The organism is Pseudomonas sp. NBRC 111139 (assembly GCF_001753955.1).
GTDB classification, from domain to species: domain Bacteria; phylum Pseudomonadota; class Gammaproteobacteria; order Pseudomonadales; family Pseudomonadaceae; genus Aquipseudomonas; species Aquipseudomonas alloputida.
Window position 1 is genome coordinate 1 of the sequence record NZ_BCBP01000059.1, and the last position, 46,481, is coordinate 46,481.

The following is a 46,481-nucleotide window of genomic DNA, read 5'->3' on the forward strand; positions in this document are numbered from 1 at the left end:
TTAGATCCGTTTCACCACCACCGTATACAACCGGAACTTCAAATTCCCTGCCCTGAATCGATACGGATAAATCTCCACTCCAGTGCTCGACAAGCCAGTCACTCAGTTGCTCTTGACGAATCTCTAGGGGATTGAAAACCACCAGAAGATTGTTCATGCCGGGAACGGTTTGCTCGACACCATCTAAACGGCTCAGCAGATCCACCAGGGCAAAGAGACGCCGCTGTATGGAGGAGATGAAGACGGTAGCCGATGGGTCGAATAAGACCGCTCGCGCCCCCGCGCTGTGAAGACGCGGAGGCGCTGAAAGCTCTACAGTCACTCTTGCACCGGAACGGTGTAGTTCAAGATCAGACGACCACCATCTGGATAGATCGTTTGACCAACGATGTAGGAAGCGTCGTCACTTGCCAAGAACGAAGCCACGCTAGCGACTTCAGATGCCTCACCACAACGGCCAATAGGGGTACGGGACAGCACGGTTTTACGTTGCGCCTCATTCGCCATTACGGAGTTCAACACCAGTTCCGTTGCGATAGTGCCTGGGCCGATAGCGTTAACTCGGATGCCGTGCTTGATCAGGCCAACAGCCATTACGGCAGTTAGTTGCTTGATGCCACCCTTGGAAACGGCATAAGCGACCGAGTTCGGGATGGCCAGTTCGGCGTTGATCGACGACATGTTGATAATCGAACCTTGAATACCACGCTCAACCATCACGCGTGCTGCTGCCTGGCCGATCAAGAATGGGGACTTCAAGTTAACGCGTTGAACGCGGTCGAATGCATCTTCTGGGAAATCAACGAAATCAGCTGTGTGGATGATGCCGGCATTGTTCACAACGATATCGATCGAGCCGAATTCATCTACGGCTTTTTGTACAATTGCTGCAGCCAGCTCGGAGCAGATTTCGCTCAGGTCTGCAGCAAACCAAGACGCATTCGCACCCAGCCGTTCGGCCTGTGCGCGGACTTTGTCAGCTTGCACGTCGACCAGAATGACTTTTGCGCCATCCTCAAGGAAGCGCTCCGCGCATGCGAGACCAAGGCCCTGTGCGGCGCCAGTTACCAGTGCGACTTTGCCGGAATGTTTCATAATTGCTCCTAACGATTGGGCTCTTAGGCGTGCCATCTATCCGTCAGAACAGATGGCGAAAGAGCTGATTGCGATTAGGGAACATCTTGCTGCACAGAGCAGCTTTTGACTTGTATCAAGACAGGCAGTCGATTGCGGTTTTTTGCACATGATGCTTGTCCGCAAGCGTAGAGACCTTCCATCGCCCCCTTTGGGGCGTCAGCCTGCATGATGGCGGCAAAAGCACCAAAATTGAGCATTTGGAAGCAGGTGAAACCTGCCCCAGAGAAGATTGACGCGATCAACAACCAGACAAAGAGCAACAATGAAACTTTGTAAGGCGTTTATGACGCAACACCAATCACAGGAGCTCAGACATGGGCAGTGCGTTTATCGCAAGGTGTTGCTTTGCAACAACACCTCACGAAACAAGTAGCTACGCACTCACTTTGTGCCCGCCCTCCAGGTAAGCCGCCTTCACCTCTTGGCTACTGGCGAGCTTACTCCCCGTGCCTTCCATGACAATCTCGCCGTGCTGAAGCACATATCCACGGTGAGCAACAGCAAGGGCCTGGGCCGCGTTCTGCTCAACCAGCAAAATGGTCATACCCAGATCCTGGTTCAGTCGCTGAATGATCTGGAACACTTTCTGGATATAAATCGGGGCCAAACCTAGAGAGGGTTCATCGAGGAGTAGTAATTTAGGATGACTCATAAGCGCCCGTGCGATGGCCAGCATCTGCTGCTCACCACCGGAGAGCGTACCCGCAGGCTGGTGAAGGCGCGTCTCCAGGATTGGGAACAGTTCGTACATCCTTTGCAGGTCAGCCGCACGTGTATCCACATTCTCGAACACAGCCCCCATCAGCAGGTTCTCTTCGACTGTCATTCGCAAGAAAATCCGACGCCCTTCGGGAGAAAGTGCGATCCCCATCCGAGAAATTCGGTGAGGTTGCAATCCAACCAACGAGCGTCCTTCGAAGACCACGGATCCCGAGCTTGGCACGGGGCTGCCCAAGAGGCTGGTCATCAGCGTGGACTTTCCTGCTCCATTGGCACCGATCAAGGTGACGATCTCACCCTGATCAATCTGGAGATTGACGCCACGCAGGGCGTGAACGTGGCCGTAATGCACATTCAGTTCATTTACCTCAAGCATCATGCAGCCTCCCCACCCGGCGTCCCAAGGTAGGCAGCAATCACCCTCGGATCCTCCTGGATGGCCTTAGGTGTGCCCTCAGCAATCTTCTTACCATATGATAGAACATAGATATGATTCGAGATATTCATAACAACGCTCATATCATGTTCAATCAAAAGTACGCTGATACCCTGCTCTGCAACAAGTGCTTGCAAACAGTAATTCAGCTCCATTGACTCTTTAGGATTCAACCCCGCAGCAGGCTCATCGAGACATAGAAGAACCGGGTCTGTACATAGCGCACGGACAAGCTCTACTTTTCGCTGTACACCGTAGGACAAAGCACCTGCAGGTTCGTCAGAAAATTTTTCCAACCCCAACGATGCCAGATGTTTATAAGCCTTTTCGACAGCCTCCTCCTCCGCACTGCGATAATTTTTTAGTCCGAGAATGGCGGCCAATGAAAAGACAGAAGCGCTCTGCAGGCTATTGTGTTGTGCGATCAACAAATTCTCCAAGACAGTCATCTTGGGAAAAAGTCTGATATTTTGAAATGTTCGGACAACGCCTCCACGCCTCGTAACATCGATTGTTGAAAGTTTTTCCAGATTCATCTGCCCATGCTGCGGATGGGACATTTGAATACTGCCGGCTGTGGGCTTGTAAAAACCAGTTAGGCAATTGAAGAGTGTCGTCTTACCCGCGCCATTCGGGCCAATTACTGATGTAATCTCTCGGCTTCGAACCTGAAGGCTAAGCCCTTCGATAGCCTTGATACCACCAAACGTCATCCCAAGGGATTGAACATCAAGGAGAACAGAATTCATCGCACCACCTCAGCCGCTTGATGACCGCCTGGTAATGATTTTTTTTCCGGAGTCTGGCCCAAATAATACTCGGTTCACGAGCTGAGAAAATTCCTCCTGGGCGCCACACCATGATGAGCACCATAGCAGCGCCAAAGAGCAACATCCTGTACTCGGTGAAGCTTCGCCCGAATTCTGGCAGCAACACCAAGACCAGAGCAGCAAATACGACACCAAGCTGACTACCCATGCCACCTAACACCACTATTGCCAGAATGATCGCACTTTCGTTGAACGTGAAACTTTCAGGAGAAATGAAGCCTTGACGAGCAGCAAAAAACACACCGGCCAAACCGCCGAGCATTGCACCAAGCGCGAAAGCTGACAGCTTGATATTAGTGACATTTATACCCAAAGCGCGACATGCAATCTCATCTTCTCGCACTGCTTCCCAAGCCCGCCCTGTAGGAACCTTACGCATGCGAAGCACAAGGATATTGGTGATTACAGCCAGAGCAAAGATCAAATAATAGAGAAATATCACTCGATGAGAGCTTGAGTATGCCAGGTCAAAATAACTAGCAAATGAATCACCTGTATTCCCACTAAAACTCAACCCGAACAGAGTGGGCCGATCAATTCCCGAGATGCCGTTTGGGCCTCCCGTTAACTCACCCCAATTAATAAGGACAAGCCGAATAATCTCGCCAAACCCCAATGTTACAATCGCAAGGTAATCTCCACGCAAACGCAATGTTGGATACCCTAACAATATCCCGAATGCGGCAGCAACAACTGCAGCAATAGGCAAGCACAGCCAAAATGACAAACCGAAATAGTGGGACAACAATGCATATGCATATGCACCGACAGCGTAAAACGCTACGTAACCAAGATCTAATAGACCCGCCAGTCCCACTACGATATTCAAACCCCAGCCCAACATTACGTAGATCAAAACGGTGGTCGCTACGTCTACAAAGTAGCGATTCCCAGAAAACAGGATAGGCAAAAATAGCGCTACAAAAAAAATGGCCCACCCTAAAGGGTTCGTAATCTTTTTGGGCTGCCGAAGAGGTCGCCCTGTGGTTGGCTTCTTCCGCCTAATGTGCAAAGACACCATCACTGCCGACTGAGCCAGACGGATGAAAAATATAGCGATGACAACCGCCGCCAGAAGAGACCACCTGGTGTGCACCTCAAGCACACCACCATTATCAGTGGTATACATCCCAATCAGCGGAACGCCTAAAACCGCCCCGATCGCGGACATCTTAAAGGCATCGACTAAATGCCGCCGCAGATTATTTTGTCCGACCATATTCATACCTTTTCTACCTCAGGCCGACCAAGCAGACCATAAGGGCGAACCAAGAGTACGAGAATAAGAATCGCGAACGTTGCGACATCCTTATACTCTGCAGAGAAGTAGGTACCCCAGAAAGACTCGATAAGCCCTATCAGCAAACCTCCAAGGACAGCACCAGGCAAAGATCCGATGCCACCCAGAACCGCAGCCGTGAATGCTTTAATACCAACCAGGAAGCCAATGCTGAAGTCCACTACCCCGTAGTAGATCGTAACCATGACGCCGGCAACAGCTGCCAACCCTGCTCCGATCATGAAAGTGAACGAGATGATTCGATCAACGTTACATCCAAGAAAACTGGTCATTTTGAGATCCTGCTCACAGGCCCGCTGTTGTCGACCGAAGGATGTCTTAGTAATTAACCATGTAAACGCCGCTAGTAATACCGCCGTTACGATCACTATCAGCATCTGGCTATAAGAGATGAACACGCTGTCCGCACCAAGAGGAATTCTCACCCCTCCTGGAATGACGGGCGAAATTGCTTTAACTCGTGCGCCTTGCGTCAACTGGACAAAATTTTGCAAGAAGATAGACATACCAATGGCTGAAATCAACGGAGCCAGCCTTGGTGCTCCTCTCAATGGTCTGTAGGCAGTACGCTCTACCGCCCAACCATATGCGGACGTCAGCAAAATCGACACGATCAGCACACAAAGAATAGCAAGCGGAACAGAGCTAATTCCAAACACAGACAGCAGTGTAAACGCAGCAATCGATATAAATGCTGCGATCATAAAAATATCACCATGAGCGAAATTGATCATGCCGATGATCCCATAAACCATCGTATAGCCAATTGCGATCAAACCATAAACAGCGCCTAGCGTTAGCCCGTTGACTAACTGCTGCAATGCAAGATACATGTTAATCTACTCCAGCTGGACGAATAGCATGCCTGCCTCTTCCTCCCGAAGAGACAGGCTGGGAGGTCAGTTTGCGTAACCGTACTGGCTCCCTGTCCAGCGATAAACCACATAACCAGGCTTGGTAATGTCGCCCTTTTCGTTAAAGCTTAACGGGCCCACTACCGTATCGAAGGTTTTTTTACCCCAAACCTTACGCATGTCATCCAACTGAATAGATCCAGCTTCAGTCGCAGCTTGCGCGAACAACTGGATTGTGGCGTAGGAGTAGAGCGTATAACCTTCTGGCTCGATCTTCGACTTCCGGAACTGCTCAACCACTTCTGAAGCGGCTGGAGAGTTTCGAGGGTCAGGGCCAAAGGTAAACAGTGTGCCATCAGCCGCACTGCCTGCAGCAGTTAGAAGTTCAGAGTTGGTGAGTGTATCTCCACCAATCGTGGTGAGCTTTAAACCGCTTTGCTCTGCTTGCCTAAGGATCATGCCGAGCTCTGCATAGTAGCCCCCAAACGCAAGCACTTCTGCGCCGGCAGCTCGCAGGCGACTGATCAAGGCATTGTAGTCCTTCTCACCTGAAGTAATGGAAGTCTCCAGGACTGTAGATATACCTTTTGCCTTCAACCCCTTAGCGATCTCGTCTGCAAGGCCTTTTCCGTATGCACTTTTGTCGTCTACAACTGCAACCTTTTTCCCCTGAAGGTTTTTAGCTATGTAATCCGCCGCAACTACGCCTTGTTGGTCATCTCGCCCGACAACACGCAGAATATTAATCAACCCCCGCTCCGTAATTTGAGGGTTGGTCGAGATGGTTGCCATGGGAATGCTTTCATCGCCGTATACTTCAGATGCCGGCATTGTCGAACTTGAGCAGTAGTGACCATCAACAAACACTACCCCCTTATTGACGAAGGTGTTTGCCACAGAAACAGCCTGCTTTGGATCACAGACATCGTCACCCACTACAAGCTTCAATTTTTGGCCCAGAACACCTCCACGCGCGTTGATATCGGCAATGGCCATTTCGGCGCCATTGCGCATCTGCTGCCCGCCCGAAGCATATGGCCCGGTCATGGGCCCGGCGACGCCGATAAGGAGATCGGCGCATGCAACTTGCGCACTCAGATAGCTCATAGCGGCGAAGCAGCCGCCCAACACTACGCGATATTGCTTTTTCATAACGCCTTCTCCAGTTGTTTTTTATTCTGGCTGTTTCGTAAGCACAGTGATGTGCTTCGTGGAAACGCGGATCGGCAGTAAATGACTAGCAGCCGGGAGTTGCTCTCACCGACTTATGGGCATTTTTTTATTTGAGGCCCAGCGGTCTCATTCTGCGACCGGCCAACAGGGATGGCTTGATCTTATCGAAGGGTATTTCTGCGGCTTTCTGCACAATTTTTCGACTCTATACCCCCAAATGCCGCTCTTCCCGATATTGAGATGCTCATCCAAGGCAACAGAACGGCTGGCACTTCCGCCTGCCAGGGAACTCGTCTAACGCAAAGTACCGCAAACAAGGACATTCATAACGAGGCACCGGATGGGAGCAACACGCCGCCTGCGGCAAGGCATGGCCGAGACAGGGAAAGCCCCGCGCCTTATAGGTACTCGCATCAAAATAGGTCGACTACCATACTCGACACATGCACCTGGGGAGCGGAGCCGGCACCCAGCAGAAATTGTGCTAAAAACCGCAGGAAATGGCACGCTTCGCTCCAAGACATAGCGCATGGGTAGATGCTTGAATGATCGGGAATCCTGTATCAGCAAGGTCTGACCAAATGAATGTACTCATCGTGTTCGCCCACCCCGAGAAGCAATCCTTCAGTGCAGCACTGAAAAACACTGCCGTTTCAACCTTAACGAAGGCCGGTCACACCGTTTCCGTCTCCGACCTGTACGCCATGGGCTGGCAGGCAGCATTGAGCGCCGACGACTTCATTGGTGAGCACGCAGAACCTAACTACCTGGATCTCTCGCGTGAGCAGGAGCATGCATTTGCCAACAAAACGTTCGCGCAAGTCGTCGCTGATGAACAGGCAAAAGTGGCTGCAGCTGACCTAATCCTTTTCCACTTCCCCGTCTGGTGGTTCTCGATGCCAGCGATCATGAAGGGCTGGGTAGATCGCGTGTTTGCTCGCGGATTTGCCTACAGCACCGGGCACAAGTACGGCAGCGGTCACTTCAAAGGCAAGAAAGCGATGCTATGCCTTACCACTGGCACCGCTTCGACACTCTATGAGCCTAATGGCATCGACGGGGACCTCTATCACGTCCTGTGGCCAATCCATAACGGCCTGCTCGCTTACACTGGTTTTACCGTTCTGCCACCGTTTGCGGCCTGGATGCCAGCTCGCGTGTCCGATGAAGAGCGTCAAGCCTACCTTTCTGGCTACGAGCAGCACCTGCAACAGATCGAGACCCTTGAACCACTGTTCTTCCACGACTGGGAAGATTACGACGAGACTCAGCGCCTCAAGCCTGGAATCGTGGCCAAGTCGGGCGTCCAGTGGAATCCTCGTGCTGATCAGACCCGCATCGAAGCTGCCGATCGCTACACCCGGAGACAGTAATGACTGCTACACCGTTTAAAGAGCTCCACCATGTATGCATCGTCGTAAATGACATGGAGCAAGCCACAGCGTTCTATGAGTCTGTCGGCATTGGCCCTTGGCAAGAGTTTCCATCTCTCACGGTATTCGCTGGAAACCTCCAAGTACCTAATCCCGAGGACTTTGTGAAGCTGCACTACCGGTTCACCAACCTGGCGAATGTGCAATTGCAGCTCTGTGCCCCACCACCTGGTGACACTCCACAACGGCGTTTCTTGGAAACCCATGGCGAAGGTGTTTTCCACCTCGGATTCGTCGTTGATCAGGTCGATCAAGGCGAAGCGGACGGTAAGGCGCTAGGCTTGCTCGCTTTGCTGCGAGGGCGGCTACCCAACGGACACGGTTTCACTTACTTCGATACGATTGATCGAGGCGCGGGAGTTACTCTGCAGGTTCGATCAGCAGCCAAGTAAATAGATTAGCCCTTTCCATAATCTTTAAAGGAAAGGGCAATCTGTCCTTTCCCTTTCCATTATCCTCCCAGCTTTTACCTGCAGTATTTTCTGACTTCCATAATTCACTCCAGGTGATGCTTTACCAACATATCAACAAGGTCTCGTACAAATGCCGGCTGAGAGCTCAGCTCTTTGACCAGTATGCTTCTCTCCCTCACCGCCCAAGCTTCTTGCAGTTGAACTGTAACCATGACGCCCTCAGCAACACTCCGACGAGTGGCTGACTCGGGCATTACACTGACACCAACATTCGCACTAACCATGCGACATACGGACTCAAAATTAGTTAATTGGATCCGCCAGTCAAGCTTCCGACCCAACTTCTGCGCTTGATCCGCCAGAAAACTATGCAGGGTCGACCCTTCTTGCAATCCGATGTGTCTGTACGAACAAGTCTCACCCAGTGTAATAGTTGTTCGATTTGCGAGTTCGTGCCCAGCAGGCACTGCGAGCACCAGTTTATCGGTGCTGAAATGCACAATATCGATATCAGGAACCTGGACGGGCCCAGCAATAATTCCCATATCCGCAGCCCCCTCCACTACTCCGCGCACGATTTCCACTGAGGGACGCTCTTGTAAGTCGACCGTCAACGCGGGGCGACCTGACAGAAAACCTGCCAATACTTCAGGCAGAAAATCAGTGACCGCTGTGGTATTGGCGAATATCCGGACATGACCGGAGTCCTGGCCATCATTCGTAGAGAAGTCCGACTTCAAACGCTCAACATCTCGAAGCACGATCCTCGCATGCTTCATCAACTTTTTCCCCGAATCGGTTATCACTACACCTTTTCGATCACGGTAAAAAAGCTGTGTACCCAGTTGCTCTTCCAGGGCTTTGATTCTCATGCTAGCAGCTGCTGGCGAAATAAATGCTCGCCTTGCGCCCTTCGTCAAACTAGACGCTTCAGCAACACTGATGAAAAGTCGAAGATCTGTGAGGTCGAGATGGATCATCATGGGAGCCCTACAACGATTTACGTTCAGCCCAGCTTAATAGGGGCTTCAGTAAAATATTATTCCCAACCACCCTCAATGTCACGCAGTATTGAGCCATAAAACCAAATACAAAGGGCTCACCAAAATGTGCTCCATGCCAGTTACCGCCGATGTTGAATTGCCCCCAGATGAAGTGCTTACTGATTACATCGGCGGCTCACTTCTAACTCGTATCGCAGCCACTTTCGGCCTCCCTGTTCCTGCGGACGGCACACCACTCCCCCATCTTTGGCACTGGTGTTTTTTCCAGCGGCCTGTCTGGGAGGAAGACCTCGGATCTGACGGTCATCCTGTCCGAAACACTCATGTTAGACCGGTTCCAGGCCGCAGTCGGATGTGGGCCGGTGGTCGCCTTGAGTTCCTGAACCCCATCTTCGTAGGCTCCCGGGCCTCTCGGCAGTCACGCATCATTGGCATCAAAGAAACGTCAGGAACCACAGGCACTTTGACTTTTTACAAAGTTGAACACTTGATATCTCAAGGCGGAAAAATCTGTATCCGCGAGCAACAAGATATCGTTTACAAAGACCCAACTACGCCTCGTCTGTCGAGCCCACTACCAGCACTTACCCCACAATGGTCTGAGGGCATCACTGCCTCCACAATCCAACTTTTCAGATACTCTGCTGTCACTTTCAACAGCCATAGAATTCATTACGACCATCCTTATTCCAGCAATTCAGAAGGTTACCCTGAGCTCGTCGTTCACGGCCCTCTTATTGCAACCCTAAACCTGGCAGCCTTCGTTAAGACGCATCCTACTGCCAGGATAGAAAGCTTTCAATTCAGGGGGCTAAAGCCTCTGTTTTGCGGCTCCAGCTTCCAAGTACAGGGTTGTATTACTGGGATCGGCGAAGCGAAGCTATGGGCTACTTCAGCAGAAGGCGAAGCACAGTCCGCCGAAATAACTTTCACCTGACCTGACCGTCGCTCCAAAATAAGCACAAGAGGTAAACTAGATGGACAATTACCAAGCAGAGGAACTCACCGCAATTCGCGATGGTGTGCGAGCGCTCTGTTCTGAGTTTCCAGCTGAATACTGGCGAAAAATTGATGATGAGAAAGGCTTTCCAGAGGCTTTTGTTAAAGCCATGACTGAGGCTGGATGGCTTTCTGCGATGATTCCGGAAGAATATGGCGGTTCAGGTCTTGGCCTCTCTGAAGCCTCGGTAATCCTTGAAGAGGTTAATGCCTGCGGTGGTAACTCTGGCACTGTCCATGGCCAGATGTACAATATGTTCACCCTGTTGCGCCATGGCAGCGAGCAGCAGAAAAGCTACTATCTGCCAAAGCTTGCCAGCGGTGAACTTCGTCTCCAATCAATGGGGGTGACAGAACCAACTACAGGCACCGACACAACCAAGATCAAAACAACCGCTATCCGCGATGGTGACCATTACGTCATCAATGGGCAAAAGGTTTGGATCTCTCGCATTCAGCATTCTGACCTCATGATCCTCCTGGCCAGAACAACGCCCCTGGCTGAGGTAAAGAAAAAGTCTGAAGGCATGTCCATCTTCTTGGTCGATCTGCGCGAGGCTATTGGGAACGGTCTGACTGTTCAACCAATCTCCAACATGGTTAACCACGAAACAAACGAGCTTTTCTTCGACAACCTACGAATTCCTGCCTCAAGCTTGATTGGCGAAGAAGGGAAAGGTTTCCGTTACATCCTCGACGGTCTCAACGCTGAGCGTACCCTGATCGCTGCGGAATGTATCGGTGATGGCCGCTGGTTCATTGAGAAAGCCAGCAGCTACGCACGAGACCGCGTCGTATTTGGTCGCCCGATTGGTCAGAACCAGGGCGTTCAATTCCCGATTGCTGAAGCTCACATCGAGATCGAAGCAGCCAATCTGATGCGCTGGAAAGCATGCGAGGAATATGACGCAGGTCGTAACGCCGGCGCTGCAGCCAACATGGCCAAATATTTGGCTGCGAAGGCGAGCTGGGAAGCAGCCAATGCCTGCCTCCAAACGCACGGCGGGTTCGGTTTTGCTTGCGAATACGACGTCGAGCGTAAGTTCCGTGAGACTCGGCTGTATCAAGTTGCCCCTATCTCCACCAACTTGATCCTTTCGTATGTGGCAGAGCACCTGCTTGAACTTCCTCGCAGCTTCTAAAGGGACAGCGATAATGAGCCACACTGAACAATTGGCCGACTTCCTGGCCAACCTCAGCTACGAACAAATCCCGGCTAGCACCGTCAGTCGCACGGAAGACCTCTTCCTAGACTGGCTGGGTTCTGCCTTGGCAAGCGGCACTTCTCATCCAATTCCACTGTTTGCGAATTATGCCGACCTCATGGGCCCCTCGGCTGGTTCAGCCGGGATCCTCGTCAACGGCAAGAAAACCAGTCCCTATTTCGCAGCCTTGGTGAACGGCGCGTCCTCTCACTTGGTTGAGCAGGATGACCTTCATAACAGCTCCGTTCTCCACCCTGCCACTGTAGTGTTCCCTGCCGCCTTGGCAGCGGCAGAAGACCTGAAAAGCTCTGGCCAGGCGTTCATCGTTGCATCCGTCGCCGGCTATGAAGCAGGCATTCGTATTGGCGAGTTCCTGGGTCGCAGTCACTATCGAATCTTCCATACCACCGCCACGGTGGGAACGCTTGCAGCAGCAGTTGCAGTAGGGAAGCTGCTCGGCTTCGATCGAGAGCAGTTCATAAACCTGCTGGGTACTGCGGGCACTCAGGCAGCAGGCCTCTGGGAGTTCCTGCGCGATGCGGCAGACTCTAAGCAACTGCACACCGCCAAGGCTGCTGCAGATGGCCTTCTGGCTGCATACCTGACACGGGATGGCCTCACTGGTGCACGCAACATCCTCGAAGGTGACCAGGGCATGGCTGCCGGTATGTCTTCTGACGCCGCACCGCAATGGCTGAGCGATCGACTCGGCACTCGTTGGGCACTTGAGGAAACGTCGTTCAAGTTCCATGCCTCTTGCCGCCACACGCACCCTGCTGCAGATGCCCTGCTCGAACTGATGCAGCGGGAAAACCTGAAGCATGACGACGTGGAAAGCGTAGTCACTCATGTGCACCAGGCAGCGATCGACGTACTCGGTCGCGTCGTTGAACCACAAACAGTGCACCAGGCGAAGTTCTCGATGGGCACAGTGCTTGGGCTCATTGCTGTTCACGGAAATGCAGGGCTGATTGAGTTCCGTGACCTGGCCTTGGTCGACCCCAATGTAGCGCGATTCCGCCAAAGGGTGTCGATGCAATTGGACTCCAAGGTAGACAGCGCATACCCGGCGCGCTGGCTGGGTCGCGTGACTGTTCTGACTAAGGATGGACGCACCATTGAGGGATCAATCGATGAACCCAAAGGTGACCCAGGAAACACGCTGAGTCGACCAGAGCTGGAAGATAAATTCCGCAGACTCGTCGCTTTTGCCGATGCTCGATCCGCTGATCACACCGAAAAGCTCATTGCGGGTTCTTGGCAGCTCCATAAAGCACAGAACCTCAGCGCGTTTACGGAGTAATCCATGAACAGTCCTAATGCTCAACGTCCGTTGGATGGCGTAACCGTTATCAGCTTGGAACACGCAATAGCGGCTCCATTCTGCACTCGCCAGCTTGCTGATCTCGGTGCCAGGGTCATCAAGGTTGAGAGACCAGGCTCCGGAGACTTTGCACGTGGTTACGACACCCGTACCAAAGGACTTGCATCGCATTTTGTGTGGGCAAACCGCTCCAAGGAGAGTTTGGCCTTAGACCTCAAAGAGGAAGGGGCAAAGTCTGTCCTGTTCCAACTGCTAGAAAAGGCCGATGTGCTGGTGCAAAACCTCGCGCCCGGCGCCGCAAGTCGCATGGGGCTGTCCTATGAGGCATTGCGCCACCGCTTCCCCCGCCTAATAGTCTGCGACATCTCAGGCTATGGGGAGGGTGGGCCTTACGAGCAGAAGAAAGCCTATGACCTACTGATCCAGAGCGAAGCAGGTTTCCTGTCTGTAACCGGTGGCGAGGGTGAGGATGAGCTGGCCAAAGCTGGATGTTCGATTGCCGACATCGCAGCAGGTATGTATGGCTACACCTCAATTCTCTCCGCACTCTTGTTGCGAGAGCGTACTGGTGAAGGTTCGCGGATCGAGATCTCCATGCTGGAGTCGCTGGCCGAATGGATGGGATACCCCCTTTACTACGCCTACGATGGGGCTCCTGCACCCCAACGTGCCGGCGCCTCCCATGCGACTATTTACCCATACGGCCCCTTCCCAACCGGTGAAGGTTCAACTGTGATGCTCGGGCTGCAGAACGAGCGAGAGTGGGCGGTCTTCTGCGATTCGGTTCTACAGCAGCCGGAACTGAAGCAAGATCCACGTTACGGAGCGAACTATAAACGCTCCGAAAATCGCGAAAGCCTCCGGGCCAATATTTGCGAGGTGTTTGCGACCCTGGGTCGTGAAGAAGTTGTGCGTCGCCTGGACGATGCCGGAATCGCGAATGCTACGGTCAACGACATGAAAGCGGTGTGGAATCATCCGCAGCTCAAAGCTCGCGACCGCTGGGTGGAAATCCAAAGCCCTGCTGGCCCACTACCGGCGCTGTTACCTCCGGGCAGGACGAATGCCTACCAACCGCGTATGGACGCTGTACCGGCCCTGGGTGAGCACACGGCATCAATCCTGGCTGAGCTCGGGGTCGAACAGAAAGTGATTGGTTCTCCCCGCGAAGGAGAAACAGCATGACGTATGGTCTCCCATCGCAGATCCGCTCGGCACTTTTCGTTCCTGGAAGCCGTCCAGATCGTTTTGAGAAAGCTTTCGCCTCCGGCGCAGACTGCATCATCATTGACCTTGAAGATGCAGTCGAAGAAGAAGCAAAGGAAAGGGCCAGGCAAAACATTGATGTTTTCCTAACTCAATCGCCTAAGTCTCGTATCGTCCTGAGATGTAATGGCCTGCAACACTCGGCCTTTAAGGGTGACCTCGAGTTGCTGGCCCACCATACAGGTGTCGCAGCAATAATGCTGCCTAAGACCGAAACGCGAAATGACGTTGAAGCGGTAGCAGAGTTTGGAAAACCCGTTTGGGGTCTGATTGAGAGTGCGAAAGGTCTCGCAAACCTACGTGAGATAGCCAGCACTCGCGGTATTGAAAGGCTTACCTTTGGCGCCCTTGATCTCGCTGTAGATCTCGGTCTCGGTAACGATGAAGCTGGACGTAACAAAGTCTTCGACTTTGTTCGATATACCTTGGTCGTTGAAAGCCGCAACGCGGGATTAAAAAGACCGTTAGACACGGTTTGCGCCGACACTCAAGAAGGCGGACAGTTCAGGTATCACGCTCTGAATGCCAGGCATATGGGGTTGGAGGGAGTTCTTTGCATCCACCCCAAGCAGATTGGACAAGTAAGGAAAGTTTTTGAAAGGTCGACGTCAGAGATTGAGTGGGCCAAACGAGTGTTGGAAGCAGCAAAAACTCAGCCAGGCGCATTCTCCCTCGACGGCCAGATGGTCGATGCACCAGTCATTGCAGCAGCGAGGCAACTATTACAGCATCAGCTATAAACACCACCAACCCTTGATGTAACTGGCTACCACGGGTGAGCCGATGAAAAACAAAAAGAAAAAGAGCTGCATCAAAATGAAAAAATTCGTTAAGTTTTTGATTACTGGACTGTCTAAGCTGCCTGCTTTCGCGTAGGCAACCATTAAATAAAACGTGGAGTACACCATGAGCATCAATTGGCCAGAACAAATATTCTCGGAGTTTAAAGCGCTTGGCGTTAAGCAAGTTGCGTATGTACCAGATGCAGGCCACGCCAAACTGATTCGCATGTGCGATGAGGATCCTGAAATTCATTCGGTTTCCCTGACAACCGAAGAAGAAGGTATTGCACAACTGGGCGGTGCCTGGATCGGTGGCCAACGTGGCGTCCTGTTAATTCAATCAAGCGGTGTAGGCAACTGCATCAACATGCTTTCTCTTCAGCATGAGACTCGTATGCCTCTATTCATGATCGTCACCATGCGTGGTGAATGGGGTGAGTTCAATCCTTGGCAGGTGGCCATGGGAAAATCGACTCAAGCCGTACTCGAGGACTCTGGTGTCCATGTGTATCGCGCCGACTCTCCAGAAGAAGTTCATCCCAACATCACTGCTGGTGCCCGCTTTGCCTATCAAACTGGCCGCATGGTTGCAGTGTTGATCGCGCAGCGTGTGATCGGAACTAAAAACTTTAACAAGTGAGAGAAGTCATGACCTACTCGAACGATATCAAACCGACGCTCCGTCGCCGGCAAGTGGTTGCCAAGATCCTGAACAATCGCAAAGACTCCTTTGCCATTACCAGCTTGGGCAACCCAACCTTCGATGTGGCGGCGGCGGGTGATTGCCCACAGAACTTCTACCTCTGGGGTGCCATGGGTGGCGCTGCAATGTTCGGACTCGGCCTAGCTCTCTCGCAGCCGACTCGTCGCACCTTCGTCTTTGTAGGCGATGGCGAAATGATGATGGGACTGGGCTCACTCGCGACAGTGGCATGCCAGAATCCTAAGAACCTGACCATCGTCGTCATCGACAATGAGCACTACGCTGAGACGGGTATGCAACCGGCTCACGCGGGCAAGGGCGTGAACATCAGCGCAATCGCTAAAGCAGCCGGCATCGAGGCCAGCCTGATCGTTCGAACCGACGAAGAACTCGATGCCTCGCTGGACACCCTTTACCAGCACAATGGCCCCGTCCTGGTGGTGATTAAAGTGACCACTGATCCGGAGCCAACTGCCCTGCCTCCGCGTGACGGGCCTTACCTGCGCAGCCGTTTCAGAACAGCTGTGCTGGGCGATGACGCTCACCGCTGATTCCTAAAACAAGGCTCCTCTTAGCATCCGCTGAGGGGAGCGTTCGCCGTTTAAGGATTCTCCGATCAAGTTACCCACCAGCCGCAAATGGACGGCTTGGAGATGCCGAAAACCCCGATTTTCAGCCGCTGATTATTGGAAAACCAAGGCATAGCCTTGGTTTTCTGCCCTCACGGGCGCACCTCTCCCGCAGCAGGCAATAATTGCCGGCGCACCATCCACAGATTCGACAGCGCGAACAGTGTGGTCAATTGTGCCGTATTCTTGGCCAGGCCACGGAAGCGGGTCTTCACATAACCGAACTGACGCTTGATCACCCGAAACGGATGTTCGACCTTCGCACGTACCTGGGCTTTGGCCTTCTCGATCTTGCGCCTGGCCTTGTACAGCGCACTGCGTTTGCTCAAATGCTTGTAGGTGCTGCGTCGCGCAGCGATCTGCCAGATCACTTGCCGACCGTCGTGCTCAGGCCGTTTCTCTACGCCGGTGTAACCGGCGTCAGCACAGACAACGTTCTCGCCACCGTGCAACAGATGGGCAACTTCCGTCACGTCAGCCACGTTGGCGGCTGTGCCATGGACATGATGTACCAGGCCCGATTCTGCGTCGGCTCCGATATGCGCTTTCATGCCGAAGATGTACTGGTTGCCTTTCTTCGTCTGGTGCATTTCAGGATCGCGTTTGCCTTCCTTGTTCTTGGTCGAACTGGGTGCGTGGATGATAGTAACGTCGACAATGGTGCCCTGGCGCAACGACAGGCCCTTGTCTCCCAGATAATTGTTTATGGCTTCCAAAATGCCCGCCGCCAACTGATGCTTCTCCAGCAGGTGCCGGAAGTTCATGATCGTCGTGTCTTCGGGGATCGGAGCGCTGAGCGTCAGACGAGCAAACTGGCGCATCGAAGTAATCTCGTACAGCGCCTCTTCCATGGCTGGATCACTCAACGAGAACCAGTTCTGCAACAGGTGAATGCGCAGCATGGTTTCCAGTGGATACGGCTTGCGGCCACCGCCAGCCTTAGGGTAATGCGGCTCGATCAACGCCACCAACCCGCTCCACGGCACCACCTGTTCCATCTCGGCCAGGAAACGCTCGCGACGGGTTTACTTGCGCTTACCGGCGTACTCGAAATCGGAAAAGCTCATCTGGCTCATGGGATGGCGGGCTTGTAGAGGGCAGTTGGACGGAGGGCTATTTCAGCACAGGTCAGATGGCCTGTGCTGACTTGATCGGAGAATCCCTAAGGAAGCAATGAGATGAGGAAGTATTTCGTTACGTAGAGATTGACCAGGAACAGGTCGCACGCGCCTGTTACCTATAGTCCAGCCTCTACGGGTGTGGCTCATGTACTACTTGGTGTGCTTGCCGCTGCAGGGGGGGCGGGAGCACACGTGTCGCCCCGCAGTTAAAACGTATTCGCTCTAGGCTCTGTACGAAATGTATTCAAGCGAACGCCAAACCAGGTGGTAACACTCGAAGGCCAAGCAAGACAACGACAGTGGAAGGCCATCTGGCACCGGTGGTCTGTAGAGTACGATAAACCCAACGGCAGCCAGCACATCGCATCAAGGCCCCAAAGCTTAAAAGTGAGAGGCCGTTCGGCAGAAAATTCCAACAAGGCGCACTGAAAGCCAGCGCCCAAAGTATGGGCTAGGGTATGGGCTAGAAACGAGCAGGCACAAAAAAGCCCTGATAAATCAGGGCTTTAATGAGAATTAGTGGCGGAAGCGTAGAGATTCGAACTCTAGGATAGTTGCCCATCGACGGTTTTCAAGACCGTTGCCTTAAACCACTCGGCCACGCTTCCAGCTCGTTTTGCGGCCGCCATAATACCTTAATGAAACACGCTGTCAAACTCTCTGTGTCGCGGGTTGCAGTAGCAATGGTAGACTCCTAGCATCTGAACGTCCGAAACCACAGGTTTACCAAGGAGTGTCGCCATGCGCGAACAGGATTACGCCGTCCACCACGGCCAGCAGGTCGAGCAGCAGGAGATCAGCAAGGTCCTGCGCAACACGTACAGCCTGCTGGCGCTTACTCTCGCCTTCAGCGGTGTCATGGCTTTCGTTGCCCAGCAGATGCGCGTCGGCTACCCGAACGTGTTCGTGGTGCTGATCGGCTTCTACGGGCTGTTCTTCCTTACCAACAAACTGCGTGATTCGGCCTGGGGCCTGGTGTCCACCTTCGCGCTTACCGGCTTCATGGGCTTCATCCTCGGCCCGATCCTCAACCGTTACCTGGGCATGGCCGGTGGCGCCGAGGTAGTGAGCTCCGCGTTCGCCATGACTGCGCTGGTATTTGGTGGTCTGTCGGCCTACGTGCTGATCACCCGCAAGGACATGAGCTTCCTCAGCGGCTTCATCACTGCAGGTTTCTTCGTTCTGCTGGGTGCTGTCGTTGCCAGCTTCTTCTTCCAGATCAGCGGCCTGCAACTGGCAATCAGCGCTGGCTTCGTGCTGTTCTCGTCGGTCTGCATCCTGTTCCAGACCAGCGCGATCATTCATGGCGGCGAGCGTAACTACATCATGGCGACCATCAGCCTGTATGTGTCGATCTACAACCTGTTTGTCAGCCTGCTGCAGTTGTTTGGCATCATGGGTCGTGATGACTGATTGATTGCTGTGCCGCAAGAAGCCCGCTTAGGCGGGCTTTTTTGTAGGCGCTGGAAATGGGGCGGGCTGCGGGATGTTCGTCGGAAGAGGTTCAGCGCCTGATAGATCGAGCGGCGCCCGCGCAGCGCATCGCGAGCAAGCTCGCTCCTACATCAGTTTCGAGCCAACTATTCCTGCAATCACAATAACTGACCAAAAAGTCAGATAACCAGGCAAATGGTCGCCGATCATGCCGCCATCCTGCTTTTCTCTACCGCTATCTTTCATCACCCCGTAGAATGCGCTCCTTTTTTCTTCCGGGGCGGCTTTCAGCAATGAGCTCACACGAACACAGCCCAGGCGCAGCGGCGCCTGCCAATGAACTGGTGCTTGGTCTGGAGGACAAGCCACGGCTGTTGATCGGCCTGTTGGCAGCCCTGCAGCACCTGCTGGCGATCATCGTACCTATCGTCACCCCTGGCCTGCTGATCTGCCAGGCGCTGGGCGTATCTGCACGTGATACCAATCTGATCGTTTCGATGTCGCTGGTGATCTCGGGTATCGCCACCTTCGTCCAGTGCAAACGCTTCGGCCCATTTGGCGCGGGGCTGCTGATCGTTCAGGGCACCAGCTTCAACTTCGTCGGCCCGCTGATTGCCGGTGGTGCGCTGATGGTCAAGCAAGGCACGCCGGTCGAGGGCGTAATGGCAGCCATTTTTGGCGTAGTAATCGCAGGCTCGTTCGTCGAGATGGGCGTGTCGCGCATCCTGCCCTTCGTCAAACGCCTGATCACCCCGCTGGTGACTGGCATCGTGGTGTTGATGATCGGCCTGACACTGATCAAGGTCGGCCTGATCAGCATGGGAGGCGGCTTTGGTGCCATGGCCAATGGCACCTTTGCCAATGGCGAAAACCTGCTGATGTCGGGCGTGGTACTGGCGATCATCGTCGTTCTCAACCGTATCCCGGTGGTGTGGATGCGCAGCTGCGCCATCGTCATCGCCCTCGCGGTCGGCTATGCGCTGGCCGGTTTCCTGGGCCGCCTGGACTTTACCGGCATGCACGAGGCCGCGCTGTTCCAGGTGCCGACACCGCTGCACTTTGGCCTGGGCTTCTCGTGGGCGCTGTTCATTCCGATGCTGGTGATCTACCTGGTCACTTCGCTGGAAGCCATCGGTGACGTTACCGCCACCAGCAAGGTGTCGCGCCAGCCGGTCGAAGGGCCGGTGTGGATGCAGCGGATCAAGGGGGGCGTGCTGGTCAACGGCGCCAACTCGCTGCTGGCCGGTCTGTTCAACACCTTCCCTAGCTCGATCTTTGCCCAGAACAACGGGGTGATTCAGCTGACCGGTATTGCCAGCCGTCATATCGGTATGTGGATTGCCGTAATGCTGGTGTTGCTGGGTCTGTTCCCGAGTGTTGCCGGGGTGATTCAGGCCGTGCCGGAGCCGGTGCTGGGCGGCGCGGCGATGGTCATGTTTGGCGCGGTTGCGGCGTCGGGTATCAATATTCTGGCCAGCACCCGGCTGGACCGTCGGGCGCTGCTGATTATTGCGGTGTCGTTGGCGCTGGGGCTGGGCGTGGCGCAGGTGCCGGAATTCCTGGCGCACATGCCGGCGGCGATTCGCAACGTGCTGGAGTCGGGCGTGGCTACCGGGGGGATTTGTGCGCTGGTGCTGAACTGGTTCTTGCCGGAGGGCAAGGAGCAGGCTTGAACCTGGCGTTTGAATGAAAAGCCCGCGCCCGCTTGCACAAGCGGGTGCGGGCTTTTTTGCTTTATCATGGCACCATTCCTTTGCATGAGTTAGCCATGAAATTCGCTATCGCGGTGTTCTCCCCGGCCCATGCGCCCTCTTCGCGACGCGCCCTGCGCTTCGCCGAGGCGGTGCTGGCCGGCGGGCATGAGATTGCCAGACTGTTCTTCTATCAGGACGGGGTGCACAGTGCCTCGGCCAACGTCGTCGCCCCCCAGGACGAACTGGACGTGGCTGGCCAGTGGCGCACGTTCATACAGACCCATCAGCTGGACGCCGTGGTGTGTATCGCCGCCGCCCTGCGCCGTGGCGTGCTCGACGAAGCCGAGGCCAACCGCTACCAGCGCCCGGCCGTGAACCTGCCCAAGCCCTGGGAACTGTCGGGGCTGGGCCAACTGCACGAGGCCGCGCAAGTGGCCGATCGTCTTGTCTGCTTCGGAGGCGACTGATATGGCCAAGTCTTTGTTGATCATCAGCCGTCAGGCACCGTGGAATGGCCCCTCTGCCCGCGAGGCGCTGGACATCGCCCTGGCCGGCGGCGCGTTCGACCTGCCGTTGGGCATGCTGTTCCTCGACGATGGTGTGTTCCAGCTCGCGCCGGACCAGCAACCCGCCGCCGTGCAACAGAAGAACCTGGCCGCCAACCTGCAGGCGCTGCCGATGTTCGGTGTCGAAGAACTGTTCGCCTGCAACCACAGCCTGGCCCGCCGCGGCCTGGCAGCCGAGACCCTGGCGCTGCCGGTGCAAGTGCTCGATGACGCAGCGCTGACCGCGCTGATAGCCCGTTTCGACCAGGTGATAACGCTCTGATGAAGACCCTGCATGTAATTGCCCATTCCCCGTTTGGCGACGAGCGCCTGGCCAGTTGCCTGCGCCTGCTCGGTGCCGAAGATGCCCTGCTGCTGTGCGGCGATGCCGTGTATGCCCTGCGCAGCGGCAGCGAGCCGCATGGCCATCTGCAAGCCGCCGGCCTGGCCCAGCGCCTGTTCGCCCTGGACGAGGATGTACAGGCCCGCGCGGTCGGCAACGACCTGGCAAAGGCCGTGGACTACGCCGGGTTCGTCGAACTGTCGCTGCAATACGACAAGGTCAACAGCTGGCTATGAATACGCTCACCGTTGGCGATCAGGCGATCGCCCTGGACAAGGATGGCTTCCTGGTCGACCTGCAAGACTGGTCCCACGACGCCGCCGAGGCTTTGGCCAAGCGCGAGGGTATCCCGTTGACGGCGGACCACTGGGAAATCCTCGAACTGCTCCGTCAGTTCTACCAGGAATACCAGCTTTCTCCGGCCACCCGCCCGCTGATCAAGTACACAGCCCTCAAGCTGGGCCCTGAAAAGGGCAACAGCCCGCACCTTAACCGCCTGTTCAACGGCACCCCCGCCAAACTTGCCGCCAAGCTGGCGGGCCTGCCCAAGCCGACCAACTGCATATGACTGAACCTCGTCCGCTCACTCTGGAAACCCCCGCCGAACACCCGTTCGCCGAATTCGTGCGCATTCTCGGCAAAGGCAAGCGCGGCGCGCGTGGCCTGACCCGCGAGGAGGCCCGTGCAGCCATGACCCTGCTGCTGGAAGGCAAGGTTGAAGACACCCAGCTCGGTGCCTTCCTCATGCTGCTGCGGCACAAGGAAGAAAGCGCCGAAGAGCTGGCCGGCTTCACCGAGGCCTTGCGCGCCCACCTGCAGGCGCCGCGCATCGCCGTTGACCTGGACTGGCCCACGTACGCCGGCAAGAAGCGTCACCTGCCCTGGTACCTGCTGGCCGCCAAGTGCCTGGCCAACAATGGCGTGCGCATCCTGATGCACGGCGGTGGCGCACACACTGCCGGGCGTATGTACACAGAGCAACTGCTCAACCCGCTGCAGATTCCGCTGTGCCGCGACTGGGCCGCCGTCGGCAACGCGCTGGACCAGCACCAGCTGGCATTCTTCCCGCTGCACGACTGGGCGCCGCAGCTGCAACGCATGATCGACCTGCGCAACACCCTGGGCCTGCGCTCGCCCATCCACTCGCTGGCGCGAGTGCTCAACCCGCTGGGCGCTCGCTGTGGATTGCAGAGCATCTTTCACCCCGGTTACCAGGCCGTGCACCGCGAGGCCAGCCGCTTGCTGGGCGACCATGCCGTGGTGATCAAGGGTGATGGCGGCGAAATCGAGGTCAATCCCGATGTCATCAGCCATCTCTACGGCACCACGGCGGGTGAGGCGTGGGATGAAGAGTGGCCAGCGCTGAGCGAACGTCGCCATGTCAAGCCGCCCAGCCTGCAGGCAGAACACTTGCTGGCGTTCTGGCGTGGCGAAGTGGAAGACAGTTATGGCGAGAAGGCCCTGATTGCGACCATGGCGCTGGCCCTGCGTGGTTTGGGACAGCACCGCGAGCAGGCGTTTGTAACAGCGCAAGGCTACTGGGACACTCGAAATAAATCGATTTAGCCGATAATAGAACCCCGATCTTTGCGCTATTTCTTCGAACGATTTGGCCTAGACTGGGCTCCAACGACAAACAACTTTGTTTCAGGAGCTCACAATGGGCCTATTGATCGACGGCCGCTGGCACGACCAGTGGTATGAAAACGGCAAGGATGGCACGTTCAAGCGTGAGAATGCCCAGCGCCGCAATCAGCTGCCCGCCCCCGAGACCGGCCGCTACCACCTGTATGTGTCGCTGGCCTGCCCGTGGGCCCACCGCACCCTGATCTTTCGCGCGCTGAAAGGCCTGGAGCCGTTGATCGACGTGTCGGTGGTCAGCTGGCTGATGCAGGACCATGGCTGGACCTTCGATCAGCAGCAAGGCTCCAGCGGGGACCACCTCGACGCCCTGCAGTACCTGCACCAGCGCTACACCCAGGATGACCCGCACTACACTGGGCGCGTGACGGTGCCTGTGCTGTGGGACAAGAAAGAGAAGCGCATCGTCAACAATGAGTCGGCAGAAATCATCCGCATATTCAACAGCGCGTTCAACGAGCTGACTGGCAATACCCTGGACCTTTACCCCGCACCGCTGCGCCCGACCATCGAAGCACTGAACGCGCGTATCTACCCCGCGGTGAACAACGGCGTGTACCGCGCAGGCTTTGCTACCACGCAAGACGCTTACGAGGCTGCCTTCGACGACGTGTTCAACGAGCTGGATTACCTGGAAGCCTTGCTAGGCCGCAATCGCTACCTGGCGGGTGAGTACCTGACCGAGGCTGATGTACGCCTGTTCACTACACTGGTGCGCTTCGATGCCGTGTACCACGGGCACTTCAAGTGCAACCTGCGCCGCCTGAGCGACTACCACAACCTGTCAAACTGGCTGCGTGAGCTGTACCAGTGGCCTGGGGTGGCGGGTACGGTGAACATGGAGCATATCCAGAAGCACTATTACATGAGCCACAAGACCATCAACCCGAACGGGATCGTGCCTAAAGGGCCTTTGCAGGACTTTGGCTTGCCGCATGATCGAGAGCGGTTGGTGGGCAAAGGGATTTGGCAGGCTTGAGAAAGCCGGGGCTGCTTTGCAGCCCATCGCGACACAAGGCCCACACACAAGGGTCTTGCAATGCCTGGGGCATGTGCGATGGGCCACAAAGCGGCCCCCACGATTTCAGCTGTTCTGCGAACCTTCGAACCAGGCCAGCTTGTCACGCAACTGCACCACCTCCCCCACAATCACCAGGGTCGGCGCATGCACCTCGTGCTGGGCCACCAGGTCTGGCAAGTCCGCCAAGGTGCCGGTGAACACGCGCTGATTACGCGTGGTCCCCTGCTGCACCAACGCCGCCGGGGTACTCGCGGCACGCCCGTGGCGAATCAGCTCGGCACAGATGGTCGGCAAGCCCACCAACCCCATGTAGAACACCAAGGTCTGCGCCGGCGCAACCAGGTCATTCCACGGCAGGTTGCTGGTGCCATCCTTGAGGTGCCCGGTGACGAAGCGCACCGACTGGGCATAGTCGCGGTGAGTCAGCGGAATGCCGCCATACGCCGAGCAACCGCTGGCAGCAGTAATGCCCGGCACCACCTGGAACGGAATGCCATGCTCGGCCAGCTCTTCGATCTCTTCGCCGCCCCGGCCGAAGATGAACGGGTCGCCACCCTTCAGGCGCAGCACCCGCTTACCCTGCCGAGCCAGATCGACCAACAGGCGGTTGATCTGGTCCTGCGGCACTGAATGATCAGCGCGGCGCTTGCCTACATAGATACGCTCGGCATCACGGCGACACATATCGATGATGGCGGGTGCGACCAGGCGGTCGTACAGCACCACGTCGGCCTGCTGCATCAGGCGCAAGGCACGGAAGGTCAGCAAGTCCGGATCACCCGGGCCGGCACCAACCAAGTACACCTCACCGCCCTGCTGCACCGGTGCGCCGTCTACCATCGCCTGCAACAGACGTTCGGCTTCCGCGCCCTGCCCGGCCAGCTGACGCTCGGCGATCGGCCCCTGGAACACGGTTTCCCAGAAGCCACGACGCTGGTTGACGTCCGGGTACAGGGATTTGACCTTGTGCCGGAAGCGTGCCGCCAGCCCGGCCAGTTCACCATAGGCCGAAGGGATCCATGCCTCGAGCTTGGCGCGAATCAGGCGTGCCAGTACCGGGGCGTCACCGCCGCTGGAAACAGCAATAACCAGCGGCGAGCGGTCTACGATCGCCGGGAAGATCACCGTGCACAGGGCCGGCGCATCCACCACATTGACCGGCACGCTAAGCGCCTGCGCATCAGCCGACACCTGGGCATTCAGCCCAGGGTCGTCGGTCGCCGCGATCACCAACCGGCAACCGACCAGGTCGGCTGCCTGATAGCCACGCACCAGCACCTCACCGCCACCTTCCCGGGCCAACGCCGCCAACTGGCCGTCGACGTCCGGCGCCACCACGCGCAGCACACCGCCGGCATCGGCCAGCAGGCGTGCCTTGCGCAAGGCGATCTCACCGCCACCGACGACCAGCACGCGGCCGCCCTGCAGCTTGTGGAACAGCGGCAGGTAATCCATTTAGCGGATGACCTCGACGCCGCCCATGTAAGGCTTCAGCACTTCCGGCACCAGGATCGAACCGTCGGCCTGCTGGTAGTTTTCCAGCACAGCAACCAGGGTACGGCCTACGGCCAGACCGGAGCCGTTGAGCGTGTGCACCAGCTCTGGCTTGCCGGTTTCCGGGTTGCGCCAGCGAGCCTGCATGCGGCGCGCCTGGAAGTCACCACAGTTGGAGCACGAGCTGATTTCGCGGTACTTGTCCTGGCTCGGCACCCACACTTCCAGGTCGTAGGTTTTCACCGCACCAAAGCCCATGTCGCCAGTGCACAGGGCCAGCACGCGGTATGGCAGCTCAAGCAACTGCAGCACGCGCTCGGCGTTGGCGGTCAGGCCTTCCAGGGCTTCCATCGACTTGGACGGCTCTACCACCTGCACCATCTCGACTTTGTCGAACTGGTGCTGGCGGATCATGCCGCGGGTGTCACGGCCAGAAGCGCCAGCTTCGCTGCGGAAGCAAGGGGTGTGGGCAACCAGTTTGAGCGGCAGCTGCTTGGCGTCGAGGATTTCACCCGCCACCAGGTTGGTCAGCGACACTTCGGCGGTCGGGATCAGGTAGAAGTCTGCCTCACCTTCGCGGGTGATCTTGAACAGGTCTTCCTCGAACTTCGGCAACTGGCCAGTGCCCTGCAGCGCCGGCGCCTGCACCATGTACGGGGTGTAGTGTTCCTCGTAGCCATGTTCGCCGGTGTGCAGGTTGATCATGAACTGCGCCAGGGCGCGGTGCAGACGGGCAACCGGACCACGCAGCACAGCAAAACGGGCACCGGACAGCTTGGCAGCCGCTTCGAAGTCCAGGCCACCGCTGATTTCACCGAGGGCCACATGGTCCTTGATTTCGAAGTCGAACGCCTTCGGCGTGCCCCAACGGCGCACTTCGACGTTGTCGTCTTCACTGGCGCCGACCGGCACGCTGGCGTCCGGCAGGTTGGGAATGGTCAGCAAGATGCTATCCAGCTCGGCCTGAATGGCGTCCAGCTCAGCCTTGCCGGCAGCCAGTTCGTTGGCCATGCGCTCGACGTCCGCCATCAGCGGGGCGATGTCTTCACCCTTGGCCTTGGCCTGGCCGATGGACTTGGAACGGGCGTTACGCTCAGCCTGCAGCTGTTCGGTGCGGGTCTGCACCGCCTTGCGGCGCTCTTCCAGTGATTCGATGCGCGCGACATCCAGGCTGAAGCCACGGGAGGCCAGGCGATCCGCCACTTCCTGAAGTTGGCCGCGTAACAGTTTGGAATCGAGCATATCGTTCTCTCGTTATGTGTAGGTGTTGGTTCAGAATCGGGTCAGGGACAGGCCAGCCCAGGTTGCGAGCAGCCCGCCCACTACGCTGATACTGGTATAGCCCAAGGCAAGGGGCACTTGCCCGCTTTCCATCAGGCGCACGGTATCGAGCGAGAAGGAGGAAAAGGTCGTCAGGCCCCCGAGGAAGCCGACAATCAGGCCGGCGCGCAGTTCGACCGGCGCCAGCGGCTTGTGCAAGAACAAGCCATAGAGCAAGCCGATCAGCAGACAGCCAACCAGGTTGACCGCCAGCGTACCGGCATAGAAGTGCCGTGGCCAGTGGGCCGCTACCCAGTTGGTGGTAGCAAAGCGCAACAAGGTGCCGGCAATACCACCCGCGCTGACTGCGGCGATGAGTGCAATCACGGTTTTCTCCGCTGGCGGGGGCTGTTGCGGTCGAGGTCGGCCAGATGGCGCAGCTTCTCGCCAATTTTCAGTTCCAGGCCACGGGGCACCGGCTGATAGTACTGGCGCGGTTCCAGCTCGTCGGGGAAGTAATCCTCACCGGCGGCGTAGGCATCAGGTTCATCGTGGGCATAGCGGTACTCGTCGCCATAGCCCAACTGCTTCATCAGCTTGGTCGGGGCATTGCGCAGGTGCAACGGCACCTCCAGCGAACCATGCTCGGCCGCTTCGCGCAGGGCGGTCTTGAACCCCACGTACACCGCGTTGCTCTTGGGTGCGCAGGCCAGGTAGGTGATGGCCTGTGCCACCGCCAACTCGCCCTCGGGGCTGCCAAGGCGCTCCTGCACATCCCAGGCTGCCAGGCACAGGCTAAGCGCACGCGGGTCGGCGTTGCCGATGTCCTCGCTGGCCATGCGCACCACGCGGCGGGCGATGTACAACGGATCGCAGCCGCCGTCGAGCATGCGTGCAAACCAGTACAGGGCGCCATCGGGGTTGGAGCCGCGCACCGACTTGTGCAGTGCGGATATCTGGTCGTAAAACGCCTCGCCGCCTTTGTCGAAGCGACGGCGACTGTCACCCAGCAGGCTCTGTAGCATCTCGACGTCGATCTCGCTGCCGTCTTCAGCCAGGTCCGAGGCGTTCTCAAGGAAGTTGAGCATGCGCCGGCCATCGCCGTCGGCGGCGGCCATCAGCATCTTGAAGGCGTCGTCGCCCACCCGCAGGTTGCGCTTGCCCAGGCCACGCGCTTCCGTCAGCGCACGGTTGACCAGCTTGCGCAAGGCCGCTTCGTCCAGGCTCTTGAGCACATACACCCGCGCCCGCGACAGCAGCGCGTTGTTCAGCTCGAACGACGGGTTTTCGGTGGTGGCACCGATGAACAGCAGGGTGCCGTCCTCTACATAGGGCAAAAAGGCGTCCTGCTGCGACTTGTTGAAGCGGTGCACCTCGTCAACGAACAGGATGGTGCGACGGCCATATTGGCCAGCCTGCTGTTTGGCCACCTCCACCGCCTGGCGGATCTCTTTCACCCCGGCCAGCACCGCCGACACCGTTTCGAAGTGCGCATCGCAGAACTGCGCCAGCAACCGCGCCAGCGTGGTCTTGCCGACCCCAGGCGGCCCCCAGAAGATCATCGAGTGCAGCGCACCTTGTTCCAGCGCTTCGCGCAGCGGTTTACCGCGCGCCAGCAGGTGCTCCTGGCCGACGTACTCATCCAGGCTGGACGGGCGCAGACGGGCGGCCAGGGGCTGGGCGACAGGTTCGCTTCGAAACAGGTCCATGGCGAGCTCTGGTTACTCCTTGATCACGTCCGCGCCCTTGGGGATGTCGAACTTGAACTTGCTGTCCGGCACCGCCTGGTTGGCCTTGACGCCATTGAACAGGATATTGGTGCGCTGGCCGACGCTGTCGATCAGCTGCATGTCATTGATCAGGCCTTTGCGGAACGACACGCGCAGCGAGTCGAACAGGGTGTCCTTGGTCTTTGGCTTGAGGGTGAAGTCCATCACTTCACCCTGCTCCTTCGAGGCGATGTCGAAGCTTTGGCTGATCTTCGACACATCCCCCGACAGCAGCAGCGCCGGGGTCTGGTTCAGGCGCACGTCGAGCTTCTTGATGGTGACCTGTTCCAGGTCCGGGTCCCACAGGGTGACGTTCTTGCCGTCCGACACCACCACCTGCTCCTGCGGTGCATCGGTGTGCCAGTAGAACAGGCCCGGGCGCTTGACCGTCATCTTGCCCGAGGTTTCCTGCAGGCTGGTGCCATCGGCGCCCAGGGTCAGCTGGGAGAAGTTGGCCTCGATGGTCTGCGACTTTTCCAGCAACTGGGTCAGGCGTTGTACGTCTTGCTCACCGGCATAAGCAGTAACCGAGCCCAGGGTAAGGGCAGAAACCAACAGCATGCGAATCGCGCGCATGGGAATCCTCATTGAGCGTTGAAAAGGCCGGGCGCCACCGTTGGCGCCCGGCAGGGTGTTCATCAGTCGCGCGGGCCGCCCGGGGCTATCACTTCCCGCGAGCCGTTGCTGTTCATCGGGGTGACAACGCCGGCCATCTCCATCGACTCGATCATGCGCGCGGCACGGTTGTAGCCGATCTTCAGCTTGCGTTGCACGGCAGAAATGGAGGCGCGACGGCTCTCAAGCACGAATTGCACCGCTTCATCATACAGGGCGTCGGTTTCGGCATCGTCACCCTCGCCACCGCCGCCGCCATCAAAGCCGCTACCGGCTTCTTCGACGCCGTTGAGGATGTCGTCGTTGTAGTCCGGGGCGCCACGCAGCTTCCACGCCTCGACCGTGCGGTGCACTTCGTCGTCGGACACGAATGCGCCGTGCACCCGGATCGGCAGGCTGGTGCCCGGCGGCATGTACAGCATGTCGCCATGGCCCAGCAGCTGTTCGGCACCGCCCTGGTCGATGATGGTACGCGAGTCGATCTTGCTCGACACCTGGAACGCCATACGGGTCGGGATGTTGGCCTTGATCAGGCCGGTGATCACGTCCACCGACGGGCGCTGGGTGGCGAGGATCAGGTGAATACCGGCCGCCCGTGCCTTCTGCGCGATACGGGCGATCAGCTCTTCGACCTTCTTGCCGACGATCATCATCATGTCGGCGAATTCGTCCACCACCACCACGATGGTCGGCAAGGTTTTCAGCGCAGGTGGCTCATCGTCCATGCTCTCACGGCGATACAGCGGGTCATGGATGATTTCGCCAGCTTCCTGGGCGTCCTTGATCTTGCGGTTGAAACCGGCCAGGTTACGCACGCCCATGGCCGCCATCAGTTTGTAGCGCCGCTCCATCTCGGCCACGCTCCAGCGCAGGGCGTTGGCGGCGTCCTTCATGTCGGTGACCACCGGGCACAGTAAGTGCGGGATGCCTTCGTAGATCGACAGTTCAAGCATTTTCGGGTCGATCATGATCAGCCGCGCGTCTTCCGGGCTGGACTTGAACAGGATCGACAAAATCATCGCGTTCACACCCACCGACTTACCGGAGCCGGTAGTACCGGCCACCAACAGGTGCGGCATCTTGGCCAGGTCAGTGATCACCGGCTTGCCGCCAATGTCGTGGCCCAGCGCCAGCGTGACGGGCGATTTCTGCTCGTCGTACTGCGGCGTGGCCAGCACTTCGGAGAAGCGCACCATCTGGCGGTTTTCGTTGGGTATCTCGATACCTACCGTGGTCTTGCCAGGGATGACCTCGACCACTCGCACACTGGTCACGGCCAGCGAACGCGCCAGGTCCTTGGCCAGGTTGGCGATGCGGCTGACCTTCACGCCGGCGGCCGGCTGGATTTCGTAACGGGTAATTACCGGGCCGGGGTGGATCGAGTCCACCGCCACTTCCACACCAAATTCCTTGAGCTTGATTTCCAGCAGCTGACCGACGCCGGCCAGGGACTCTGGCGAATACTCGATCTTTTTCTGTTCGGCCGGGTCGAGGATGGAAATCGAGGGCAAGGTGCCTTCCACGGCGCTGTCGACGAACAGCGGCGCCTGCTTTTCCTTCATCGCCCGCTTGCTCGGCTCCGGCGCCTTGGCGGCTGACGGCGGCACAATGGTGGGCGCTGCGTGCTGCTGGCGGGGCACCACGGTTTCACGCGGCGCCAATGCCTCAGGCGCCGTTTCACGTGGTGGCACAATCGGTTCGCGTGCAAGGGTTGGCTCACGTGGCTCGACCGGCTGAGCGGGTGGCTCTTCACGCTTGAGGATGCGCTCGCGCAGTGACGGTTTGGCCGGCTCGCGCTTCTCGGCAGCCATCGGCGCGGCCTTGAACACCGGTTCGTCCTCGCGCAGCTGTGCCTCAAGGCGCTTGCGCTCGTTGCGCGCTTCCCACCAGCGGGTGGCAGCCCCTTGCACCAGTTCGAACAGGTCGAGGGTGATCTTGCCGGTCAGGTCCATCACCTTGAACCACGACAGGTCGGTGAAGACGGTCAGGCCGAACAGGAACAGGGCAATGAACATCAGCGTGCTGCCCTGCACGTTCAGCAGGTTGCGCGCCAGGTCGCCCAGGCTTTCGCCCAGTGCACCACCGGCGGAGAACGGCAGGCTGGCGGGCGGGTGGAAGTGGATATGCGCCAGCGCTGCCCCCGACAGCACCAGGAACACCAGACCAATCAGCCGCCAGGAGAACAGCCAGCCGCTCCAATCCCACGGCTGGTGGCGTTCGCGGAAAATCTGCCAGGTCTTGACCGCCAGCAGCAGCGGGAAAATATAGGCGAAGTAACCCAGCACCATGAACAGGATGTCGGCGAAGTAGGCACCGGCACGCCCGGCCGCATTCTGCACCTGGTCGACGTTGCTGGTGTGGCTGAAGCCCGGGTCCGACGTATCGTAGGTCAGCAGCGCCATCCACAGGTACAGGCACAGCGCGCCGACAGCGATCAACGCACCTTCCTTGAGGCGATAATGCAGCTGCTGCCGCCACAGTGGCACAGGCAATGGAGCTGGAGTTGCGGTGGATTTCTTCAAAACGCGTCTATTCCTGCGCGTGGTGCGCGTCCAATAGTGATCGGCCGCTGCGCGACCAACGAACCACTACTTTTAACATTACTGCCCGCCAGCCGCCATGGCGGCACGCCGTATGGGGGGTTTGGCCGGGGGGCGAATTCATATAGCTGCAATTTGAGCATGCATTTTCTTTTGTGACAAAGGCTTATGCTGTGTTTTTGCACAGGTGTGACAGCAAATGTAGCGGATGGTGCCTGCGGTTTGATGAATGTGTAGGAAATTGCCCTGAATTGCCGCAAAACGGCCTCACCTCCCTGTAGGGGGTAGCTTGTGCAGGTTACGGCGCTGGCTTTGAGGCACCCAAAGAGATTGACCCCGCTTTTGACCCAAGCCATGCTGCCCTCTCCCCTCCCCCACCGCACGATAGACCATGCTCACCTGGCTGACCCGCGACTCGCTGACCTTCCCGCCCCTGGAAAAGGCGCTGCACGACCCCAACGGCCTACTGGCCGCCGGCGGTGACCTGAGCCCCGAGCGCCTGGTGCAGGCGTATCGCCATGGCTGCTTCCCGTGGTACCAGGACGGCCAACCGATCCTGTGGTGGTCACCCGACCCGCGCACGGTGTTGTTGCCCGACCAGTTGCATGTGTCACGCTCGCTGGCCAAGCTGATGCGCCAAGGCCGCTACCAGGTCAGCTTCGACACCGACTTCCCGGCCGTGATCGCCGCCTGCGCCGCGCCTCGCGACTACGCTGACGGCACCTGGATCACCGACACCATGCGCAACGCCTACTGCGAGCTGCACCGCCGCGGCATCGCCCATTCGGTCGAAGTTCGCCAGGACGGCGAACTGGTCGGGGGCCTGTACGGCCTCGCCATGGGCCAGCTGTTCTTTGGCGAATCGATGTTCAGCCGCGCCGACAACGCCTCCAAGGTCGGCTTCGTGACCTTGGTCAACCACCTGCGAGACGCCGGCTTCGTGCTTATCGACTGCCAGATGCCGACCAACCACCTGCACAGCCTGGGCGCCCACGCCATCAGCCGTGCCGAGTTCGCCAGCTACCTGGCACGCCACCTTGACCAACCCAACAGTGCTTCATGGGTTGCCTAGGCGAGTTCCCGTAGCTGGCTTACACTTAAAACAAAGTCTCACCGAAGGGGTTGATCATGACAGAGTTGGCGCGGTTGAAGTTCTATGCCACTCAGCCCCACTCCTGCAGCTACCTGCCGGAGGAGCAGGCGACCACGCTGTTCCTCGACCCCAGCCAGCCGATGGACGTGCACGTGTACGCCGATTTGTCGGAAATGGGCTTTCGCCGCAGTGGCGACCACCTGTACCGCCCACACTGCCAGAACTGCAACGCCTGCGTGCCGGCGCGCATCCCGGCGGCGCGTTTCATCCCCAACCGCCAGCAGCGTCGCATACTCAAACGTAACGCCGACCTGACCGTAACCGCAGCGCGCCCGGCGTTCAAGGAAGAGTACTTCGAGCTGTACCGGCGCTATATCGAAACGCGCCACGCCGATGGCGACATGTACCCGCCCAGCCGCGATCAGTTTTCCACCTTCCTGGTACGCGACCTGCCGTTCTGCTGGTTCTACGAATTTCGCCTGGAAGGCCGGTTGATGGCGGTGGCAGTGTGCGACCTGCTGCCCAATGGCCTGTCAGCGGTGTACACCTTCTACGAGCCGGACGAGGAGCGCCGCAGCCTCGGCCGTTTCGCCATTCTCTGGCAGATCACCGAAGCGCTGCGCCAGAACCTGGAGGCGGTTTACCTGGGCTACTGGATCAAGAACTGCAAGAAGATGAACTACAAGACGCAGTACCGACCTATCGAGCTGCTGATAAACCAGCGCTGGGTCACCCTCAACTGAAAGCATTGGCTTGACACGCAGTTTTCCGGCATAATCCACGCCACTTTTTTGCCCGGTGCGGATATGCGTCGGGCTAACACTGGATCCGAGGGCTCAACTGCATGTCGAAAGAAGACAGCTTCGAAATGGAAGGTACTGTCGTCGACACCCTGCCCAACACCATGTTCCGCGTGGAGTTGGAAAACGGGCACGTCGTAACCGCGCACATCTCCGGAAAGATGCGCAAGAACTACATCCGTATTCTCACTGGCGACAAGGTCCGCGTCGAGCTGACGCCGTACGACCTGAGCAAGGGCCGCATCACCTACCGTGCGCGCTAAACTCAAGCCATGAAAAAGCCCGGCCAGGTGCCGGGCTTTTTTGTGCCTTTTGAAACTGCAGGGGCTGCAAGGCAGCCCCTGCACATCACGCGACCTCAGCGGTGGTTTCGAAGTCGAACACCAGTTCGCCATCGCGCAGGTCGACATGCACCACGCCACCATGCTCGGCCAGCTCGCCAAACAGGATCTCCTCGGCCAGCGGCCGCTTGATCTTGTCCTGGATCAGCCGCGCCATTGGCCGCGCACCCATCTGCACGTCATAGCCCGAAACCGCCAGCCAACCGCGCGCTTCATCGCTGACTTCCAGCAGCACACGCTTGTCTTCCAGTTGCGCCTGCAATTCGATAAGGAACTTGTCGACGATGCTTTTGATCGTCTCCGTGCTCAGGCGGCCAAACTGGATGATGGTATCCAGACGGTTGCGGAACTCTGGCGTGAAGCTCTTGCGGATCACTTCCATGGCATCGGACGCGTGGTCCTGATGAGTGAAGCCGATCGACGCCCGCGCCGCGGTTTCTGCACCGGCGTTGGTGGTCATGATCAGGATCACGTTACGGAAGTCGGCCTTGCGCCCGTTGTTGTCGGTCAAGGTACCGTGGTCCATCACCTGCAGCAGCAGATTGAAGACTTCCGGGTGGGCCTTCTCGATTTCATCGAGCAACAATACGCAGTGCGGCTGTTTGGTGATCGCCTCGGTCAACAAGCCACCCTGGTCAAAACCAACATAACCCGGCGGCGCACCAATCAAACGCGACACGGTGTGACGCTCCATGTACTCAGACATGTCGAAACGCACCAACTCCACACCCAGCGCCTTGGCCAGTTGCCGCGCCGCTTCGGTCTTGCCGACGCCGGTAGGGCCGGCGAACAGGAACGAACCCACCGGCTTGTCTGGCGACTTGAGGCCGGCACGGGACAGCTTGATCGCGGTGGCCAGCGAGTCGATTGCCTGGTCCTGGCCAAACACGGTCAGTTTCAGGTCGCGCTCAAGGTTACGCAGCAGCTCCTTGTCGGAACTGGTGACGTGCTTCGGCGGAATTCGCGCAATCTTGGCGACGATGTCCTCCACTTGCGGCACATCAATGCGCTTGACGCGATTGGCCTCTGGCTGCAGGCGCTGGTAGGCCCCAGCCTCGTCGATCACATCAATGGCCTTGTCAGGCATGTGCCGGTCGTTGATGTAGCGCGAAGCCAGTTCGGCGGCGGCGCGCAGGGCTTCGTCGCTGTACTCGATGTTGTGGTGGCTTTCGAAACGCCCTTTCAGGCCGCGCAGAATGCCCACGGTGTCTTCGACCGATGGCTCGCTGACATCCACCTTCTGGAAGCGCCGCGCCAGGGCACGGTCCTTCTCGAAGATGCCGCGAAACTCCTGGAACGTGGTCGAACCGATGCAGCGGATTTCACCCGACGACAGCAGCGGCTTGAGCAGGTTGGAGGCATCCATCACCCCGCCCGACGCCGCACCGGCGCCGATGATGGTGTGAATTTCGTCGATGAACAGGATGGCCTGCGGACGCTTGCGCAGCTCACCGAGCAGCGCCTTGAAGCGCTTCTCGAAGTCACCACGGTATTTGGTACCGGCCAGCAAGGCACCCAGATCGAGTGAGTAGACCACGCTCTGTGCCAGCAGGTCAGGCACCTGACCATCGACGATGCGCTTGGCCAGGCCTTCGGCGATGGCCGTCTTACCCACGCCAGCCTCACCCACCAGCAGCGGGTTGTTCTTGCGCCGACGGGCCAGGATTTGCGCCACGCGTTCCACTTCCTGCTCACGACCTACCAGCGGGTCGATACGGCCGGCACGGGCCAGCTCGTTCAAGTTGCTGGCGTAGGCGTCCAGCGGGTTGCTCGAAGAGGAGGTTTCGCCGCCCTCTTCGTCCTGCATGTCCTGCTCGCTTTCAGACTGCGCACCATGCCCTGGCACCTTGGAGATGCCGTGGGCGATGTAGTTGACCACGTCGATACGGGCCACGCTCTGCTGCTTGAGCAGGAACACGGCCTGGCTTTCCTGTTCGCTGAAGATCGCCACCAGCACGTTGGCGCCGGTCACTTCGCGCTTGCCAGAGCTCTGCACGTGGAACACGGCACGCTGCAGCACGCGCTGGAAGCCCAGGGTTGGCTGGGTTTCACGGTCTTCGTCGTTGACAGGGATCAACGGCGTGGTGGAGTCGATGAACTCTTGCAGGTCATGCTTGAGCTTGTCGAGATTGGCGCCACAGGCGCGCAGAACGGTCGCGGCAGCCTCATTGTCAAGGAGTGCCAGCAGCAGATGCTCGACGGTCATGAACTCATGACGCTTCGAACGAGCCTCCTTGAAGGCAAGATTGAGGGTGACTTCGAGCTCGCGGTTTAACATAGCTTCACCTCATACCCAAGTGGTCGGCGATTAACCGTCCTTCTCGATTTCACAGAGTAGCGGATGCTGGCTTTCCCTGGCGTATTGGTTGACCTGCATGGCCTTTGTTTCGGCGATGTCACGGGTAAACAATCCGCACACTGCCCGCCCCTCGGTATGGACGGTCAGCATGATCTTGGTCGCCAGCTCGCGGTTCAGACTGAAGAACGTCTCGAGCACTTCGACGACGAAATCCATTGGTGTGTAGTCATCGTTGAACAAAACCACCTTGTACATCGGTGGCGCCTGCAGGATCGGCTTGGCTTCCTGAACTGCAAGACCTGAGCCGTCGTCCTCATTCGATTGCGGGCGATCCTGATTGAATGTTAGTCGAATCTCACTAGGTGCATGCATGGAAAGAATTTCATCATGAGCGTCAGGTTAAGGTTGCGGGTTGACTGCACAGGCCACCGCCGGCGCAGGCGCCGCGTGACCTTGACTATCGGCAAAACGGTGTTACAACCAATAAGAACCCACCGTGGTCGATAAAGATCCGCGCAGTCAACCAGATTTTTCGCAAGGTTCGTATGCGGATGAAGTGGATGATACTCCAGTGATGGAGTCCTTTGCAGAGGGACATAGGGATGGCAAGCGGTAAAGTCAAGTGGTTCAACAATGCCAAGGGCTATGGATTCATCAATGAGGAAGGTAAATCCGATGACCTGTTCGCCCATTATTCCGCCATCCGAATGGACGGATACAAGACCCTGAAGGCTGGCCAGGCCGTGGTATTCGACATCGTCCAGGGCCCCAAAGGCTTGCACGCCGTTGAAATCAAAGATGCTGCGGCCGCCGCGGCAGAGGCTGCCAGACCCCTGGGTGAGCCGCAAAGCGAAACTGCAAAAGCCTGACTGCCTGCGCTGTGCCGATAGACGAAAAAACCGGCCGCTTCTTTACAGGAGGCGGCCGGTTTTCTGTTGCCTTACATGTGTTTGATCATTTCATCGCCAAAGCCTGAGCTGCTTACCAGCTTGGCGCCTTCCATCAACCGCTCGAAATCGTAGGTCACGGTCTTGGCCGCAATGGCACCATTGGTGCCTTTGATGATCAGGTCGGCGGCCTCGGTCCAACCCATGTGGCGCAGCATCATCTCTGCCGAGAGGATCACCGAGCCCGGGTTGACCTTGTCCTGCCCGGCATACTTGGGCGCCGTGCCGTGAGTGGCCTCGAACATGACCACGGTGTCGGACAGGTTGGCGCCCGGGGCAATGCCGATACCGCCCACTTCCGCCGCCAGGGCATCGGACAGGTAGTCACCGTTGAGGTTGAGGGTGGCGATCACGTCGTATTCGGCCGGGCGTAGCAGGATCTGCTGCAGCATGGCGTCGGCAATGGCGTCCTTGACGATGACCTCGCGACCGGTCTTGGGGTTCTTGAATTTCATCCATGGGCCACCATCGAGCAGTTCAGCGCCGAACTCGTCACGCGCCACCTCGTACCCCCAGTCCTTGAACGCGCCCTCGGTGAACTTCATGATGTTGCCCTTGTGCACCAGGGTCAGCGATTCGCGGTCGTTATCCACCACGTATTGCAGGGCCTTGCGCACCAGACGCTTGGTACCCTCCTTAGACACCGGCTTGATGCCAATGCCGCAATCCTGGTCGAAGCGGATCTTGGTGACCCCCATTTCCTCCTTGAGAAACTTGATCACCTTGTTCGCCTCGGGCGACCCGGCCTTCCACTCGATGCCGGCATAGATGTCTTCGGAGTTCTCGCGGAAGATCACCATGTCGACGTCGCCCGGCTTTTTCACCGGGCTCGGTACACCCTGGAACCACAGCACCGGCCGCAGGCATACATACAGGTCCAGTTGTTGGCGCAGGGCCACGTTGAGCGAGCGGATGCCGCCACCGACCGGGGTGGTCAGCGGGCCCTTGATCGACACCACGTAATCACGCACGGCATCGAGGGTTTCCTGCGGCAACCAAGTATCCTGGTCATACTTTTGGGTGGCTTTCTCGCCAGCGTATACCTCCATCCAGGCGATCTTGCGCTTGCCGCCGTAGGCCTTCTCCACGGCGGCATCGACCACCTTGATCATTACCGGCGAAACATCGACGCCGATCCCGTCGCCTTCAATGTAAGGAATGATCGGATGATCAGGCACGTTAAGCGAATGGTCTGCATTGACGGTAATTTTGGTGCCGTCGGTCGGAACCTTGATTTTCTGGTATCCCATGCTTGCACTACTCCGCTGTCGGGTGTGGTTTGGACATCGTGCGATCCACTGAGCCTAAACCACATCTGCCGACCTGCAAGGCATGCGACAACCCGCCGCATTGCCGCTTAGTCTTTGGTCTTATAAATGGGCCGATATCACTTGGCCTTGCTGATTAGCCCGAATGGTTTGGTATACTCCGCCGCGACCGAAGGGTCATCGGGGCGAATCCCAGGAAAATGCGGACCGCCCTAGGCCATGAATGGCCATAAAGCCTGGGTTGTTACCGCAGCTCAGCACTTGACGCTCGACTGATGCATCCACCATCACCGCTCGCAGCCTCTCGACTTTCCGCTCATGGCGCTGCCAGGGCGATGCGCCTACCCTGCGCACCACGAGACTCGAGCACGCTCAGCACACAGAGAGTTAACCCGCATGCCCACCCGTTCCAAGATCATCTATACCTTCACCGACGAAGCCCCCGCCCTCGCCACTTACTCGCTGCTGCCGATCATCGAAGCGTTCACCGCTTCGGCTGACATCGCTGTCGAAACTCGCGACATCTCCCTGGCTGGCCGTATCCTTGCCGCCTTCCCGGAGCAACTGGGCGCAGAGAAGCAAGTAGGCGATCACCTGGCGGAACTGGGCCAGCTGGCTACCACCCCTGAAGCCAACATCATCAAGCTGCCGAACATCAGCGCCTCGGTACCGCAGCTCAAAGCCGCGATCAAGGAACTGCAAGGCAAGGGCTTCAACATCCCTGACTACGCCGACGAGCCGGCCACCGCGGAAGAAAAAGAATCCCGTGCCCGCTACGACCGCATCAAGGGTTCCGCCGTGAACCCGGTGCTGCGCGAAGGCAACTCCGACCGCCGCGCGCCGCTGTCGGTCAAGAACTACGCCCGCAAGCACCCACACAAGATGGGTGCCTGGGCCGCCGACTCCAAGTCGCACGTTGCCCACATGACTCAAGGCGACTTCTACGGCAGCGAAAAGGCCGCGCTGATCGAAGCTGACGACAGCCTGCGCATCGAGCTGGTCGCCAAAGACGGCAGCACCACCGTGCTGAAAGAAAAAACCGCCGTCAAAGCCGCTGAAGTCATCGACTGCGCCACCCTGAGCCGCAAGGCCCTGAAAGCCTTCATCGCCGAGCAGATCGCCGATGCCAAGGCCGCCGGCGTGCTGCTGTCGGTGCACCTGAAAGCCACCATGATGAAGGTCTCCGACCCGATCATGTTCGGCGTCATCGTCGAAGAGTTCTACAACGACGTGCTGACCAAGCACGCCGCTGCCCTGGCCGAAGTAGGCTTCAACGCCAACAACGGTATCGGCGACCTGTACGCCCGCATCAAGGACCTGCCAGCTGACAAGCAGGCCGAGATCGAAGCCGACATCCAGGCCCTGTACGCCGAGCGCCCGGCCCTGGCCATGGTCAACTCCGACAAAGGCATCACCAACCTGCACGTGCCGAGCGACGTGATCGTCGACGCCTCGATGCCGGCCATGATCCGTGACTCGGGCAAGATGTGGAACACCGCAGGCGAACTGCAAGACGCCAAGGCCGTGATCCCGGACCGCTGCTACGCCGGCATCTACCAGGCCACCATCGAAGACTGCAAGGTCAACGGTGCCTTCGACCCGACCACCATGGGCAGCGTGCCGAACGTTGGCCTGATGGCGCAAAAGGCCGAAGAGTATGGCTCCCACGACAAGACCTTCCAGGTCAAGGCTGACGGCGTGGTTCGTGTAGTCGATGGCAAGGGCAACGTGGTGCTGGAGCAGAACGTCGAAGCCGGTGACATCTTCCGTATGTGCCAGACCAAGGACGCGCCGATCCAGGACTGGGTCAAGCTGGCCGTCAACCGTGCACGCCTGAGCAACACCCCGGCGGTGTTCTGGCTGGACCCGGCTCGCGCCCACGACGGCGTCATGATCGAGAAGGTGCAGAAGTACCTGAAAGATCACGACACCACCGGCCTGGACATCCGCATCCTGGCACCGGTCGACGCCATCAAGTTCTCCCTGGCCCGCATCCGCGAAGGCAAGGACACCATCTCGGTGACCGGCAACGTGCTGCGTGACTACCTGACCGACCTGTTCCCGATCATGGAGCTGGGCACCAGCGCCAAGATGCTGTCGATCGTACCGCTGATGAGCGGCGGTGGCCTGTTCGAAACCGGCGCCGGCGGTTCGGCTCCGAAGCACGTGCAGCAGCTGGTTGAAGAGAACTTCCTGCGTTGGGACTCGCTGGGTGAATTCCTGGCCCTGGCCGCTTCCCTGGAGCACCTGGGCAACACCTACAACAACCCGCGCGCCAAGGTTCTGGCCAACACCCTGGACCAGGCTACCGGCAAGTTCCTCGACACCAACAAGTCGCCGTCGCGCAAAGTCGGCGGTATCGACAACCGCGGCAGCCACTTCTACCTGACGCTGTACTGGGCCGAGGCCCTGGCCGCTCAGACGGACGACGCTGCCCTGCAGGCACGCTTCGCACCACTGGCAAAAACCCTGGCCGAGAACGAAGCGACCATCGTCGCCGAGCTCAACGCCGTTCAGGGCAAGCCAGCCGACATCGGCGGCTACTACGCCCCGGATGCCGAGCTGACCGCCAAGGTGATGCGCCCAAGCCAGACCCTGAACAGCGCCATCGCTGCCCTGTAAGGTTCGCTTGAAGTAACAGCACAAACCCCGGCCACGCACCGGGGTTTGTGCTTTCTGGAAAACAAGCGCGGTCCCTGTAGGAGCGGGTTTACCCGCGAATACGGTGGTGAAACCACTGACCCATTCGCGGGTTAACCCGCTTCTACAGGGCCCTGCAGACCGTTGAGGAGATGCTCATGACCTGGCAACCCCACATCACCGTAGCGACCATCGTCGAGCACGAAGGCAAGTTCCTCTTCGTCGAGGAATTCAAAGCCAACCAGCACGTCTTCAACCAGCCGGCCGGCCACCTCGAGCCCAACGAGACCCTGCCCCAGGCCGCCCTGCGCGAAACCCTGGAGGAAACCGCCTGGGAAGTCGAGCTGACCGGCGTGGTCGGCATCTACCTGTACACCGCCCCCAGCAACGGCGTGACCTACCAGCGCATCTGCTTCGCCGCCCGCCCCGTGCGCCATCACGCCGACCTGGCACTGGACAGCGACATCGTCCGCGCCGTGTGGCTGACCCGCGACGAACTGCTGGCCGACCCCACTCGCTGGCGCAGTGAGCTGGTGCCGCGCTGCCTGGATGACTACCTCAAAGGCCCGCTGCACAGCCTCGACCTGCTACGCGACTGACGCAGCGCCGCGGTTTTGATAGAATCGGCGTTTTTCCCCCTTGATACACACCGGTACCCATGACCAGCCCAGCACTTAAAGACCCCGCCAAGACCCGCGTCATCGTCGGCATGTCCGGCGGCGTGGACTCTTCCGTCTCAGCCCTTCTGCTCATCGAGCAGGGCTACCAGGTGGAAGGGCTGTTCATGAAGAACTGGGAAGAGGACGACGGCACCGAATACTGCACCGCCCGTGAAGACCTGGCCGACGCCCAGGCCGTGTGCGACCGTATCGGCATCAAGCTGCACACCGCCAACTTCGCCGCCGAATACTGGGACAACGTGTTCGAGCACTTCCTTGAAGAATACAAGGCCGGCCGCACCCCCAACCCCGACATCCTCTGCAACCGCGAAATCAAGTTCAAGGCGTTCCTCGACTACGCCCTGTCGCTGGGTGCCGACCTGATCGCCACCGGCCACTATGTGCGCCGCCGCGATACTGGCGCGCTCACCGAACTGCTCAAGGGCCTGGACCCGAACAAGGACCAGAGCTACTTCCTGCACGCCGTTGGCGGCCAGGAAATCGCCCGCACGCTGTTCCCGGTCGGCGAACTGGAAAAGCCCGAAGTACGCGCCATCGCCGAAAAGCACGGCCTGGCCACCGCCAAGAAGAAAGATTCCACCGGCATCTGCTTCATTGGCGAGCGCCGCTTCAGCGACTTCCTCAAGCAGTACCTGCCGGCCCAGCCGGGCGACATTGAAACCACCGAAGGTGAAGTGATCGGCCGCCACCATGGCCTGATGTACCACACCATCGGCCAGCGCCAGGGCCTGGGCATTGGCGGCCTGAAGGATGCCAGTGACGAGCCGTGGTACGTGCTGCACAAGGACCTGGCCCGCAACGTGCTGGTGGTCGGCCAGGGCAACGAGCACCCATGGCTGTTCTCCCGCGCCCTGCTGGCCTCGGACATTTTCTGGGTCAACCCGGTCGACCTCGGCAGCCCACGCCAGTTGACTGCCAAGGTGCGCTACCGCCAGAGCGACCAGCGATGCACCCTGGAACGCACCGCCAGCGGCTACCGCGCCGTGTTCGACGAGCCTCAGCGCGCCGTAACGCCGGGCCAGTCAGTGGTGTTCTATGACGGCGAAGTGTGCCTGGGCGGTGGCGTGATCGAGGCTGCCGAGCCGTGGAGCCCGCGCGCATGAGCAACCTGCAGGAGCAGCTGATCGCATTGGGCGGTGTGTTCCAGGCCGCCGTGCTTGTCGACCGCATCGCCCGCACCGGCCAGGCCAGTGAAGCCAATATCGGCTGCATGCTGGGCAGCCTGCTGGTGCGTGACCCCAAGGACACCCTGGAGGTGTTCGGCGGTGACGACCTGAACCTGCGCGACGGCTACCGAGCGCTGATCGGCGCCCTCGAGCGCGACCCCAACAGCCTGCAGCGCGAGCCACTGCGCTACGCCCTGTCGATGCTGGGCCTGGAACGCCAGCTGAACAAGCGTGGTGACCTGCTGGACACCATCGGCAACCGACTGCCGCAAATCCAGTCGCAGGCCGAGCATTTCGGCCTGGTTCACGAAAACGTCATCGCTTCCAGTGGAGCCTTGTATCAAGACACCCTGAGCACCTTGCGCCAGCGCATTCAGGTGCACGGCGACATGCGCTTCCTGCAGCAGCCCAACAACGCCTCGAAGATCCGCGCCTTGCTGCTGGCCGGCATCCGCGCCGCGCGACTGTGGCGGCAGCTGGGCGGGCACCGCTGGCAGCTGGTGTTTAGCCGGCGCAAGTTGCTGAACGAACTGTACGACATGATGCGCAGCCCCACCTGACGGGCTGGGCTGCCCTTTGTGGGAGCGGGCGTGCCCGCGAAGCAGGCGACGCGGTGTATGGCACCGGCTACGCCGGTGTTCGCGGGCACGCCTGCTCCCACAGGGGCTGCCACCAGATCCAAATTGGGCCGACCTTTGGTCAGCCACCCGACCCAGGCGCAATTTTCATGTATGATATGCGCCCTTCCAAAAGCCTGACTGTCCGAGAACACCCCATGCAGCTTTCTTCGCTCACTGCGGTTTCCCCTGTAGACGGCCGTTATGCCGGCAAAACCCAGGCCTTGCGCCCCATTTTCAGCGAATTCGGCCTGATCCGTTTCCGCGCCCTGGTCGAAGTGCGCTGGCTGCAGCGCCTGGCCGCCCACCCGCAAATCGGCGAAGTGCCGGCGTTCTCCGCCGAAGCCAACGCCCTGCTGGACAGCCTGGCCAACGATTTCAAGCTGGAGCACGCCGAGCGCGTCAAGGAAATCGAGCGCACCACCAACCACGACGTCAAGGCCATTGAATACCTCCTCAAGGAGCAGGCCGCCAAGCTGCCTGAGCTGGCCAAGGTCAGCGAGTTCATCCACTTCGCCTGCACCAGCGAGGACATCAACAACCTGTCCCACGCCCTGATGCTGCGCGCTGGCCGTGACGAAGTGCTGTTGCCGCTGATGCGCCAGGTCGCCGACGCCATCCGCGCCCTGGCCCACGCCCACGCCGAAGTGCCAATGCTGTCGCGTACCCATGGTCAGCCGGCTTCGCCGACCACCTTGGGTAAAGAACTGGCCAACGTCGTGTACCGCCTGGAGCGCCAGATCGCCCAGGTTGCCGCCGTGCCGCTGCTGGGCAAGATCAACGGCGCCGTGGGCAACTACAACGCCCACCTGTCGGCCTACTCGCAGATCGACTGGGAAGAGAACGCCCGCGCCTTCATCGAAGACGAACTGGGCCTGCAGTTCAACCCGTACACCACCCAGATCGAGCCGCACGACTACATCGCCGAGCTGTTCGACGCCATCGCCCGCTTCAACACCATCCTGATCGACTTCGACCGTGATGTGTGGGGCTACATTTCCCTGGGTTACTTCAAGCAGAAGACCGTTGCCGGCGAAATCGGTTCGTCGACCATGCCGCACAAGGTCAACCCGATCGACTTCGAAAACTCCGAAGGCAACCTGGGTATCGCCAACGCGCTGTTCCAGCACCTGGCCAGCAAGCTGCCGATCTCGCGCTGGCAGCGTGACCTGACCGACTCCACCGTGCTGCGCAACCTGGGCGTGGGCTTTGCCCACAGCGTGATCGCCTTCGAGGCCAGCCTGAAAGGCATCGGCAAGCTGGAAGTCAACGAAGCTCGCATCGCCGCCGATCTGGACGCCTGCTGGGAAGTGCTGGCCGAGCCGATCCAGACCGTGATGCGCCGCTTCAACATCGAAAACCCCTACGAGAAGCTCAAAGAGCTGACCCGTGGCAAGGGCATCACCCCAGAAGCGCTGCTGACCTTCATCGACGGCCTGGACATGCCAGCCGAAGCCAAGGCCGAGCTCAAGCAGCTGACCCCCGCTACCTACATCGGTAACGCGGCGGCCCAGGCCAAACGCATCTAAGCTGAGCGTCGCGTACAACGCCCGGCCTGGCCGGGCGTTTTTATTCCCGTACGAAAATTACGTTTTTTCAATAGGTTGAACATGAATCCTGATACTCCACTGCAGCTGCTCGGCGGCATCTCGGCCCGCGAATTCATGCGCGACTACTGGCAGAAGAAGCCGCTGCTGGTACGCCAGGCCTTCCCGGACTTCATCAGCCCGATCGACCCCGACGAGCTCGCCGGCCTGGCCCTGGAAGACGAGGTCGAGTCGCGTATCGTGCTGGAGCACGGCGCACACCCGTGGGAGCTGCGCCGCGGCCCGTTCAACGAAGACACCTTCGCCGAACTGCCGGAAAAAGACTGGACCCTGCTGGTACAGGCCGTTGACCAGTTCGTTCCGGAAGTGGCCGAACTGCTGGAAAACTTCCGCTTCCTGCCCAGCTGGCGTATCGATGACGTGATGATCAGCTTCGCCGCCCCGGGTGGCAGCGTCGGCCCGCACTTCGACAACTACGACGTGTTCCTGCTGCAGGGCCACGGCCAGCGCAACTGGAAGATCGGCCAGATGTGCAGCAGTGACAGCCCGCTGCTGGAGCACGCCGACCTGCGTATCCTGGCCGAGTTCGAGCAGAGTGAAGAGTGGACCCTGGAGCCCGGCGACATGCTCTACCTGCCACCGCGCCTGGCCCACTACGGTGTGGCCGTGGATGACTGCCTGACCTACTCGGTCGGCTTCCGCGCACCGAGCGCTGCCGAAGTGCTGACCCACTTCACCGACTTCCTCGGCCAGTTCCTGCCCGACGAAGAGCGCTACAGCGACGCCGACGCCCAGCCGGTCAGCGACCCGCACCAGATCCAGCACGATGCCCTCGACCGCCTCAAGGCGCTGCTCGACAAGCACATGGGCGACAAGGACCTGCTGCTGACCTGGTTCGGCCAGTTCATGACCGAGCCGCGCTACCCCGAGCAGATCGTTGGCGAAGAGCTGAGCGAGGAAGAGCTGATCGACGCCCTTGAGCAGGGCGCCATCCTGATCCGCAACCCCAGCGCACGCCTGGCCTGGTCGGAATTCGAAGACGACCTGCTGCTGTTCGCCAGCGGCCGTAGTTGCCCACTGCCCGGCAAACTGCGAGAGCTGCTGAAACTGGTATGTGCGGCCGACGCCTTGCACATCGACAACCTGGCCGAGTGGCTGCAGGACGAAGATGGCCTTATGCTGGTACAGCAGCTGGTCAAACAAGGGAGCCTGGGATTCGCCAATGAATAAGATCAGCGTTCGCCTCGCCGATTGGCACAAAGACAACGCCGACATCCGCCGAATCCGTGAAGCCGTGTTCGTCGCCGAGCAGCACATTCCGCCAGAGCTGGAGTTCGATTCGGAAGACCAGGATGCCCTGCACTTCCTGGCCCTGGAAGGCGACTATCCGATCGGTAA

General features: G+C 58.6%; 46 protein-coding genes, 1 tRNA gene and 1 pseudogene. 28 read left to right on the forward strand and 20 right to left on the reverse strand.

What is annotated here, in order from left to right; all coding sequences use genetic code 11:
• From BJQ17_RS30375 to BJQ17_RS22325, 7 genes are all read right to left on the reverse strand, one after another.
• The coding region (locus tag BJQ17_RS30375) for a carboxyltransferase domain-containing protein (protein WP_139139807.1) at window positions 1-322 on the reverse strand (322 nt) is incomplete at its 3' end.
• Window positions 319-1,095, reverse strand: coding sequence for an SDR family NAD(P)-dependent oxidoreductase (locus tag BJQ17_RS22300; protein ID WP_070096662.1), 777 nt, complete (start codon window positions 1,093-1,095; stop codon window positions 319-321). The genes BJQ17_RS22300 and BJQ17_RS30375, both read right to left, overlap by 4 nt.
• 415 nt (window positions 1,096-1,510) lie before the next feature.
• Window positions 1,511-2,233, reverse strand: coding sequence for an ABC transporter ATP-binding protein (locus BJQ17_RS22305; protein WP_070096677.1), 723 nt, complete (start codon window positions 2,231-2,233; stop codon window positions 1,511-1,513).
• Window positions 2,233-3,042, reverse strand: coding sequence for an ABC transporter ATP-binding protein (locus BJQ17_RS22310; protein WP_070096663.1), 810 nt, complete (start codon window positions 3,040-3,042; stop codon window positions 2,233-2,235). Before BJQ17_RS22310 ends, BJQ17_RS22305 begins: the two co-directional genes overlap by 1 nt.
• The gene (gene livM, locus BJQ17_RS22315; protein ID WP_375731041.1) at window positions 3,023-4,324 is read right to left on the reverse strand and encodes a high-affinity branched-chain amino acid ABC transporter permease LivM; all 1,302 of its coding nucleotides are present in this window, start codon (window positions 4,322-4,324) and stop codon (window positions 3,023-3,025) included. The genes BJQ17_RS22310 and livM overlap by 20 nt, the downstream gene beginning before the upstream one ends.
• A gap of 20 nt (window positions 4,325-4,344) precedes the next feature.
• Window positions 4,345-5,256, reverse strand: coding sequence for a branched-chain amino acid ABC transporter permease LivH (locus BJQ17_RS22320; protein ID WP_070096665.1), 912 nt, complete (start codon window positions 5,254-5,256; stop codon window positions 4,345-4,347).
• Window positions 5,257-5,322: 66 nt separating this feature from the next.
• Window positions 5,323-6,429 carry a branched-chain amino acid ABC transporter substrate-binding protein gene (locus BJQ17_RS22325; RefSeq protein WP_083285095.1) on the reverse strand — a complete coding sequence of 369 codons (1,107 nt, stop codon included), beginning with the start codon at window positions 6,427-6,429 and terminating at the stop codon, window positions 5,323-5,325.
• A 602-nt stretch (window positions 6,430-7,031) separates the two neighbouring features.
• Between BJQ17_RS22325 and BJQ17_RS22330 the strand changes: the two genes are divergently transcribed.
• Window positions 7,032-7,823 (forward strand): NAD(P)H-dependent oxidoreductase, encoded by a 792-nt coding sequence (locus tag BJQ17_RS22330; protein ID WP_060517083.1) that lies wholly within the window; start codon window positions 7,032-7,034, stop codon window positions 7,821-7,823.
• Entirely contained in the window at window positions 7,823-8,275 is a 453-nt protein-coding gene (locus tag BJQ17_RS22335; RefSeq protein ID WP_060517081.1) for a VOC family protein, read from the forward strand. Before BJQ17_RS22330 ends, BJQ17_RS22335 begins: the two co-directional genes overlap by 1 nt.
• A gap of 104 nt (window positions 8,276-8,379) precedes the next feature.
• Here the strand turns inward: BJQ17_RS22335 and BJQ17_RS22340 are convergent, their stop codons facing one another.
• Window positions 8,380-9,273, reverse strand: a complete 894-nt coding sequence (locus tag BJQ17_RS22340; protein ID WP_060517171.1) for a LysR substrate-binding domain-containing protein — start codon at window positions 9,271-9,273, stop codon at window positions 8,380-8,382.
• 139 nt (window positions 9,274-9,412) lie between these two features.
• Here BJQ17_RS22340 and BJQ17_RS30380 point away from each other — a divergent pair, with 139 nt between their 5' ends.
• The 7 genes from BJQ17_RS30380 (at window position 9,413) to BJQ17_RS22375 (ending at window position 16,130) form a co-directional block, all read left to right on the forward strand.
• Window positions 9,413-10,237 carry a transposase gene (locus BJQ17_RS30380; RefSeq protein WP_083285096.1) on the forward strand — a complete coding sequence of 275 codons (825 nt, stop codon included), beginning with the start codon at window positions 9,413-9,415 and terminating at the stop codon, window positions 10,235-10,237.
• A 40-nt stretch (window positions 10,238-10,277) separates the two neighbouring features.
• Window positions 10,278-11,441: an acyl-CoA dehydrogenase family protein gene (locus tag BJQ17_RS22345; RefSeq protein WP_070096666.1), complete on the forward strand. Its 1,164-nt coding sequence runs from the start codon at window positions 10,278-10,280 to the stop codon at window positions 11,439-11,441.
• A 13-nt stretch (window positions 11,442-11,454) separates the two neighbouring features.
• Window positions 11,455-12,807, forward strand: a complete 1,353-nt coding sequence (locus BJQ17_RS22350) for an MmgE/PrpD family protein (RefSeq protein WP_070096667.1) — start codon at window positions 11,455-11,457, stop codon at window positions 12,805-12,807.
• Window positions 12,808-12,810: 3 nt separating this feature from the next.
• Window positions 12,811-14,013 (forward strand): CaiB/BaiF CoA-transferase family protein, encoded by a 1,203-nt coding sequence (locus BJQ17_RS22355; RefSeq protein WP_070096668.1) that lies wholly within the window; start codon window positions 12,811-12,813, stop codon window positions 14,011-14,013.
• Complete coding sequence (locus BJQ17_RS22360; protein ID WP_070096669.1) at window positions 14,010-14,834, forward strand: CoA ester lyase; 825 nt, start codon at window positions 14,010-14,012, stop codon at window positions 14,832-14,834. Before BJQ17_RS22355 ends, BJQ17_RS22360 begins: the two co-directional genes overlap by 4 nt.
• Before the next feature lie 166 nt (window positions 14,835-15,000).
• Entirely contained in the window at window positions 15,001-15,516 is a 516-nt protein-coding gene (locus tag BJQ17_RS22370; RefSeq protein ID WP_070096670.1) for a thiamine pyrophosphate-binding protein, read from the forward strand.
• A gap of 8 nt (window positions 15,517-15,524) precedes the next feature.
• The gene (locus BJQ17_RS22375) at window positions 15,525-16,130 is read left to right on the forward strand and encodes a thiamine pyrophosphate-dependent enzyme (protein WP_070096671.1); all 606 of its coding nucleotides are present in this window, start codon (window positions 15,525-15,527) and stop codon (window positions 16,128-16,130) included.
• 170 nt (window positions 16,131-16,300) lie between these two features.
• Here the strand turns inward: BJQ17_RS22375 and BJQ17_RS22380 are convergent, their stop codons facing one another.
• Window positions 16,301-17,215, reverse strand: a complete 915-nt coding sequence (locus tag BJQ17_RS22380) for an IS5 family transposase (protein ID WP_232732566.1) — start codon at window positions 17,213-17,215, stop codon at window positions 16,301-16,303.
• Window positions 17,216-17,849: 634 nt separating this feature from the next.
• A tRNA-Ser gene (locus BJQ17_RS22385) sits at window positions 17,850-17,937 on the reverse strand.
• A gap of 133 nt (window positions 17,938-18,070) precedes the next feature.
• Here BJQ17_RS22385 and BJQ17_RS22390 point away from each other — a divergent pair.
• Entirely contained in the window at window positions 18,071-18,742 is a 672-nt protein-coding gene (locus BJQ17_RS22390; protein ID WP_003251184.1) for a Bax inhibitor-1/YccA family protein, read from the forward strand.
• A 147-nt stretch (window positions 18,743-18,889) separates the two neighbouring features.
• Here the strand turns inward: BJQ17_RS22390 and BJQ17_RS31780 are convergent, their stop codons facing one another.
• On the reverse strand, window positions 18,890-19,066 hold the full coding sequence (locus BJQ17_RS31780; protein ID WP_162996115.1) for a hypothetical protein: 177 nt from the start codon (window positions 19,064-19,066) through the stop codon (window positions 18,890-18,892).
• Between BJQ17_RS31780 and BJQ17_RS22395 the strand changes: the two genes are divergently transcribed.
• The 7 genes from BJQ17_RS22395 (at window position 19,057) to BJQ17_RS22425 (ending at window position 23,965) form a co-directional block, all read left to right on the forward strand.
• A complete protein-coding gene (locus BJQ17_RS22395) occupies window positions 19,057-20,436 on the forward strand; it encodes a nucleobase:cation symporter-2 family protein (RefSeq protein WP_003251186.1) in 1,380 nt (459 codons plus the stop codon). The genes BJQ17_RS31780 and BJQ17_RS22395 overlap by 10 nt on opposite strands.
• A gap of 95 nt (window positions 20,437-20,531) precedes the next feature.
• Complete coding sequence (gene tusD, locus BJQ17_RS22400) at window positions 20,532-20,924, forward strand: sulfurtransferase complex subunit TusD (protein WP_003251188.1); 393 nt, start codon at window positions 20,532-20,534, stop codon at window positions 20,922-20,924.
• 1 nt (window position 20,925) lies between these two features.
• Window positions 20,926-21,285 carry a sulfurtransferase complex subunit TusC gene (tusC, locus tag BJQ17_RS22405; protein ID WP_010954803.1) on the forward strand — a complete coding sequence of 120 codons (360 nt, stop codon included), beginning with the start codon at window positions 20,926-20,928 and terminating at the stop codon, window positions 21,283-21,285.
• Window positions 21,285-21,581: a sulfurtransferase complex subunit TusB gene (gene tusB, locus BJQ17_RS22410; RefSeq protein ID WP_003251193.1), complete on the forward strand. Its 297-nt coding sequence runs from the start codon at window positions 21,285-21,287 to the stop codon at window positions 21,579-21,581. The genes tusC and tusB overlap by 1 nt, the downstream gene beginning before the upstream one ends.
• A complete protein-coding gene (locus BJQ17_RS22415) occupies window positions 21,578-21,913 on the forward strand; it encodes a TusE/DsrC/DsvC family sulfur relay protein (protein WP_003251195.1) in 336 nt (111 codons plus the stop codon). The genes tusB and BJQ17_RS22415 overlap by 4 nt, the downstream gene beginning before the upstream one ends.
• On the forward strand, window positions 21,910-22,911 hold the full coding sequence (locus BJQ17_RS22420; RefSeq protein ID WP_070096672.1) for a glycosyl transferase family protein: 1,002 nt from the start codon (window positions 21,910-21,912) through the stop codon (window positions 22,909-22,911). The genes BJQ17_RS22415 and BJQ17_RS22420 overlap by 4 nt, the downstream gene beginning before the upstream one ends.
• A gap of 94 nt (window positions 22,912-23,005) precedes the next feature.
• Window positions 23,006-23,965 carry a glutathione S-transferase family protein gene (locus BJQ17_RS22425; RefSeq protein ID WP_070096673.1) on the forward strand — a complete coding sequence of 320 codons (960 nt, stop codon included), beginning with the start codon at window positions 23,006-23,008 and terminating at the stop codon, window positions 23,963-23,965.
• Window positions 23,966-24,070: 105 nt separating this feature from the next.
• Here the strand turns inward: BJQ17_RS22425 and cysG are convergent, their stop codons facing one another.
• The 6 genes from cysG to BJQ17_RS22455 form a co-directional block, all read right to left on the reverse strand.
• A complete protein-coding gene (gene cysG / locus BJQ17_RS22430; RefSeq protein ID WP_003251202.1) occupies window positions 24,071-25,462 on the reverse strand; it encodes a siroheme synthase CysG in 1,392 nt (463 codons plus the stop codon).
• Window positions 25,463-26,743 carry a serine--tRNA ligase gene (serS, locus tag BJQ17_RS22435; protein WP_003251204.1) on the reverse strand — a complete coding sequence of 427 codons (1,281 nt, stop codon included), beginning with the start codon at window positions 26,741-26,743 and terminating at the stop codon, window positions 25,463-25,465. It abuts the gene before it with no gap.
• Window positions 26,744-26,773: 30 nt separating this feature from the next.
• Window positions 26,774-27,148 (reverse strand): fluoride efflux transporter CrcB, encoded by a 375-nt coding sequence (crcB, locus tag BJQ17_RS22440; protein ID WP_003251205.1) that lies wholly within the window; start codon window positions 27,146-27,148, stop codon window positions 26,774-26,776.
• Window positions 27,145-28,470 (reverse strand): replication-associated recombination protein A, encoded by a 1,326-nt coding sequence (locus BJQ17_RS22445; protein WP_003251207.1) that lies wholly within the window; start codon window positions 28,468-28,470, stop codon window positions 27,145-27,147. The genes crcB and BJQ17_RS22445 overlap by 4 nt, the downstream gene beginning before the upstream one ends.
• A gap of 12 nt (window positions 28,471-28,482) precedes the next feature.
• Window positions 28,483-29,106: an outer membrane lipoprotein chaperone LolA gene (gene lolA, locus BJQ17_RS22450; protein WP_017148218.1), complete on the reverse strand. Its 624-nt coding sequence runs from the start codon at window positions 29,104-29,106 to the stop codon at window positions 28,483-28,485.
• A 62-nt stretch (window positions 29,107-29,168) separates the two neighbouring features.
• Complete coding sequence (locus BJQ17_RS22455; RefSeq protein ID WP_167398634.1) at window positions 29,169-31,667, reverse strand: DNA translocase FtsK; 2,499 nt, start codon at window positions 31,665-31,667, stop codon at window positions 29,169-29,171.
• A gap of 409 nt (window positions 31,668-32,076) precedes the next feature.
• Here BJQ17_RS22455 and aat point away from each other — a divergent pair, with 409 nt between their 5' ends.
• The 3 genes from aat (at window position 32,077) to infA (ending at window position 33,841) form a co-directional block, all read left to right on the forward strand.
• A complete protein-coding gene (gene aat / locus BJQ17_RS22460; protein ID WP_003251213.1) occupies window positions 32,077-32,757 on the forward strand; it encodes a leucyl/phenylalanyl-tRNA--protein transferase in 681 nt (226 codons plus the stop codon).
• A 56-nt stretch (window positions 32,758-32,813) separates the two neighbouring features.
• Entirely contained in the window at window positions 32,814-33,521 is a 708-nt protein-coding gene (locus tag BJQ17_RS22465; RefSeq protein WP_003251215.1) for an arginyltransferase, read from the forward strand.
• A gap of 101 nt (window positions 33,522-33,622) precedes the next feature.
• Window positions 33,623-33,841: a translation initiation factor IF-1 gene (gene infA, locus BJQ17_RS22470; protein WP_002553999.1), complete on the forward strand. Its 219-nt coding sequence runs from the start codon at window positions 33,623-33,625 to the stop codon at window positions 33,839-33,841.
• Window positions 33,842-33,926: 85 nt separating this feature from the next.
• Here the strand turns inward: infA and clpA are convergent, their stop codons facing one another.
• Both clpA and clpS read right to left on the reverse strand, forming a co-directional pair.
• The gene (clpA, locus tag BJQ17_RS22475) at window positions 33,927-36,197 is read right to left on the reverse strand and encodes an ATP-dependent Clp protease ATP-binding subunit ClpA (protein ID WP_003251217.1); all 2,271 of its coding nucleotides are present in this window, start codon (window positions 36,195-36,197) and stop codon (window positions 33,927-33,929) included.
• Window positions 36,198-36,227: 30 nt separating this feature from the next.
• Entirely contained in the window at window positions 36,228-36,590 is a 363-nt protein-coding gene (clpS, locus tag BJQ17_RS22480; protein WP_003251220.1) for an ATP-dependent Clp protease adapter ClpS, read from the reverse strand.
• 230 nt (window positions 36,591-36,820) lie between these two features.
• Here clpS and cspD point away from each other — a divergent pair, with 230 nt between their 5' ends.
• On the forward strand, window positions 36,821-37,087 hold the full coding sequence (cspD, locus tag BJQ17_RS22485) for a cold shock domain-containing protein CspD (RefSeq protein WP_003251222.1): 267 nt from the start codon (window positions 36,821-36,823) through the stop codon (window positions 37,085-37,087).
• Window positions 37,088-37,158: 71 nt separating this feature from the next.
• Here cspD and icd read toward each other — a convergent pair whose 3' ends face one another.
• Window positions 37,159-38,415 carry an NADP-dependent isocitrate dehydrogenase gene (gene icd / locus BJQ17_RS22490; protein ID WP_070096674.1) on the reverse strand — a complete coding sequence of 419 codons (1,257 nt, stop codon included), beginning with the start codon at window positions 38,413-38,415 and terminating at the stop codon, window positions 37,159-37,161.
• 414 nt (window positions 38,416-38,829) lie between these two features.
• Between icd and BJQ17_RS22495 the strand changes: the two genes are divergently transcribed.
• The 7 genes and pseudogenes from BJQ17_RS22495 to BJQ17_RS22525 form a co-directional block, all read left to right on the forward strand.
• Window positions 38,830-41,055 carry an NADP-dependent isocitrate dehydrogenase gene (locus BJQ17_RS22495; protein WP_070096675.1) on the forward strand — a complete coding sequence of 742 codons (2,226 nt, stop codon included), beginning with the start codon at window positions 38,830-38,832 and terminating at the stop codon, window positions 41,053-41,055.
• 176 nt (window positions 41,056-41,231) lie between these two features.
• Complete coding sequence (locus BJQ17_RS22500) at window positions 41,232-41,672, forward strand: NUDIX hydrolase (RefSeq protein WP_003251227.1); 441 nt, start codon at window positions 41,232-41,234, stop codon at window positions 41,670-41,672.
• Window positions 41,673-41,731: 59 nt separating this feature from the next.
• Window positions 41,732-42,856: a tRNA 2-thiouridine(34) synthase MnmA gene (mnmA, locus tag BJQ17_RS22505; RefSeq protein ID WP_003251230.1), complete on the forward strand. Its 1,125-nt coding sequence runs from the start codon at window positions 41,732-41,734 to the stop codon at window positions 42,854-42,856.
• Entirely contained in the window at window positions 42,853-43,479 is a 627-nt protein-coding gene (gene hflD / locus BJQ17_RS22510) for a high frequency lysogenization protein HflD (RefSeq protein ID WP_003251232.1), read from the forward strand. Before mnmA ends, hflD begins: the two co-directional genes overlap by 4 nt.
• Window positions 43,480-43,694: 215 nt before the next feature.
• The gene (purB, locus tag BJQ17_RS22515) at window positions 43,695-45,065 is read left to right on the forward strand and encodes an adenylosuccinate lyase (protein WP_003251234.1); all 1,371 of its coding nucleotides are present in this window, start codon (window positions 43,695-43,697) and stop codon (window positions 45,063-45,065) included.
• An 81-nt stretch (window positions 45,066-45,146) separates the two neighbouring features.
• Window positions 45,147-46,313, forward strand: a complete 1,167-nt coding sequence (locus BJQ17_RS22520) for a cupin domain-containing protein (RefSeq protein ID WP_070096676.1) — start codon at window positions 45,147-45,149, stop codon at window positions 46,311-46,313.
• Window positions 46,306-46,481: pseudogene (locus BJQ17_RS22525) on the forward strand (GNAT family N-acetyltransferase); the annotation flags it as partial. The gene BJQ17_RS22520 and the pseudogene BJQ17_RS22525, both read left to right, overlap by 8 nt.

Excerpts from the sequence above, each read along its gene's own strand:
- tusB (WP_003251193.1), top strand. The coding sequence starts at position 21,285 with ATGAAGACCCTGCATGTAATTGCCCATTCCCCGTTTGGCGACGAGCGC.
- BJQ17_RS22500 (WP_003251227.1), top strand. The coding sequence starts at position 41,232 with ATGACCTGGCAACCCCACATCACCGTAGCGACCATCGTCGAGCACGAA.
- BJQ17_RS22325 (WP_083285095.1), bottom strand. The coding sequence starts at position 6,429 with ATGAAAAAGCAATATCGCGTAGTGTTGGGCGGCTGCTTCGCCGCTATG.
- BJQ17_RS22345 (WP_070096666.1), top strand. The coding sequence starts at position 10,278 with ATGGACAATTACCAAGCAGAGGAACTCACCGCAATTCGCGATGGTGTG.
- BJQ17_RS22445 (WP_003251207.1), bottom strand. The coding sequence starts at position 28,470 with ATGGACCTGTTTCGAAGCGAACCTGTCGCCCAGCCCCTGGCCGCCCGT.
- BJQ17_RS22330 (WP_060517083.1), top strand. The coding sequence starts at position 7,032 with ATGAATGTACTCATCGTGTTCGCCCACCCCGAGAAGCAATCCTTCAGT.
- infA (WP_002553999.1), top strand. The coding sequence starts at position 33,623 with ATGTCGAAAGAAGACAGCTTCGAAATGGAAGGTACTGTCGTCGACACC.
- BJQ17_RS22425 (WP_070096673.1), top strand. The coding sequence starts at position 23,006 with ATGGGCCTATTGATCGACGGCCGCTGGCACGACCAGTGGTATGAAAAC.
- BJQ17_RS22420 (WP_070096672.1), top strand. The coding sequence starts at position 21,910 with ATGACTGAACCTCGTCCGCTCACTCTGGAAACCCCCGCCGAACACCCG.
- BJQ17_RS22495 (WP_070096675.1), top strand. The coding sequence starts at position 38,830 with ATGCCCACCCGTTCCAAGATCATCTATACCTTCACCGACGAAGCCCCC.
- clpS (WP_003251220.1), bottom strand. The coding sequence starts at position 36,590 with ATGCATGCACCTAGTGAGATTCGACTAACATTCAATCAGGATCGCCCG.
- clpA (WP_003251217.1), bottom strand. The coding sequence starts at position 36,197 with ATGTTAAACCGCGAGCTCGAAGTCACCCTCAATCTTGCCTTCAAGGAG.
- tusC (WP_010954803.1), top strand. The coding sequence starts at position 20,926 with ATGGCCAAGTCTTTGTTGATCATCAGCCGTCAGGCACCGTGGAATGGC.
- BJQ17_RS22360 (WP_070096669.1), top strand. The coding sequence starts at position 14,010 with ATGACGTATGGTCTCCCATCGCAGATCCGCTCGGCACTTTTCGTTCCT.
- BJQ17_RS22375 (WP_070096671.1), top strand. The coding sequence starts at position 15,525 with ATGACCTACTCGAACGATATCAAACCGACGCTCCGTCGCCGGCAAGTG.
- serS (WP_003251204.1), bottom strand. The coding sequence starts at position 26,743 with ATGCTCGATTCCAAACTGTTACGCGGCCAACTTCAGGAAGTGGCGGAT.
- aat (WP_003251213.1), top strand. The coding sequence starts at position 32,077 with ATGCTCACCTGGCTGACCCGCGACTCGCTGACCTTCCCGCCCCTGGAA.
- BJQ17_RS22390 (WP_003251184.1), top strand. The coding sequence starts at position 18,071 with ATGCGCGAACAGGATTACGCCGTCCACCACGGCCAGCAGGTCGAGCAG.
- BJQ17_RS22395 (WP_003251186.1), top strand. The coding sequence starts at position 19,057 with ATGAGCTCACACGAACACAGCCCAGGCGCAGCGGCGCCTGCCAATGAA.
- icd (WP_070096674.1), bottom strand. The coding sequence starts at position 38,415 with ATGGGATACCAGAAAATCAAGGTTCCGACCGACGGCACCAAAATTACC.
- cspD (WP_003251222.1), top strand. The coding sequence starts at position 36,821 with ATGGCAAGCGGTAAAGTCAAGTGGTTCAACAATGCCAAGGGCTATGGA.
- BJQ17_RS22320 (WP_070096665.1), bottom strand. The coding sequence starts at position 5,256 with ATGTATCTTGCATTGCAGCAGTTAGTCAACGGGCTAACGCTAGGCGCT.
- BJQ17_RS22305 (WP_070096677.1), bottom strand. The coding sequence starts at position 2,233 with ATGCTTGAGGTAAATGAACTGAATGTGCATTACGGCCACGTTCACGCC.
- BJQ17_RS22300 (WP_070096662.1), bottom strand. The coding sequence starts at position 1,095 with ATGAAACATTCCGGCAAAGTCGCACTGGTAACTGGCGCCGCACAGGGC.
- BJQ17_RS22355 (WP_070096668.1), top strand. The coding sequence starts at position 12,811 with ATGAACAGTCCTAATGCTCAACGTCCGTTGGATGGCGTAACCGTTATC.
- BJQ17_RS22335 (WP_060517081.1), top strand. The coding sequence starts at position 7,823 with ATGACTGCTACACCGTTTAAAGAGCTCCACCATGTATGCATCGTCGTA.
- BJQ17_RS22310 (WP_070096663.1), bottom strand. The coding sequence starts at position 3,042 with ATGAATTCTGTTCTCCTTGATGTTCAATCCCTTGGGATGACGTTTGGT.
- lolA (WP_017148218.1), bottom strand. The coding sequence starts at position 29,106 with ATGCGCGCGATTCGCATGCTGTTGGTTTCTGCCCTTACCCTGGGCTCG.
- BJQ17_RS22520 (WP_070096676.1), top strand. The coding sequence starts at position 45,147 with ATGAATCCTGATACTCCACTGCAGCTGCTCGGCGGCATCTCGGCCCGC.
- tusD (WP_003251188.1), top strand. The coding sequence starts at position 20,532 with ATGAAATTCGCTATCGCGGTGTTCTCCCCGGCCCATGCGCCCTCTTCG.
- mnmA (WP_003251230.1), top strand. The coding sequence starts at position 41,732 with ATGACCAGCCCAGCACTTAAAGACCCCGCCAAGACCCGCGTCATCGTC.
- BJQ17_RS22465 (WP_003251215.1), top strand. The coding sequence starts at position 32,814 with ATGACAGAGTTGGCGCGGTTGAAGTTCTATGCCACTCAGCCCCACTCC.
- BJQ17_RS22415 (WP_003251195.1), top strand. The coding sequence starts at position 21,578 with ATGAATACGCTCACCGTTGGCGATCAGGCGATCGCCCTGGACAAGGAT.
- BJQ17_RS22350 (WP_070096667.1), top strand. The coding sequence starts at position 11,455 with ATGAGCCACACTGAACAATTGGCCGACTTCCTGGCCAACCTCAGCTAC.
- hflD (WP_003251232.1), top strand. The coding sequence starts at position 42,853 with ATGAGCAACCTGCAGGAGCAGCTGATCGCATTGGGCGGTGTGTTCCAG.
- BJQ17_RS30380 (WP_083285096.1), top strand. The coding sequence starts at position 9,413 with ATGCCAGTTACCGCCGATGTTGAATTGCCCCCAGATGAAGTGCTTACT.
- purB (WP_003251234.1), top strand. The coding sequence starts at position 43,695 with ATGCAGCTTTCTTCGCTCACTGCGGTTTCCCCTGTAGACGGCCGTTAT.
- cysG (WP_003251202.1), bottom strand. The coding sequence starts at position 25,462 with ATGGATTACCTGCCGCTGTTCCACAAGCTGCAGGGCGGCCGCGTGCTG.
- BJQ17_RS22370 (WP_070096670.1), top strand. The coding sequence starts at position 15,001 with ATGAGCATCAATTGGCCAGAACAAATATTCTCGGAGTTTAAAGCGCTT.